The 55,800-nt window shown below is 66.0% G+C and carries 57 protein-coding genes and 1 tRNA gene (2 of these 58 only partly in view); 32 read left to right on the forward strand and 26 right to left on the reverse strand.

Translation table 11 applies throughout. From position 1 onward, the window contains the following. Together GD627_RS01405 and GD627_RS01410 are read right to left on the reverse strand one after the other, a co-directional pair. Positions 1–1,640: the 5' portion of a S1 family peptidase gene (locus GD627_RS01405; RefSeq protein ID WP_152271046.1), read on the reverse strand. Its footprint begins 832 nt before the window's first position; the window shows 1,640 of its 2,472 coding nt (coding positions 1–1,640); it begins with the start codon at positions 1,638–1,640; the stop codon falls past the left edge of the window. Positions 1,641–1,978: 338 nt separating this feature from the next. Continuing rightward, positions 1,979–3,064, reverse strand: a complete 1,086-nt coding sequence (locus GD627_RS01410; protein WP_152271047.1) for an LPXTG cell wall anchor domain-containing protein — start codon at positions 3,062–3,064, stop codon at positions 1,979–1,981. Positions 3,065–3,086: 22 nt separating this feature from the next. On the opposite strand from GD627_RS01410, the gene GD627_RS01415 reads away from it, so the two are divergent. Together GD627_RS01415 and GD627_RS01420 are read left to right on the forward strand one after the other, a co-directional pair. Then, positions 3,087–3,464, forward strand: coding sequence for a hypothetical protein (locus GD627_RS01415; protein ID WP_152271048.1), 378 nt, complete (start codon positions 3,087–3,089; stop codon positions 3,462–3,464). Between the two features lie 301 nt (positions 3,465–3,765). Then, entirely contained in the window at positions 3,766–4,746 is a 981-nt protein-coding gene (locus GD627_RS01420) for an EamA family transporter (RefSeq protein WP_146359980.1), read from the forward strand. Between the two features lie 79 nt (positions 4,747–4,825). Here the strand turns inward: GD627_RS01420 and GD627_RS01425 are convergent, their stop codons facing one another. After that, positions 4,826–6,367 carry a long-chain-fatty-acid--CoA ligase gene (locus GD627_RS01425; protein WP_152271049.1) on the reverse strand — a complete coding sequence of 514 codons (1,542 nt, stop codon included), beginning with the start codon at positions 6,365–6,367 and terminating at the stop codon, positions 4,826–4,828. Between the two features lie 122 nt (positions 6,368–6,489). Here GD627_RS01425 and GD627_RS01430 point away from each other — a divergent pair, with 122 nt between their 5' ends. Genes GD627_RS01430 through GD627_RS01445 form a run of 4 tightly spaced genes read left to right on the forward strand, consistent with a single transcriptional unit; the run spans position 6,490 to position 9,200 of the window. After that, on the forward strand, positions 6,490–6,966 hold the full coding sequence (locus GD627_RS01430) for an RNA polymerase sigma factor (protein WP_246165242.1): 477 nt from the start codon (positions 6,490–6,492) through the stop codon (positions 6,964–6,966). Continuing rightward, positions 6,953–7,600, forward strand: coding sequence for a methylated-DNA--[protein]-cysteine S-methyltransferase (locus tag GD627_RS01435; protein WP_152271051.1), 648 nt, complete (start codon positions 6,953–6,955; stop codon positions 7,598–7,600). The genes GD627_RS01430 and GD627_RS01435 overlap by 14 nt, the downstream gene beginning before the upstream one ends. Then, entirely contained in the window at positions 7,597–8,280 is a 684-nt protein-coding gene (locus GD627_RS01440; RefSeq protein ID WP_152271052.1) for an alpha-ketoglutarate-dependent dioxygenase AlkB family protein, read from the forward strand. The genes GD627_RS01435 and GD627_RS01440 overlap by 4 nt, the downstream gene beginning before the upstream one ends. After that, positions 8,277–9,200 carry a DNA-3-methyladenine glycosylase family protein gene (locus GD627_RS01445; protein ID WP_246165244.1) on the forward strand — a complete coding sequence of 308 codons (924 nt, stop codon included), beginning with the start codon at positions 8,277–8,279 and terminating at the stop codon, positions 9,198–9,200. Before GD627_RS01440 ends, GD627_RS01445 begins: the two co-directional genes overlap by 4 nt. Here GD627_RS01445 and GD627_RS01450 read toward each other — a convergent pair. After that, the gene (locus GD627_RS01450; RefSeq protein WP_246165246.1) at positions 9,197–9,577 is read right to left on the reverse strand and encodes a DUF1304 domain-containing protein; all 381 of its coding nucleotides are present in this window, start codon (positions 9,575–9,577) and stop codon (positions 9,197–9,199) included. The two genes, GD627_RS01445 and GD627_RS01450, sit on opposite strands and share 4 nt — an antisense overlap. A 225-nt stretch (positions 9,578–9,802) precedes the next feature. Between GD627_RS01450 and pstS the strand changes: the two genes are divergently transcribed. The 3 genes from pstS (at position 9,803) to GD627_RS01465 (ending at position 12,804) form a co-directional block, all read left to right on the forward strand. Further along, a complete protein-coding gene (gene pstS / locus GD627_RS01455) occupies positions 9,803–10,918 on the forward strand; it encodes a phosphate ABC transporter substrate-binding protein PstS (RefSeq protein WP_246165249.1) in 1,116 nt (371 codons plus the stop codon). A 116-nt stretch (positions 10,919–11,034) separates the two neighbouring features. Next, entirely contained in the window at positions 11,035–11,235 is a 201-nt protein-coding gene (locus GD627_RS01460) for a hypothetical protein (protein WP_246165251.1), read from the forward strand. A 93-nt stretch (positions 11,236–11,328) separates the two neighbouring features. Next, the gene (locus tag GD627_RS01465; protein WP_152271054.1) at positions 11,329–12,804 is read left to right on the forward strand and encodes a mannitol dehydrogenase family protein; all 1,476 of its coding nucleotides are present in this window, start codon (positions 11,329–11,331) and stop codon (positions 12,802–12,804) included. A 19-nt stretch (positions 12,805–12,823) separates the two neighbouring features. Here GD627_RS01465 and GD627_RS01470 read toward each other — a convergent pair whose 3' ends face one another. Both GD627_RS01470 and GD627_RS01475 read right to left on the reverse strand, forming a co-directional pair. Continuing rightward, positions 12,824–13,555, reverse strand: coding sequence for a GAF and ANTAR domain-containing protein (locus GD627_RS01470; RefSeq protein WP_152271055.1), 732 nt, complete (start codon positions 13,553–13,555; stop codon positions 12,824–12,826). 42 nt (positions 13,556–13,597) lie between these two features. Further along, positions 13,598–14,548 (reverse strand): lantibiotic dehydratase C-terminal domain-containing protein, encoded by a 951-nt coding sequence (locus GD627_RS01475; RefSeq protein WP_194265922.1) that lies wholly within the window; start codon positions 14,546–14,548, stop codon positions 13,598–13,600. 287 nt (positions 14,549–14,835) lie between these two features. Here GD627_RS01475 and GD627_RS01480 point away from each other — a divergent pair, with 287 nt between their 5' ends. The 3 genes from GD627_RS01480 (at position 14,836) to GD627_RS01490 (ending at position 17,237) form a co-directional block, all read left to right on the forward strand. Continuing rightward, the gene (locus tag GD627_RS01480; RefSeq protein WP_152271057.1) at positions 14,836–15,981 is read left to right on the forward strand and encodes a zinc-dependent alcohol dehydrogenase; all 1,146 of its coding nucleotides are present in this window, start codon (positions 14,836–14,838) and stop codon (positions 15,979–15,981) included. Between the two features lie 16 nt (positions 15,982–15,997). Further along, positions 15,998–16,573 (forward strand): hypothetical protein, encoded by a 576-nt coding sequence (locus GD627_RS01485; protein ID WP_152271058.1) that lies wholly within the window; start codon positions 15,998–16,000, stop codon positions 16,571–16,573. Positions 16,574–16,646: 73 nt separating this feature from the next. Further along, complete coding sequence (locus GD627_RS01490) at positions 16,647–17,237, forward strand: DnaJ family domain-containing protein (RefSeq protein ID WP_246165253.1); 591 nt, start codon at positions 16,647–16,649, stop codon at positions 17,235–17,237. 3 nt (positions 17,238–17,240) lie between these two features. Here GD627_RS01490 and GD627_RS01495 read toward each other — a convergent pair whose 3' ends face one another. The 4 genes from GD627_RS01495 to GD627_RS01510 all read right to left on the reverse strand — a co-directional run bounded on the left by GD627_RS01495 (position 17,241) and on the right by GD627_RS01510 (position 21,812). Further along, positions 17,241–18,281, reverse strand: coding sequence for a hemolysin family protein (locus tag GD627_RS01495; protein WP_152271059.1), 1,041 nt, complete (start codon positions 18,279–18,281; stop codon positions 17,241–17,243). Next, positions 18,274–19,635 carry a hemolysin family protein gene (locus GD627_RS01500; RefSeq protein ID WP_152271060.1) on the reverse strand — a complete coding sequence of 454 codons (1,362 nt, stop codon included), beginning with the start codon at positions 19,633–19,635 and terminating at the stop codon, positions 18,274–18,276. Before GD627_RS01500 ends, GD627_RS01495 begins: the two co-directional genes overlap by 8 nt. Positions 19,636–20,168: 533 nt before the next feature. Further along, entirely contained in the window at positions 20,169–20,681 is a 513-nt protein-coding gene (locus tag GD627_RS01505) for a CarD family transcriptional regulator (protein WP_152271061.1), read from the reverse strand. A gap of 291 nt (positions 20,682–20,972) precedes the next feature. Further along, positions 20,973–21,812, reverse strand: coding sequence for a formate/nitrite transporter family protein (locus GD627_RS01510; RefSeq protein ID WP_152271062.1), 840 nt, complete (start codon positions 21,810–21,812; stop codon positions 20,973–20,975). Positions 21,813–21,989: 177 nt separating this feature from the next. On the opposite strand from GD627_RS01510, the gene GD627_RS01515 reads away from it, so the two are divergent. Next, positions 21,990–22,739: a response regulator transcription factor gene (locus tag GD627_RS01515; RefSeq protein WP_152271063.1), complete on the forward strand. Its 750-nt coding sequence runs from the start codon at positions 21,990–21,992 to the stop codon at positions 22,737–22,739. A 53-nt stretch (positions 22,740–22,792) separates the two neighbouring features. Beyond that, complete coding sequence (locus GD627_RS01520) at positions 22,793–24,283, forward strand: sensor histidine kinase (RefSeq protein WP_246165255.1); 1,491 nt, start codon at positions 22,793–22,795, stop codon at positions 24,281–24,283. Between the two features lie 7 nt (positions 24,284–24,290). Here GD627_RS01520 and GD627_RS01525 read toward each other — a convergent pair whose 3' ends face one another. Then, complete coding sequence (locus tag GD627_RS01525) at positions 24,291–24,818, reverse strand: GNAT family N-acetyltransferase (RefSeq protein WP_146360031.1); 528 nt, start codon at positions 24,816–24,818, stop codon at positions 24,291–24,293. Between the two features lie 128 nt (positions 24,819–24,946). Between GD627_RS01525 and GD627_RS01530 the strand changes: the two genes are divergently transcribed. After that, positions 24,947–25,759 (forward strand): DUF1295 domain-containing protein, encoded by an 813-nt coding sequence (locus tag GD627_RS01530; RefSeq protein WP_152271064.1) that lies wholly within the window; start codon positions 24,947–24,949, stop codon positions 25,757–25,759. A 235-nt stretch (positions 25,760–25,994) separates the two neighbouring features. Continuing rightward, positions 25,995–26,624 (forward strand): TetR/AcrR family transcriptional regulator, encoded by a 630-nt coding sequence (locus GD627_RS01535; RefSeq protein ID WP_152271065.1) that lies wholly within the window; start codon positions 25,995–25,997, stop codon positions 26,622–26,624. A gap of 14 nt (positions 26,625–26,638) precedes the next feature. Here the strand turns inward: GD627_RS01535 and GD627_RS01540 are convergent, their stop codons facing one another. The 6 genes from GD627_RS01540 to GD627_RS01565 all read right to left on the reverse strand — a co-directional run bounded on the left by GD627_RS01540 (position 26,639) and on the right by GD627_RS01565 (position 32,559). Then, a complete protein-coding gene (locus GD627_RS01540) occupies positions 26,639–27,796 on the reverse strand; it encodes an alpha-hydroxy-acid oxidizing protein (RefSeq protein ID WP_246165257.1) in 1,158 nt (385 codons plus the stop codon). A 52-nt stretch (positions 27,797–27,848) separates the two neighbouring features. Continuing rightward, complete coding sequence (locus GD627_RS01545; protein WP_152271066.1) at positions 27,849–28,496, reverse strand: GNAT family N-acetyltransferase; 648 nt, start codon at positions 28,494–28,496, stop codon at positions 27,849–27,851. Positions 28,497–28,546: 50 nt separating this feature from the next. Continuing rightward, a complete protein-coding gene (locus GD627_RS01550; RefSeq protein ID WP_152271067.1) occupies positions 28,547–30,631 on the reverse strand; it encodes a xanthine dehydrogenase family protein molybdopterin-binding subunit in 2,085 nt (694 codons plus the stop codon). Beyond that, on the reverse strand, positions 30,628–31,707 hold the full coding sequence (locus GD627_RS01555; protein WP_152271068.1) for an FAD binding domain-containing protein: 1,080 nt from the start codon (positions 31,705–31,707) through the stop codon (positions 30,628–30,630). The genes GD627_RS01550 and GD627_RS01555 overlap by 4 nt, the downstream gene beginning before the upstream one ends. Continuing rightward, the gene (locus tag GD627_RS01560; protein ID WP_152271069.1) at positions 31,704–32,324 is read right to left on the reverse strand and encodes a (2Fe-2S)-binding protein; all 621 of its coding nucleotides are present in this window, start codon (positions 32,322–32,324) and stop codon (positions 31,704–31,706) included. The genes GD627_RS01555 and GD627_RS01560 overlap by 4 nt, the downstream gene beginning before the upstream one ends. Positions 32,325–32,482: 158 nt before the next feature. Then, positions 32,483–32,559: transfer RNA gene (locus tag GD627_RS01565), tRNA-Met, on the reverse strand. 93 nt (positions 32,560–32,652) lie between these two features. On the opposite strand from GD627_RS01565, the gene GD627_RS01570 reads away from it, so the two are divergent. The 4 genes from GD627_RS01570 (at position 32,653) to GD627_RS01585 (ending at position 36,921) form a co-directional block, all read left to right on the forward strand. Beyond that, the gene (locus GD627_RS01570; RefSeq protein ID WP_152271070.1) at positions 32,653–33,546 is read left to right on the forward strand and encodes an alanyl-tRNA editing protein; all 894 of its coding nucleotides are present in this window, start codon (positions 32,653–32,655) and stop codon (positions 33,544–33,546) included. 150 nt (positions 33,547–33,696) lie between these two features. Then, entirely contained in the window at positions 33,697–35,079 is a 1,383-nt protein-coding gene (locus GD627_RS01575; RefSeq protein WP_152271071.1) for an ABC transporter substrate-binding protein, read from the forward strand. After that, positions 35,079–36,023, forward strand: a complete 945-nt coding sequence (locus GD627_RS01580; RefSeq protein ID WP_152271072.1) for a carbohydrate ABC transporter permease — start codon at positions 35,079–35,081, stop codon at positions 36,021–36,023. Before GD627_RS01575 ends, GD627_RS01580 begins: the two co-directional genes overlap by 1 nt. A 4-nt stretch (positions 36,024–36,027) precedes the next feature. Further along, entirely contained in the window at positions 36,028–36,921 is an 894-nt protein-coding gene (locus tag GD627_RS01585; protein WP_186764152.1) for a carbohydrate ABC transporter permease, read from the forward strand. 59 nt (positions 36,922–36,980) lie between these two features. Here GD627_RS01585 and GD627_RS01590 read toward each other — a convergent pair whose 3' ends face one another. Next, a complete protein-coding gene (locus GD627_RS01590) occupies positions 36,981–37,454 on the reverse strand; it encodes a VOC family protein (RefSeq protein WP_194265923.1) in 474 nt (157 codons plus the stop codon). Between the two features lie 243 nt (positions 37,455–37,697). Between GD627_RS01590 and GD627_RS01595 the strand changes: the two genes are divergently transcribed. Then, positions 37,698–38,180 (forward strand): nucleoside deaminase, encoded by a 483-nt coding sequence (locus GD627_RS01595; RefSeq protein ID WP_152271073.1) that lies wholly within the window; start codon positions 37,698–37,700, stop codon positions 38,178–38,180. Positions 38,181–38,208: 28 nt separating this feature from the next. Here the strand turns inward: GD627_RS01595 and GD627_RS01600 are convergent, their stop codons facing one another. Then, on the reverse strand, positions 38,209–38,727 hold the full coding sequence (locus tag GD627_RS01600) for a GNAT family N-acetyltransferase (RefSeq protein WP_152271074.1): 519 nt from the start codon (positions 38,725–38,727) through the stop codon (positions 38,209–38,211). Between the two features lie 129 nt (positions 38,728–38,856). Between GD627_RS01600 and rlmN the strand changes: the two genes are divergently transcribed. Then, positions 38,857–40,101, forward strand: a complete 1,245-nt coding sequence (gene rlmN / locus GD627_RS01605) for a dual-specificity RNA methyltransferase RlmN (protein WP_146360065.1) — start codon at positions 38,857–38,859, stop codon at positions 40,099–40,101. On the opposite strand, the gene GD627_RS01610 is transcribed toward rlmN, so the two are convergent. Then, a complete protein-coding gene (locus GD627_RS01610) occupies positions 40,098–40,544 on the reverse strand; it encodes a VOC family protein (RefSeq protein WP_152271075.1) in 447 nt (148 codons plus the stop codon). The two genes, rlmN and GD627_RS01610, sit on opposite strands and share 4 nt — an antisense overlap. An 86-nt stretch (positions 40,545–40,630) precedes the next feature. Beyond that, the gene (gene purB, locus GD627_RS01615) at positions 40,631–42,055 is read right to left on the reverse strand and encodes an adenylosuccinate lyase (protein WP_152271076.1); all 1,425 of its coding nucleotides are present in this window, start codon (positions 42,053–42,055) and stop codon (positions 40,631–40,633) included. Between the two features lie 284 nt (positions 42,056–42,339). On the opposite strand from purB, the gene GD627_RS01620 reads away from it, so the two are divergent. Further along, the gene (locus GD627_RS01620) at positions 42,340–42,582 is read left to right on the forward strand and encodes a hypothetical protein (protein WP_152271077.1); all 243 of its coding nucleotides are present in this window, start codon (positions 42,340–42,342) and stop codon (positions 42,580–42,582) included. Positions 42,583–42,641: 59 nt separating this feature from the next. Continuing rightward, the gene (locus tag GD627_RS01625; protein WP_152271078.1) at positions 42,642–44,003 is read left to right on the forward strand and encodes a WXG100 family type VII secretion target; all 1,362 of its coding nucleotides are present in this window, start codon (positions 42,642–42,644) and stop codon (positions 44,001–44,003) included. Positions 44,004–44,037: 34 nt separating this feature from the next. Here GD627_RS01625 and GD627_RS01630 read toward each other — a convergent pair whose 3' ends face one another. After that, on the reverse strand, positions 44,038–44,463 hold the full coding sequence (locus tag GD627_RS01630; RefSeq protein WP_152271079.1) for a phage holin family protein: 426 nt from the start codon (positions 44,461–44,463) through the stop codon (positions 44,038–44,040). A 41-nt stretch (positions 44,464–44,504) separates the two neighbouring features. Here GD627_RS01630 and GD627_RS01635 point away from each other — a divergent pair, with 41 nt between their 5' ends. From GD627_RS01635 to GD627_RS01650, 4 genes are all read left to right on the forward strand, one after another. Then, positions 44,505–45,680 carry a histidinol-phosphate transaminase gene (locus GD627_RS01635; protein WP_152271080.1) on the forward strand — a complete coding sequence of 392 codons (1,176 nt, stop codon included), beginning with the start codon at positions 44,505–44,507 and terminating at the stop codon, positions 45,678–45,680. A gap of 143 nt (positions 45,681–45,823) precedes the next feature. Further along, positions 45,824–47,044, forward strand: coding sequence for a pyruvate dehydrogenase (acetyl-transferring) E1 component subunit alpha (gene pdhA / locus GD627_RS01640; protein ID WP_152271081.1), 1,221 nt, complete (start codon positions 45,824–45,826; stop codon positions 47,042–47,044). After that, positions 47,041–48,018 (forward strand): alpha-ketoacid dehydrogenase subunit beta, encoded by a 978-nt coding sequence (locus GD627_RS01645; protein WP_146360090.1) that lies wholly within the window; start codon positions 47,041–47,043, stop codon positions 48,016–48,018. Before pdhA ends, GD627_RS01645 begins: the two co-directional genes overlap by 4 nt. Before the next feature lie 50 nt (positions 48,019–48,068). Next, entirely contained in the window at positions 48,069–49,472 is a 1,404-nt protein-coding gene (locus GD627_RS01650) for a dihydrolipoamide acetyltransferase family protein (protein ID WP_152271082.1), read from the forward strand. A gap of 7 nt (positions 49,473–49,479) precedes the next feature. Here GD627_RS01650 and GD627_RS01655 read toward each other — a convergent pair whose 3' ends face one another. Next, positions 49,480–50,775 (reverse strand): aminotransferase-like domain-containing protein, encoded by a 1,296-nt coding sequence (locus GD627_RS01655; RefSeq protein ID WP_152271083.1) that lies wholly within the window; start codon positions 50,773–50,775, stop codon positions 49,480–49,482. 75 nt (positions 50,776–50,850) lie between these two features. After that, a complete protein-coding gene (locus GD627_RS01660) occupies positions 50,851–51,819 on the reverse strand; it encodes a helix-turn-helix transcriptional regulator (RefSeq protein ID WP_152271084.1) in 969 nt (322 codons plus the stop codon). A gap of 470 nt (positions 51,820–52,289) precedes the next feature. Between GD627_RS01660 and GD627_RS01665 the strand changes: the two genes are divergently transcribed. Together GD627_RS01665 and GD627_RS01670 are read left to right on the forward strand one after the other, a co-directional pair. Then, positions 52,290–53,249 (forward strand): lantibiotic dehydratase C-terminal domain-containing protein, encoded by a 960-nt coding sequence (locus GD627_RS01665; protein ID WP_152271085.1) that lies wholly within the window; start codon positions 52,290–52,292, stop codon positions 53,247–53,249. Positions 53,250–53,279: 30 nt separating this feature from the next. Next, positions 53,280–53,468 (forward strand): hypothetical protein, encoded by a 189-nt coding sequence (locus GD627_RS01670; protein ID WP_146360106.1) that lies wholly within the window; start codon positions 53,280–53,282, stop codon positions 53,466–53,468. Positions 53,469–53,574: 106 nt separating this feature from the next. Here the strand turns inward: GD627_RS01670 and GD627_RS01675 are convergent, their stop codons facing one another. Beyond that, positions 53,575–54,135, reverse strand: a complete 561-nt coding sequence (locus GD627_RS01675) for an NAD(P)H-dependent oxidoreductase (RefSeq protein ID WP_210250463.1) — start codon at positions 54,133–54,135, stop codon at positions 53,575–53,577. A 112-nt stretch (positions 54,136–54,247) separates the two neighbouring features. Between GD627_RS01675 and GD627_RS01680 the strand changes: the two genes are divergently transcribed. Next, positions 54,248–54,835 carry a TetR/AcrR family transcriptional regulator gene (locus GD627_RS01680; protein WP_152271087.1) on the forward strand — a complete coding sequence of 196 codons (588 nt, stop codon included), beginning with the start codon at positions 54,248–54,250 and terminating at the stop codon, positions 54,833–54,835. A 22-nt stretch (positions 54,836–54,857) separates the two neighbouring features. Here GD627_RS01680 and GD627_RS01685 read toward each other — a convergent pair whose 3' ends face one another. Then, positions 54,858–55,328, reverse strand: a complete 471-nt coding sequence (locus GD627_RS01685; protein ID WP_152271088.1) for a hypothetical protein — start codon at positions 55,326–55,328, stop codon at positions 54,858–54,860. Positions 55,329–55,622: 294 nt separating this feature from the next. Between GD627_RS01685 and GD627_RS01690 the strand changes: the two genes are divergently transcribed. Further along, on the forward strand, positions 55,623–55,800 hold the 5' portion of the coding sequence (locus GD627_RS01690) for an MFS transporter (protein ID WP_152271089.1). Its footprint extends 1,157 nt past the window's final position; only the first 178 of its 1,335 coding nucleotides appear in the window; it begins with the start codon at positions 55,623–55,625; the stop codon falls past the right edge of the window.

Below are 55,800 nucleotides of genomic sequence, written 5' to 3' on the forward strand. Positions count from 1 at the left end.
GCGGTCACGGTGATCTTGTCGTCTGCAGGAACCAGGCTCGGTGCCTTGACTGACCAGGTGCCGTCCGCGCCAACCGGAACATCCTCGGGGTCTCCGCCGTCGGTGGTCACCTTGACGGTACTGCCGGCGGGAGCGGTGCCGGTGATGGCGGCATCGGTTTCCACCGTGCCCTTGTCTTCCGGGCTGGTCAGCGCCGGGGCAGCCAGGTGGATCGCCACGGAGTAGCCGGGAATGGCAGCCATGGAGCGGGCCAGGTCCACGCCGTACACCTCGCCGGATCCGGGGACGCCTGCGCTGATGAGGCCGACGGCGAGGCTGCCGGAGATCATGCTGCCGCCGGAGTCGCCGGGAGCAGCGTCCAGCTGTGCCTCGAAACCTTCGGTCCAGGTGCCTTCTGCGTTGAAGAGGGCATCCGCGCTGAGGACGGTTCCGCAGGTCCAGAAGGAGGTGCGGCCGGACTTGCAGATCGGTGCACCGGCAACGGGAGCGGTGGAACCGGTGATCTGCACGGTAGTGGCTTCAAGGTCCTCGGCATTCGCCCACTGCAGGGTTTCCGGCAGCAGGGTCAGCTCGGGGTTGATGCTGTCGATCACGGAAATGTCGGTGCCTGGGTCGATTTCGGTCCCGCTGAAGGAGTAAGTACCGAACATCCCCAGCTCGTAGTCGGCGTGCTCGAGGATGGTGAGCGGACCGGCAGCACCTTCCGCGCAGTGCCCGGCACTGATGACGGCGTCCTGGCCGGTGCCGTTGAAGCCGTTGAAGCCGATGGAGCAGGCGGACGCCAGGCCGTCGCTACTCTCGAAGAGGTAACCAGATCCGTTCGGGATATCGGTCTCGGCAAGCTTCTTCGGCATACCCGCCGGGTCATAGGTGACGCTGACGTTTTCATAAGCCGCGTCAAATTCTGCTGCCGTCATGGGCGCTGCCGCGGCACGTGCCTGGGCCCCGCCGAGTTCCGTCGCCGGCTCGCCGACGGTCAGCACGAAGCCGGCACCGACGTTCCCGGTCACGGACTGCAGCTTATCCGCGGCGCCGGTGGCTGCAGCGTAATCCTTCAGGAGGCTGCGCAGATCTGAGGCACGCTTCAGGGGTGCAGCGGCTTCCTCTGTGGGGACTTCAGCGGCGTCGTCAGCAGGTGCCGGCGCTTCGGTCTGTTCCGGTGCCGGCGCGTCCTCAACCGGGGCTTCCTCTGCTGGCGCTTCGGCCGGTGCTTCTTCGGCCGGGGCGGCGGGCTCCACCACGGTGGCTTCCAGGTCGGTGGCCAGCGCCTGCAGGTCCTCGCCGGTGCCGGTGATAACCAGAGCGCCGTCGACTACCTCGATGCTGATGAAGCCTTCGGTGGCCTTGAGCTGTTCGAGGGCATCGGATGCCTTCTTGCCGAGTTCGCCTGCCGCGAGGAACTCCTCGACGGTCATGCCAAGGTCCCGCTGCAGTGCCTCCTTAAGGCCCGGGGCGAGTTCAGCTGCTGCCGGCACCTCGGTGCCCTGCAGCGCAGCAGGGGTTTCGGTTGGTGCCGGCTGCGGACTATCGACTGTGTCAGCCATGGCAGGACCGGCGATGAATGCGCCGCTCACCGCCAAAAGGGCTGCTGCGCTAAGTGCGCCTACCCGTGCGTAGAGCGGGCGTGGACTTTCCTGCATGGAATTTTTCCCCCATTAAGACATCGGCCCCCGGTGCTTCCATGCAGGCGCAAGTGTGGCGCCCGGAATGCGGAGGTAAGGCTGAAACTGAACAAGTACTTCCGGTTGATCAATCCGAAGAAAGACCTATGCCCGGTTCCTCATTAACTGTATCTGCGTCTGGTAATCAGCATCACAGATATGCCACACGGTAACGGTCTGATCAAGAAAGGGCAAGGGTTATGTGAAATTGAAATATGCCGTCAGCAATTGATGTAATGAGACAGTTTTAAAGCAGGACGGGTCCCGGACAACGTCCGGGACCCGTCCTTATTCACCGCCAGAGCGTCCTGGCCGGTTTAGGACCCTGAGACCGCGCTGCGGCGGCGGTTGAACAACAGGGCTGCACCGCCGGCGGCGAGCAACACCGCTCCGCCGCCGGCCAACAGACCCAGATTCGCGGCACCGGTATCCGGCAGCCCGCCGGTTCCCACGGTTCCCACGGTTACGCCGGTTCCGACGGTTACGCCGGTGCCCACGGTCCCGCCGATTTCCACGGTCCCACCCGTTCCCGGGTCTCCGACGGGCACGGGGTTGACGGTGACGGGCGGTTCAGCAACGGCTGCCGTGACGGTGAACGTAGTCTCGGAGTAGTCGGATACATGTGCTCCGACGCCCTGGATGGCCACAATGTTGTGGGTGCCCTCGGAAAGCGCAGCCAGGGGAATGGACCAGTTGCCGGCGGCGTCGGCGAAGGTTTCCCGAACCATCATTTGGAGTTCGTTCTCCGTGTAATCCCTGCCGAAGTCGTAGTCCACGACCAGTTCAACGTCGGCATTGGGTGCAGAGGTGCCGGTGATCGCCGCCGGCAGCTTATTGACCGGCATCTCGGCACCATCGGCCGGTGAGGTGACCACCGGAGCAGGGGGGATAACTTCAACCGATCCGGTGGTCTCCGGAGAGCTCTGCTTGCCATTCAACATCTGCACAGCGGTCAGCCTGTAGGTGTCGTAGCCGAGGGACGCTGTGGGGGTCACCTTCCAGACGCCGAAGTTGTCCACGGTGGCGGTGCCGGTCATCGGCTCCCCCTCGGTGCCTGCGATCGTGAGGGTGACCGTCGCCTCGGGCACGCCGGTCCCGGTGAATACGGTCAGCGGCTCCGTCACGCGACCCTGCGTACGGATGCCCGGCGCCGGCAACGGAGCGTTTTCGAGGGTGACTTCAACGTTGACCGCCGTGGACCTGGTCTCACCGTTGACGGCGACGAGCGAGAGGCTCAGCTTGCCTCCGTCAGGCGCAAACGTAGGCGCGAAGATGCTCCACGTGCCGTCTTCCGCCACTGAAAGAGTCTGCATCTCGCCGTTGGCGGTCAGTTCCAAGGACGTTGCGCCGGGGGCTTTTCCTTCAAAGAGGAAATTCGTCGGGATGGTCTGGCCGTCAGTCACATTGACCGTAGGGGGAGCCAGAGTGGTTTCGGGAGGTGCGGTTTCCGTCGGTGACGGGGTGGGTGACGGCGTGGGTGCCGGTGCGGTGGGCGCCGTCTCCGTAGGGGAGGGCGTGGGTGTGGGGGCCGGAGTGGTGGGCTCCGGTGTCTGCGTCGGTGCCGGCGTAGGCTGCGGTGCCGGCGCGGTGGGCTCCGGTGTGGCAGTGGGTTCCGGAGTGGAATCCGCGGGTGACGGTGAAACGGTGGGTGCGGGCGTCGGAGTGGAATCCTCCGGTGCAGCCATAGCAGGGCTGGCGATGAATGCGCCGCCGGCTGCCAAAAGGGCCACGGCGCTGAGCGCCCCGACCCGTGCCGAAAGTGGACGTGAATTTCCCTGCATGAAGTTTTTCCCCCATATATAGCGTTGTCTTCCGGCGTTTCCCTGCGGTATGCGCGCATCTGGATAGGACGGACCGAATGAAACTGAAACCGTAAAGTGTGTCAATGGAATGCCCGGTATCCGGCACCATCAGTACGGGATATCTGCATCATAAGGCAGATATCCCGACAATGGTGAGAATAGTGCTGACCTGCGGCAACGGCAAGCATGAACTATTCGTACCGCCGGGATATTGAAACGGCATCGCGCCCCGGGTAGCGTCGCCGTCGTACCGCAGGATCGGGCCTTCCGGCATCCGCAAATCCGCAAACCCAGGGAGACATATGGCACGGGAGCGGATAAACGATAGCCGCACGCCGCTGCGGCCGGGAGCTGCCGGCATTTTCGTGGCGTTGGCATCGTCAGCGGTGTTCGGCCTGTCCGGGTCTTTTGCCAAGGCGCTGCTGGAGACCGGCTGGAGCAGCACGGGGGCGGTGGCTGCCCGGATGCTCGGAGCGGCACTGGTCTTGGCGGTTCCGGCCGCCGTCACCCTGCATGGACGCTGGAGCCAGGTCCGGGGGAACTGGCGCACCATAGTGCTGTTCGGGTTCGTGGGGGTGGCCGGGTGCCAGTTCTTTTACTTCAACGCGGTGGAGCGCCTTTCCGTGGGCGTGGCCCTGCTGCTGGAATTCCTTGCGCCGGTGCTGATGGTGCTCTGGATCTGGCTGGCCACGCGCCGCAGGCCCGGTCTCCGCACGGTACTGGGCACGGCGGCGGCAGTCGCGGGGCTGATATTGGTCCTGGACCTCACCGGCAGCACGCGCGTGGACCCGGTGGGAGTGCTGTGGGGACTCGCTGCGGCGGTGTGCCTGGCGAGCTACTTCTTCATCACCGCCAAGCAAAACGATTCCCTTCCGCCACTGGTGCTCGCCACTGGAGGGATGTTCGTGGGCGGAGCCACCATGGCCGTCCTGGGGCTCACCGGCATCCTGCCCCTGGCCTTCAGTACCGCAGACGTGGAGCTGGGCGGCTGGCAGACGGCATGGTGGGTTCCGCTGACCGGCCTGGTGCTGTTTTCCACGGTGCTGGCCTACGTCACCGGCATCATCGCCGCACGGTCCCTGGGTTCGCGCGTGGCGTCGTTCGTCTCCCTGACCGAGGTGCTGTTCGCGGTCCTGTGGGCGTGGCTGCTGCTATCGGAGCTGCCCCGCCCGGTCCAGCTGGCGGGCGGGGCTTTGATCGTCGCCGGCGTGGTGCTGGTCCGCTCCGACGAGCCGGCCGGGCTGCCGGGGGAGGCAGCGGCCGACGTCGAGCCGTACGCCTAGCTGCCGCGTACGCGGCCCTGCGGAGCCTGGACCGGACACCTGCGTGCCGTTCCAGGCCCCGCAGGGGCCATCTCGCCGCCTACGCGCCCGGAGCTTCGGCCGCCAAGGGTGCCGATACCTTGATTTCCCGCTTCAGGATTTTCCCTGTGGGCCCCTTGGGCAGGGCATCGGTCAGTTCGATTCGGCGCGGATACTTGTACGCGGCCAACCGGTCCTTGGTGAACTGCTGAATGTCCGCAATCAGCTGTTCGCGGGCAGCGTCGTCGGCGGGCTCGGCCCCTTCGCGGAGCCCCACCACCGCTACAATTTCCTCGCCGTGCAGCGGGTCGGGAATGCCGACGACGGCCGCTTCCGCAACGGCCGGATGCTCGTAGAGCACCTCTTCGATCTCGCGGGGGTAGACGTTGTAGCCGCCGCGCAGAATGATGTCCTTCTTCCGGTCCACGATGAAGATGTTGCCGTCCTCGTCAAACCGGGCCAGATCCCCGGTCCGGAACCAGCCGTCCGGAATGGCGGCAGCAGTGGCGTCGTCGTTCCTCCAATAGCCCTTCATCACGCCGTCGCCGCGGACGGAGAGCTCCCCGACCTCGCCCGACGGAACGTCATTGCCGTCCGGATCCAGCATCCGCACCTCGGTGCCGGCCACGGGCTTGCCGATCGACCCTGCCCTCCGGTCCCCGCCGGGAACGTTGAAGGAAACAATCGGGGCGGTTTCCGAAAGGCCGTAACCCTCCAGGAGCTCAATGCCGAAAACCTCCTCGAATTCGTGCAGGATTTCCAGCGGCATGGCCGAACCGCCGGTGATCGCGCCGCGCAAGGAAGACAGGTCGGTGGTCCGCACCGACGGATGGCGCAGCATGCCGACGTACATGGTGGGGACACCCTCGAAAATGGTCACGCCGTCCCGCTCGATGATCTCCAGTGCCTTGCCCGCATCGAACCGCGGCAGCAGGCTGATGGAGGCGCCGGACAGCACGGACGAATTCAGGGCCGCGGTCTGGCCGAAGACATGGAAGAACGGGAGCCCGCCGAAGTGGACGTCCGTCTCCACGGTGTTCAGCAGGGACTGGGCCACATAGGCATTGGTGAGCAGATTCCGGTGGGTGAGCGCGGCGCCCTTGGGGCGGCCCGTGGTTCCGGAGGTGTAGAGGATGACTGCAGTGTCCTGGTCATCCACCTCGGCGACGTCGGGGCGGGCGTCCGCACCGGCGAGCAGCTGCAGGAAGGCACCCGAGTCCACGGAGACCACATCCACGCCGCCGGCTTCCTCCGCTCCGGCGGCGACCTCGGCGGCCACGCCCTCCCAGGCGAAAACAATCCGGGCACCCGAGTCCTCCAAGTGGTAGGCCACCTCGCGGGCCTTCAGCAGCGGGTTCATGGGGACGACGACGGCGCCCTGGCGCAGGGTTCCGTAGTAGAGGAACGCCATCTGCGGGATATTCGGCATCACCAGTGCAACGCGGTCGCCGGGCTGCACGCCCCGGCTGGCGAGGAAGCCGGCCACCTTGGCGCTCATGGCATCCAGGGCGGCGTAGGAGATAACCGTGTCATCTAGTTTGAGGGCCGTCCGCTCGGGAAAGCGTGCCACCGTGTCGGTCAGGATGCCGGCGAGGTTGTGCATTGGTGATCTCCTTTGATCTGTGCGACGTAGAGGGAAGTCTAGCCACCGCCGTCGAACGGAAGAAACTTTCCCGATGCCGCGGCTCACAAACTGCGGACGGAAAACGTCTACCGTATGTGGAAGTGAAACCCTTTGAGCAGATTGTCCGCGAGCACGGTCCGGCCGTGCTTCGGGTCTGCCGTGCCGTCCTGGGGCCGGACGAAGCCGAGGACGCCTGGTCGGAAACGTTCCTGGCCGCGCTTGGCGCCTATCCGGATCTGCCTGAGGGCGCCAATGTACAGGCCTGGCTGGTGACCATCGCCAAGCGGAAGGCCGTGGACCAGCACCGCTCCGCCGCCCGGAACCCGCTGCCGGTGGACCATGTGCCGGAACCTGCGCCGCGGTCCGTTCCGGCGGATACGGACGGGTTGTGGACAGCCCTGAAGACCCTCTCCGTGCGCCAGCGGGAGGCCCTGGCCTACCACCACCTGGCCGGGCTTCCGTATGCCGAGGTGGCGCGGCTGCTCGGCGGAAGCGAAGCCTCCTGCCGCCGGTCCGCAGCCGACGGCCTCAAGAAACTACGCACCCTGTACGAGGAGGACCGCAATGGCATCCTTTGATTCCATCGAAACGGACGCCGGCACCGGCACGGACGCCTCCGGAACCGGCCTCCTGGCTCCCGGGCACGGCGAGGCCGCCGCCCTGGCCGCGCTGCACACCCGGCTCGCCGCCGAAGCGGAGCAGGCCGGGCTGTTGGACGTTGCCTACACCCTCGTCGACAGTCCCGTGGGGAGGCTCATCCTCGCGGCAACCGCCGCCGGACTCGTCCGGGTGGCCTTCGAGGGTGAAGGCGTCGACGCCGTGCTTGAAGACCTCAGCACCCGGATCAGTCCGCGGATCCTCGAGGCTCCGGGGCGGCTGGCCCGTCCCGCGGCCCAGCTCCGCGAGTACTTCGACGGCACTCGGCACAGCTTCGACCTGGACTTGGACCTGAGGCTCATCTCCGGCTACCGGCGAACCGTAGTCCAGACGCTGCAGACCATCGGCTACGGACATACCTCCACGTACGCCGGCATTGCCGCGCTCACCGGAAATCCCGGGGCGGTCCGTGCCGTGGGCACCGCGTGCGGACGCAATCCGCTGCCTGTGGTCATTCCCTGCCACCGGGTGCTGCGCTCCGACGGAACCACCGGGGGCTACCGCGGGGGCCCGGCGGCCAAGAAAATCCTCCTCGACCTGGAAGCTGCCGCATGAGTAACTCCCTCTTTCCGCGCGAACGTTCCGAACCCGCCGTCGGCGCCGTCCACGTCCCTGGCTGGCTGCCGGCGGAGAAGCAGCAGCGCATTGTCCAGGCTTGCCGGCAGTGGGCCATAGGACCGGTGCCCATGCGCGCCGCGGTCCTGCCCGGCGGGCACACCATGTCCGTGCAGACCGTCTGCCTGGGCTGGCACTGGCAGCCGTACAAATACACGCGGACGGCCGACGACGTCGGCGGGGGACGCGTTGCCGAGCTGCCGGACTGGCTGATCGAACTCGGCCGTGACGCCCTCCGCGAGGCCTACCGCCAACCGGACGGCAGTTACGCCCGGGAGGACTTCCGGCCGGAGAACTACACCCCGGACACGGCGCTGATCAATTACTACGCCGAGGGCGCGCATATGGGCATGCACCAGGACAAGGACGAAAAATCCAGCGCTCCGGTAGTGTCCATCAGCATTGGGGACACCTGCGTCTTCCGGTTTGGCAACACCGAGACGAGGACCCGCCCGTACACGGACCTGGAACTGGAGTCAGGGGACCTGTTCGTGTTCGGCGGCCCTTCCCGCTTCGCCTATCACGGCGTTCCGCGGACCCTGGCGGGCACGGCCGATCCGGCGTCGGGCCTGGCCTCGGGCCGAATCAACATCACGCTGCGCATGACCGGCCTGTCGTGACCGCTGCCCCGCCGGGCCGGCGGATCGTGCTGCAGCACCGCGGACCCTTTGCCTGGGAACCGCTGGCCAGTGCGCTGCAGGCACACGCCGTGCCGGGCCTGGAACGGGTCACCCGGGCCCACGACGGGGCGGCCGTGGAGCGGCTGCTCGCGGGGGCTGCGGGTCCGGTGCGAGTGACGGTGCACCTCGGCGCCGGCGGGGTGGTCCTTGACCTGCCCGCCCTGCCGGACGTGCAGGAACGCCCGCTCATTGCCGTGGTCCGGGCGTGGCTTGATCTGGATGCCGACCCGGCAGTGGTGGACCCGTTCCTCACCGGATCCGCCCTCTTGGCACCCTTGGTGAAGCGGCATCCGGGCCTGCGGGTGCCCGGTTCCACGGACGGCTTTGAAACCGGTGTCCAGACCGTCCTCGGCCAGCAGGTATCCCTTGCGGCCGCGCGGACCTTCGGCTCCAGGCTGGTTTCTGCCTTCGGGCAACCGGGCCCCGCGGGATTGTCCGCGTTTCCGACGGCGGAGCGGCTTGCGGCGGTGCCTGCCGCCGATATCCAGTCCGCCGTCCGCATCACCCATGCCCGCGCCCGAACCCTGTCCGCGCTGGCCGAGGCGGTGGCAGGCGGCCTGCCGCTGCGGTTCGGAGCGGACCCCGAAACCGTGCGTTCCGGCCTGCTGGCGCTGCCGGGAATCGGCCCCTGGACGGCGGACTACCTAGCCGTACGGGTGCTGGGGGACCGTGATGCCTATCCGGCCGATGACCTGGTGCTGAAACGGGCGCTGGGCGTGGCAACCGGGCGGGAAGCCGTCAAGCTCTCCCAGCCGTGGCGTCCGTGGCGTGCCTATGCCCTGTTCCATCTCTGGACGCGCGCTGCCTACGAGGGGCCTGCCGCCGTCGGGGCATCACTCCGAACTGCCGCCGCTCCTTAGGTTCCGAGCAGCGAAAGGACAAGGGACAGGGCGGCAGGACCGCCCTGCACCAGGGACAGCCGGCCCAATTTCCGGTCGCTGAGGACCAGAACCACTGATGCGAGCAGCATGCAGGCTGTGGCGAACGTCATCAGCGTCAGCCCGGCTACGGCATTCCCGGCCACGAGCAGGACCACCCCCAGCACGGCCCCCACCGCCAGAAACAGGTTGTAGAACCCCAAGTTGTAGGCCAGCTGGGCGGAGGCGGCGGCGTTGGAACGCGGCAGCTGGAACACCTCGGCGGTCTCGGGATCGGCCCAGTGCAGGGATTCAAGCATAAAAAAATAGAACGCCACGGCAGCGGCGACGACGGCAAAGATGGCTGCGGCAATCAGCACGGGGGCTCCTCGGCTCTGCGCACGCGGAGCCGCCCGGCTCACGCAGCCGTAACGGTAACCTCCGCAGTGTCGCAAATGCTGTCAGCCCGTACCGCCGCCCCTCAAGGGGGAAGGCGGCTTTCAGTTGGCCCGGGGGGCCGAAAGCCAGCTAGCCTTGAAAGAGCTGCCTTTGTGCAGACTTTCTCCCGGCATGGACGCCGAAGCCGCTTCTTGGAAGGACACCCTGTGCGCCCAATCCGCCCCGCCCGTTCCCTGGCAACGGTGGTGCTGGCAACTCTCGCCCTGACCGCCTGCGGATCCGACTATCCCCTTGGCGACGCTCAGCGCGAGGCTGCCGAGAACAGCACCTCCACCCTCAGCGGAGTGCTCTCCGGCGCCGGATCCAGTGCCCAGGGACCGGCGATGGATTCCTGGATTGCCGGTTTCGGAGCGCTGCATCCCAAAGTCCAGGTGCAGTATTCCCCGGACGGTTCCGGTGCCGGGCGCAGCGCCCTGCTGGCCGGCGCGGTGAACTTCGCCGGCTCCGATGCCTATTTGCAGGAAGAGGAAATGGCGGATGCCAAGGCGGTCTGCGGTCCGGACGGTGCGCTCGATATTCCCGCCTACATTTCCCCGATTGCCGTCGCCTTCAACCTGCCCGGCATCGACTCGTTGAACCTCGACGCCGAGACTATTGCGCGAATGTTCCGCGGCGAGATCCAGACCTGGAATGATCCGGTCATCGCAGCGCTCAACCCGGACGCACAGCTGCCCGCGACCCGGATCACCCCGGTCAGCCGTGCCGATGATTCCGGTACCACGGAGAACTTCACCGAATACCTGCACGAGGTGGCGCCCGCGGCCTGGCCGGACAGCCCTTCGGGAACGTGGCCGGGCGGGCTGCAGGGTGAGAACGCGCAGGGGAGCTCCGGCGTGGTCAGCACGGTGACACGCACCGTCGGGGCGCTCACGTACGCCGACGACTCCGTGATTGACGCTTCCATGGGCACGGCGAATCTGCTGGTCGGAACCGAATTCGTGCCCATCAGCGCTGAAGCGGCCAGCATCGCCGTCGAACAGGCCACCCGGGTCCCGGGCCGCGGGGAACATGACATTGCGCTGCAGCTGAACCGGCGGACCACGGCCCCGGGCGCCTATCCGCTGGTGCTTGTGTCCTACCAGATCTACTGCAGCTCCTACGACGACGCAGACCTCGTGGAGCGCGTACAGGCCTTCGGCGAATACGTCATCAGCGGGGAAGGCCAGCAGACTTCCGCGGACGCAGCGAAGAGCGCCCCCATTCCCGGCTCCCTTGCCGAGGAAGCGCACGCGGCCATGGAATCAATCACCGTCCGAAAGTAGTTTGCCGCCTCCCGGCGTGCAGCCCCCGGCTTCCGGCCACTCCTCTTGCCGTGACCTCTTGCGCCCCCTCACGGCCGGTGTCACCGTGGGTTTACGCAACGCTGAAGGGGGCTGCTGTGGAACCTATCCGAATAGAACGCTGGTGGCCGTACCTGGATGGTTCGGCGAAGAACTGGTTGAGGCAAAACCTCCGCCAGGAGGGCCTGCCGCCGAAGGTCCAGGACCGGATTGCCGAGGCCGGCGGCCCCGTCATGGACCCCATCCTGGCCGAACCGGACTGGGCCTTTATTGAACTGGATGCCGAAACCGTCGAATGACGGATGCCTGGCACGCCGCAGGTCCGTTATACCCGGGTGCGCAGGAATGGCTCTGGTAGATTGAGCCGAATCCTGTGGCTCTAAGGCGGCGTTATGAAACTCAGTGAAGAGTCCCTTCCCCACCTCCGGACGTCCCTGTCCCGGCCGCTTTACGACCGCTCCCGGCTAACCACCGGGATTGTCCATTTCGGTGTGGGCGGATTTCACCGGGCCCATCAGGCTATGTATCTGGACCGGCTGATGAACGAAGGCAAGGCCCTGGACTGGGCCATCTGCGGAGTGGGCGTGCTTCCGCAGGATGCGGTGATGAAAACGGTAATGGACAGCCAGGACTGTCTGTACACCCTGGTGCTGAAGCACCCGGACGGCGTCCGGGAAGCCCGGGTGATCGGTTCCATCGCCGAGTATTTGTTCGCCCTCGATGATCCCGAAGCGGTGATTGAGAAGATGGCGGACCCGGCCACCAGGATTGTCTCGCTGACCATCACCGAGGGTGGCTACAACATCAGCGACACCACGGGCGAGTTCGATCCAGCCTCCGCCGACGTTGCTGCGGACCTGCAGGACGGGGCGGTCCCCTCAAGCGTCTTCGGCCTCGTCACCGAAGCCCTCAGCCGCCGCCGGAACCGGGGCCTGGCCCCGTTTGCGGTGATGTCCTGCGACAACGTGCCGGGCAATGGCGAGGTGGCACGCAAGGCGTTCGGGGAGTTCTCGCGGCTGCTGGATCCCGAGCTGGGGCAGTGGGTGCAGGAGTCCGTCTCTTTCCCTTCCTCCATGGTGGACCGGATCACTCCGGGAACCACCGACGCCGACCGCGCCCAGCTGCTGGAGGAATTCGGCGTGGAGGATGCGTGGCCGGTGGTGGCCGAAGACTTCGCACAGTGGGCCCTGGAGGACGTGTTTCCGCTGGGACGGCCCGCCTGGGAAGATGCCGGCGTGAGTATGACGGCCGACGTCGAACCGTTCGAACGGATGAAACTGCGCCTGCTGAACTGCGGCCATCAGGGCCTGGCCTATCTGGGCTACCTCGCCGGTTACCGGTACGCGCATGAGGCCGTGCAGGACCCGGAGCTGGCACAGTTCCTGCTGGACTACATGGACCGGGAAGCAACCCCCACCCTGCTGCCCGTCCCGGGCGTGGATCTGGGCGCCTATAAGTTGAGGCTGCTGCAGCGCTTCGGTAATGAGTATGTCCGGGACACCCTCGCCCGGCTATGTGCGGAAAGCTCGGACCGGATCCCGAAATGGCTGGTTCCGGTGGTCCGCGAAAACGTGGCCGCCGGCGGCGAAACCTCAAGATCCGCAGCAATCATTGCCGCCTGGGCGCGCTATGCCGAGGGCGTGGATGAAGCAGGCGAACCCATCCGTGTGGTCGACAACCGGCGCGATGAGGTGATGGCGGCGGCTGCGCGGAACCGGGAGGACCCGGTGGCCTTCATTTCCCAGCAGCACTTCTTCGTCGACCTGGCGGAGGACGAGGGGTTTGTACGGGAGTATCTGTCCGCCCTCGGAACCCTGCATCACTCCGGTGCCCGGGCAACCGTGGCCGGACTGGTGGACGGAGCCTGACCCGGCGCGGCTCAGGGGTCTACTCGACGAAGTGGGTTTTCACGGCCTGCGAGGTCACGGACTGCACCACGCGTTCGGCCAGATCCCTCAGTTTCACGTTCCGGTTGCTGGAGGCGCCGCGCAGGATCCCGAAGGCTTCCTCCTGGCTGCATTGGTTCTGGGCCATGACAATGCCTACGGCAAGGTCGATGGTGGTTCGGGTCTCCATGGCTGCGCGAAGGTGATCCACCGTGCTTCGGTGCCGGGCAATCTGGACGGCCACCTGCAAGGTAGTGGCCGCCTCGGCGGCGAACGTTTCGGCTGCCTGGACCAGGTGCGGCGTGAAGTGTCCCGGGTCCCGGGCATAGAGGTTCAGGCCGGCGCCGCCGTCGTTGCCGAGGATCAGCGGGACGCCCAGGATCGAGTAGTAGCCGAGGTCCCGGATGACTTCCGCATAATCCGGCCACCGCGGGTCGGTACGGACATCTTCGACCCGGATGGTCCGGCCCGTACGGGCTGCCCGCATGCACGGGCCGTCTCCGAAGCCGTACTGGACCTCATCCAGCGCCCGCGCCGCTTCACTGCTGCTGGCCACCGTGGTGCCCTGCTTGTTGTGCAGCAGGGTCACCCCGGCCAGGACTTCCGCCTCGGTGCTGAAAAGCTCGGCGGCATGTACGGCGAAACCCTCAAGGAAGATCTCCACCGACTCGGTCCGCAGCATGAGCTGCTGCAGTTCGGCGGCAACGGAGTTCTGCTCCGGGGTTAGGCTCATATGGTGAGTCTATCGCCCGCACATCCACCGGCTTAAAGTCGCCTAGGTGGTCTCAGCCAGCTCCGTTTCCTTCTCCCGGCTCCATGTGCGCGCATAAACCCCGATCAATGCCTCCTGGCGAAGGGTGAACCCCAGCCGGTTCAACAGGCCGTGTGCCTGGTAAACGGTGAGGTGCTGGGCGCTGCGGCTCGCTCCTGCCTTGTCCGCCCGGTACAGGTAGGTGTCTATGGTCCGCAGCCAACGCCGCCGCCAGTTCGTAACCGCCGATTCGGACGCCGTGGCCATCATCAGACGATGGACCGGCATCAGCTGGGCCTGGGCCTGCGCTCCGGTGGCTTTCTGCACCCCGGCCGCCCGCGGGTCCGACGCCGTGCAGCTGTGGAGATGGCTGTCCCAGTAGTACTCCCAGGAAACGCGGCGCCGGTCCGGCCAGGTGGACGCGCGCGGCCCCTTCATCATGGCGTAGGCGGAATCAAAAAGCAGAAGTGAGGCGAGGGCGGACCGGTTCTGCGCCTTCGCGAACCGTGCCGTTGCCCACAGGCAGAGATCGGAGGAAAGCTCGAAGACTTCTTCTGCGAGGGCGAGCCCGTCAACCCCGCCGTAACGTGCCACATCGGCTTCGACCGTCGGCGGCAGCGCATCCGTACCCACTGTCCGGTCCAGCACGGGCTCGCTGAGGCCATGCTCCACGGCGAGGCTGCGCACCGGGTCTCCGGACTGCTCCTGCAGGGCGCCCAGCAGGGACTTGAGCCGGTCCAGGGTCTCCGGCGGGGCGAGCACCCGAAGCCGGACCTGCGCATTCGACGGCTGCATGCGGCGCGTGTAGAACCACCGCTGGCCTCCCCACAGCCTCGCCTGGGCAATAAGGGGTGTCACTAGTTCACCGATAATCCGGTCGGCAAGTTCGAAACCGCCGGCATCAACGGTCAGATTCCACCATGCGAGGTGGGGAGAGGTACGGGAGGGGATTCGGAGTGCGGCCGGCTGGGTCATGGCCATCCTTTCGGTGCAGTTTCTGCTGAGCCACCCCACCCGGAACGCCTCGTGCAGCGCGTCCCGGGATGGAAGTCTTTCCCACTTGAACGGCCCGTGTCCACCACCGGAAGTTCCTCTCCGCGAAGACGCTTGGAACCTACCCCGAAGTGCCCGTCTGGTAGTAACATCTCCGGGCAGCGCAGCCCCGGTGATGCTTCCGCGGCGTGCCCGGCACAGGGTTGCAAAGTTACTAAGTTTGCTTATGGTTAAGGTGCCGGATCCCACCCAGACGAGGAGACCGCCCAGTGCGAGCGATGGTGTACCGAGGACCCTACAAAGTTCGGGTCGAAGAAAAGGACATGCCGCCGATTGAGCATCCCAACGATGCCATCGTTCGAGTCACCCGGGCGGCCATCTGCGGATCCGACCTGCACCTTTACCACGGACTGATGCCGGACACCCGGGTCGGGCATACCTTCGGCCACGAGTTCATTGGTGTGGTTGAAGAGGTGGGACCCTCGGTCCGGAACCTCGCGGTGGGGGACCGGGTCATGGTCCCGGCCAACATCTACTGCGGGTCCTGCTACTTCTGTGCGCGGGGGCTCTACTCGAACTGCCACAACGTCAACCCCAATGCAACGGCGGTGGGCAGCCTCTACGGGTATTCGCATACCACCGGCGGGTACGACGGCGGTCAGGCCGAGTTTGTGCGGGTTCCGTTCGCCGACGTCGGACCGTCCCTGATCCCCGAATGGATGGACGAGGAAGACGCGCTGATGTGCACCGATGCACTGGCCACGGGATACTTCGGTGCCCAGCTGGGGGACATCGTGGAGGGCGACACCGTGATTGTCTTCGGCGCCGGCCCGGTAGGGCTGTATGCCGCCAAATCCGCTTGGCTGATGGGCGCCGGCCGGGTGATCGTCATCGACCACCTCGACTATCGGCTGGAAAAGGCGCGGACCTTTGCCCACGCCGAGACCTACAACTTCACCGAGTATGACGACATTGTGGTGCAGATGAAGAAGGCCACCGATTTCCTGGGTGCCGATGTCGCAATTGATGCGGTGGGGGCGGAGGCGGACGGCAGTTTCCTGCAGCACGTCACCGCCACCAAGCTCAAGCTGCAGGGCGGCTCACCCGTGGCGCTCAACTGGGCCATCGACTCGGTGCGCAAAGCCGGGACCATTTCCGTGATGGGCGCCTACGGGCCCGTCTTCAGTGCCGTGAAATTCGGCGACGCCATGAACAAGGGCCTGACACTGAACATGAACCAGACTCCGATGAAGCGGCAGTGGCCGCGCCTGTTCGAGCACATCAAGGCCGGTTACCTCAAACCCAACGAGATCATCACGCACCGGATTCCGCTGGAACACATCGCCGAGGGCTATCACATGTTCTCCGCAAAGCTGGATAACTGCATCAAGCCGGTCATCATCCCCGGATCCTGAAAGGAAGGACCCCGCAATGGCCTATATGCCTCAAAAGCCGGCCCGAACTCCCACGAGCGAGGAACTTCGTGCGCGGATCCCGGGCTGGGGTGCCGACCTTGATCCCCGGGACCGTCCCGCGGTGCCCAGGCTACAGTTTGACCCGACCCTCAGCGGTGCCCACTGGGAATTCCCGGAGCGCCAGGAGGAAAAGTATCCGCGGGAGCGGTCCATCGAGCACAAGTTCCTCACGCCCGTGTTTGGCACCTCCTGCCCGCCCAAGGGACTGTCCGGGGTGATGCGCCGGTACGCCTACCGCCGGTTCAGCGAGGCAAGCGCCGCGCACTGGCTGATCCTGCTCGCCGCTGACCGGGTGGACGCCGCGGAGAGCCATTTGGCCTCCTTCGCGACCCTGCACCCGGACAACCCGATCACGGAAACCGGTGTGCTGAGCGAGTTCTCCCGCCACGGGTACTCCTCCCGGGTGGGCCGGAAGCGGGCGGACGTGAATCACCAGTGGATCGATCCGATCCTCGTCGGCGGCCCCTGGCTGCTGGCCGGTACCGGGGCGGCCACCGCCTTCGGTGCGGTGGTGCGGCGGCTGCGGAAGTAGTCCATCCTAGGAATACCGGCGGGGTCCGGGCCTGTTGGAATCCATAACGGGACAGGTTAGGCGGTAGGAGACCATGGACGGCAGAGGCGTGGAGCAGTACCGGCGCAGGATGGAACGGGCAGCCCGGCTAAGGGCGGCAGCCTCCGGGGGAGACCTGGACGAGGAAGACCTGGAACAGGCCGCGGCGGAGGACAAGCTGCAGCACAAGCGGCGGAAGGTCGACGACGCCGCCAAGGCCGACTACCTGATCCGCGATGCCATGGCCCGGGGCGACTTCGACAACCTGAAATACGCCGGAAAACCTCTTCCGAACCTGGGCGACGGCCATGATCCGGACTGGTGGATCAAGGGGCTGATGCAGCGCGAGAACCTCACCGGCCTGGGTCCCAAAGCCATCCTGCTCCGCACCGAAGATGCCGAACTCGACGCGCGGCTGGACACGCGGTGGACCGAAAAGCAGGTCCGGGAAATCGTTGAGGACTTCAATGCGCGGATCATCGATGCCCGCCGCCAACTCGAGGGAGGTCCGCCCGTTGTCACCCCGACCCGCGACGTCGGGCGGGAAGTGCAGCGCTGGCGGGAACGGAAGGCTGCGGCAGCTGAAACAGAAGCCGCCGCCGCTCCGGAACCGGAGCCGCGGCGGCCGTGGTGGAAGCGCTTCTAGGCGTCAGACGGTGGTGGCGTCGTGGACTTCGCCTACCAGCTCCTCAATGATGTCTTCGAGGAACAGCACACCCGTGGTGTCGCCCTTGGCGTCGAAGACCCTGGCCACGTGGGCGCCGGTGCGGCGCATGGTGGCCAGTGCGTCCTCCAGGTCGCTGCCCCGGTAGGCCGAGGCCAGTCGGCGGATCCGCTTGGCCGGGACCGGCGCGGCGAACTCGTCCGGCGTGGTCAGGTCCATGACGTCCTTCAGGTGAAGGTAGCCGTCCGGATCGCCGTCGTCGTTGGTAAGGATGTACCGGGAGTAGCCGTGGGCGTCCACCGCCTGCTGCAGGTCCGCCGGAGCTGCCGTGTCCGGCAGCAGCACCATCTGGCTGATCGGAACCTCGACGTCGGCCACGGTCTTCTCCGTGAACTCGAACGCGGCCGTCAGGGTGCCGCTGCGGTCCGAAAGGACACCGTCACGCGTGGACTGCTCCACGATGTTCGCCACTTCGTCCAGGGTGTAGGCGCTCGTCGCCTCATCCTTGGGTTCCACCCCGAACAGGCGCAGGACGCCGTTCGCAATCCCGTTGAGAGTCCAGATAACCGGACGGACAATGCGGGACACCATCACCAGGGGAGGCGCGAGCAGCAGGGCCGCGCGGGTGGGCACGGAGAACGAAATGTTCTTCGGCACCATTTCCCCCACTACTACGTGAAGGAAGGTCACCAGCAGCAGTGCCACCACAAAGGCAATGATGCCAATGGCGTCTGCTGACAGCTCAGTCAGGCCCAGCGGTATCTCCAGCAGGTGGTGGATGGCCGGTTCCGAGACGTTCAGGATGACCAGGGAGCAGACCGTGATGCCGAGCTGGCTGGTGGCCAGCATCAGCGTGGCATGTTCCATGGCCCATAACGTGGTTTTCGCGGCCTTGCTTCCGGCCTCGGCCTTGGGCTCAATCTGGGAGCGGCGGGCGGAGATGACGGCGAATTCCGCGCCGACGAAGAAGGCATTGACCACCAGCAGTACTACGAGCCAGATGATGCCGGGCAGGTATTCACTCATGGGTCAGGTCCTTGGTCAGCGAGTCAACAATGCGGTCATGGGCGCTTACCGGGGTCTCCAGGGAGCCCGAGGGAGTGAAACGCAGGCGTTCGATATGGTTTCGGACTACCCGCTCCACCCGGAGGGTGCCGCCGTCAATGTCCACTTCATCTCCCAGTTCCGGCAGGCGGTCCAGCGCGTCAGTGACGAAGCCGGCGATGGTGTCATATTCCCCGCCGTCGGGAACCTCGACGCCGGTGCGGTCCAGGAGCTCGTCGGGCCGCAGCGAGGCATCGAAAGTGATGGCCCGGCCCGTGCGGACCACACCCACCCGCGCGCGGTCGTGCTCATCCTCCAGCTCACCCACGATTTCCTCCACCAGGTCTTCGAGCGTGACGATGCCTGCGGTGCCGCCGTGCTCGTCGGAAACGATCGCGACCTGCAGGCCCTGGGCACGCAGCAGTCCCAGCAGGGTGTCTGCTCCCATGGACTCGGGTACGTGGAGCGGTTCCACCATCAGCTCTGCGGCAGTCACGGAGCCCCGGGCGGCCAGCGGAACGGCGAACGCCTGCTTGAGGTGCAATACGCCTCGGATATCGTCGGAATCGCGTCCGATCACGGGGAAACGCGAATAGCCGGTTGCCGTAGCGACGGCGACCACCTGCTCTGCGGTGTCGGACTCGTGGACCGTTCGCATGCGGACGCGGGGCGTCATGACGTCATCCGCGGAGTGCTCGGCAAAGCGGAGAGTCCGGTTCAGCAGCACGGCGTGGTCCAGGTCCAGTACGCCTTCCAGTGCCGACCGGCGGACCAGGGAACTGAGCTCCTCGGCGCTGCGGGCACCGGACAGTTCCTCCTTGGGCTCAATGCCGAAGGACCGGATGATCGCGTTGGCGGTGTTGTTGAACAGCAGGATCACCGGTTTGAATACGGCGGTGAACACGGTCTGGAAGGGCACCACCAGCTTGGCGGTGGCCAGCGGCAGCGCCAGGGCAAAATTCTTGGGGACCAGTTCGCCGATGATCATGGAGAAGATGGTGGCCAGGAAAATGCCGGCCACGGCGCCGATGCCCGGCACCAGTGACTCGGGGAGTCCGAGTGCCGTAAGCGGCGAACGGAGCATGGCGCTGATCGCGGGCTCGAACGTGTACCCGGTCAAAAGGGTGGTCAGCGTAATGCCGAGCTGGGCGCTGGAAAGATGCGTCGAGGTGATCTTCAGCGCGTTGATCGTCGGGGTTAGCCGCTTCTCGCCCTTGTCCCGGCGGGCCTCAAGCTCTCCGCGGTCCAGGTTGACGAGCGCAAACTCGGAAGCGACGAACAGTCCGGTGCCGACGGTGAGGAGTAGTCCGACGCCGACCATGATCCATTCATACATGGGGCTGCCCCTCTCTCGTGATAGCCGGTGCAGCCGGGGTAAACACGGGCTGCATTGCGGTCAGGACGGGGAGGGGCAAGGGTTTATCTGAGGGAGGGTCATCCATAGTCCAAGAAATAATACAGGACTGCCCTTGACGCGGTTCCAAGCTTTCGCTCAGGAAGCTGCCCGCACGCGCACGGAGCCTGTCTACCAGCTTTCCTGGCCGTGTCTATACGTCGGCTCGTGATTGGTGGACGCCGCCACCCGGTGCTGGCGCACCAGGCAGAACGGGTCATATATCTCGATCCCCAGCCGGCCGGTGCCGGGCACGGGCTGGCAAAAACAGGTACAGGGAAGGTTCACGGGCGCCTTTCCGGGCCCGAGGCGTTCAGGCCCTCGAAGTTCTCTCAATCCGCAGCGGCGGTGTCCGCGGGAAGCGGAAACCATCCTGCTTTCCTTGATACAACGAGGTCCCGGTTCAATCAAAACGGGCCCTTGCCTCCCCGCCCCCGCGGCGGTGCCGCCGGGGCGGGGTGCGGGGAGGCGACGGGCTAGCTGGAGGCCAGTTCCGGCTCGCCGGCCGTTTCCATGAGGACGGAATCGAGCAGGTCGCCGGCCTCCTCCAGGGAGGAGGAACGGGCCAGGGCCAGTTCGGAAACCAGCAGCTGACGCGCCTTCAGCAGCATCCGCTTCTCTCCGGTGGACAGCGGGTGGGTGCGCTCACGGCACCACAGGTCACGGACAACCTCGGCGATGAGGTGCAGCTCCCCGGTGGACATCTTGCCTTCGTTGGCCTTGAACCGGCGGGACCAGTTATCCGGTTCCATTCCCGCCGGACCGCGCAGCACCGTGAAGACAGCCTGGACGCCGTCCTCGTTGATAACGGCGCGCACTCCCACGTCCTCGGCATTGCCAGCCGGGAGCTTGATCGTCAATTCAGTGGCGTGCACACGGAAGGTCAGGGTTTCCCGCTCCACGCCCTTGACGGTCATGGGTGAAATATCGGTCACGGTAACGGCGCCGTGGTGCGGGTACACCAAGGTCTGTCCGACGGTGAAATTCAAAATGACGTCCCTCTGTTCTTTGGTTCCGAGCATGCTTCGGAAGCGGGCTCCCGAGACCGCTTGGACCTGTCCGTGCCGGTCCCGAATGAACGGTGGCGGCTGGGCGGGCGGGCAATAGAGAAGGAGTCAATTTCCAGGCGCGGGAGGCGGATTTTGCCTGGGAGGGTTGCGGATTCGGAAAGTACGGTCCGGCCCTTAGATTCCCGCGCTGTCCCGCCAGCTTATCCTCCCTGCGCAAGTACCCCCTGTTGCGCCGCGGCACGGCGCACGGATTCCCCCGGTTGTGGGGCTTTAGGCCTGACGATGTGCGGCATCAGGGTCCTCGGGCGCGTCCCGCCGGCGCTCTGCCAGCAGTTCCTTGGTCCGCAGCAGGCGAAGGGCCGTCACCAGTACCAGTCCGCCGAGAATGTTGAACAGCAGCGTGTAGCCGAACCAGCCCAGCCATTGGAGGTAGGTGATCCCTGCGCCGGAGTGGATGGCCCCGAAGATCAGCAGGGAGTCCAGAATGGAGTGGAACAGCTGCAGGCCGGCCAAGAGGAAGCCGCCGATGACGGTGGCCACGATCTTGGCGGGGTCCGATGAAGTTCCTTGCTGCATGCGGCTCATCAGGGTGATCGTGCTGCCGCCCAGCACCGCCAGGGCGACGGTCTGGAGCGAGAAGGGGGCCTCCGTGAAGTGCCGTGCCGATTCCTCCACGGTTGACGCCCACTGGGGAAAGGCCTGCATGACGATCCACATAAAGATCCAGCCGCCGGCCAGGTTGGCCACCAGCGTGCCGCCCCAGAGCTTGCCCAGCTGCTTGACGCTGCCTTCCTTCGCTGCCACCGCGGCAATCGGCATCAGGAAGTTTTCGGTGAACAGCTCGCTGTGTGCCAGGAACAATGCGATGAGCCCCACGCTGAAGGCGATGCCGGCCACGAGGTGGTTACCGGTTTCATGCATCACCGCGAGATAGGCCATGACCCCCAGGCCCACTTCCATACCGCCGAAAACGCCGGTCACCACAATGGTGCGGAACGTACGGTGCAGCCGTTCGGCGCCCTCCGCCACCGTGTTTTCGAAGGATTCATGCAGCTCATCCTCTACGGGAGCCTCGGTTTCTCCGACTTCCCTGCGGCGTTCCTCGCTCATGGTGTCCTTCCGGTGTGTGCGTACCCTGAGACCATAAGCGTACTGACTAATAGTTGTGCCTGCCGCACAGGTAAGGCACAGTTTCGAACAGGTCCGGTCCATGCCGGACATGTTCACCTGTGGTTTAGGCTCGAGGTCCGAGCCGGTTGAAGGGCCCAGAGTCAAAGGAAAGCACCCATGGCAGACGCGCCGTCCCCGTCCCCAGCGGGCAGCCTCCCGCGGCTGGCCCACCCTGACGGCAGTTCCATCCGGGCCCTCGTGGTGGATGACGAGGCAAACCTGGCGGAACTGGTCAGCATGGGCCTGCGCATGATGGGGTGGAACGTTCACACGGCTGCGGACGGGCAGCAAGCCATAGCCGACGCCCGCGAGTTCCGCCCGGATGTCCTGGTGCTGGATGTCATGATGCCTGGGGTGGACGGGCTGGAGGCACTGAATAAGATCCGTGCCTTTTCTCCCCGGGTTCCTGCCCTGTTCCTGACCGCTAGGGATGCCGTGGAGGACCGGATTTCCGGCCTGGCCGCGGGCGGGGATGACTATGTCACCAAGCCGTTCAGCATGGAGGAACTCATGCTCCGCCTGCATCGTCTGGTGCAGCGCTCGGGGGCGGCGGCGTCGGCCTCCGCTGAACTGGTGGTCGGAGACCTGGTGATGAACAGGGAAACCCGGGAAGTCTCCAGGAACGGTGAGGACATTTCCTTGACCAACACGCAGTGGGAGCTGCTGCGCTACCTCATGGAGAACCCGAAGCGGGTCCTGAGCAAGGCGCAGATCCTGGCCAACGTCTGGAACTATGATTTCGGCGGCCAGGCGAACATCGTGGAACTGTACATCTCGTATCTGCGCAAGAAGATCGACGCCGGCCGCCCGCCCATGATCCACACCGTCCGCGGCGTGGGATACGTTCTCAAACCGGCGGCCGCGTGAGCACGTCCGGGCTCCCGGCAGCCCGACAGCGCCCCGGCTTCCGCAGCCACCCCTTGCGCACGAAGCTGATTGTGGCCACCCTCGCCCTCCTGACGGCTATCTGTGCCGCGATCGGGGTGTTCGGCCATGTGGCCATGAACCAGTACCTCACCGGCGTGCTCGACGCCAGCCTGGAACGTTCTGCGGACCGGGCCGGGTTCCGCGGGGGAGCGGCCCCGCGGGATAGTTCCGTACCGGCGCAGGACGGCGGATCAGGGAACCCCGGAACCTCGCTTCCCCGGGAGGGCCAGAACCTGGTGGGCCTGCGTCCCGGTTCCCTGAATGCCGTTTTCATCGACGGCGAGCCCAGCCGGTCCACCCTTGTGCTCGACGACGGTGTGGCCCGGCAGCTGGAAGAGAATGACCTGACGCTGCTGGCGGGTGTGGACCCGGATCGCGGTCCGCAGGACCTGGCCCTGTCCATTGGCAGTTACCGGGTGGATGCGTTCCCCGCGCCGCCGGGAACCGAGGATGGTAATGCGGTGCGGGTGGGCGGGCTTGCTACGGACCAGCGCGACAGTACCCTGGCCTCGCTGGATCTCACCATGGCGGTGCTGTCCCTGGCAGGACTCCTGGTCACCGGCGTTGCCGGCACCGTGATCATCCGCCGCTCGCTGCGCCCGCTGGACCAGCTTGCCGCGGTGGCCACCTCGGTATCGAAGCTTCCCCTGGCTTCCGGAGAGGTGCAGGTTCCGGACCGGGTACCGCCTGCGGCTGCGCAGCCGGGGTCCGAGGTGGGCACTGTGGGCCTGGCCCTGAACGGCATGATCGACCACATCACCAATGCCCTGCGAGCCCGCCAGGCCAGCGAGACGAAGGTGCGGCAGTTCGTGGCGGATGCCAGTCATGAACTGCGCACTCCGCTGACCTCCATCCGCGGGTACACCGAGCTGGTCCTGCTCAGCGAGCGCGTCAGCCCTTCGGGGCGGTCCGCCCTCGAACGGGTGGACAACGAGGCCAAACGGTTGTCGGCACTGGTGGAAAACCTGCTGCTGCTGGCCAGGCTGGACGAGGGCCGGCGCGGGAAACTCTCCGATGTGGACCTCACCGAGCTGGTGGTGGAAGCCACCAGGGACGCGCAGGTGTCGGCACCGGAGGACCACTGGATCCTGACCCTTCCGGACGAGCCCGTGGTGGTTGCCGCGGTTGAGTCCGAGCTGCGGCAGGTGCTGACCAACCTGCTCTCCAACGCACACAAGCACACGGCTCCCGGGGCGCGCGTGGAAGTCGGCCTGAGGACTGCCGGCGGAGAAGCCGTAGTCACCGTCACAGACAACGGTCAAGGCATCGCCCCGGAGTTCATGAACGCGCTGTTTGCCCGTTTCAGCAAGGCGGATTCCGCCCGCTCCGGAACCACCAGCGGGTCACCCAGCAGCGGCCTCGGCCTGGCCATAGTGCAGGCCCTGGTTGCCGCCAACGGGGGCACCATCGACGTCCGGAGCGAGCCCGGATGGACGCGGTTTACCGTCGCCTTTCCACTTCCCGGCATGGACACCTCCGGGTAGCCTGCGGCTAGCTCGGGGTGATCCAGTACCGGCGTGTGCCGTCCCGGGTGTCCTCGTAGACGCCGCCGTTTTTCTCGATAACGGCCCGGGACCCGGTGTTGGTTTCGGCGCAGGTGATCAGCAGTGCACTGATGCCCAGGTCGTAGGCGGCCGGGAGGGCATCATGCAGGGCGCGGGATGCATGTCCCTGCCGCCGAGCCGAGGGCCGCACGCTGTAGCCGATGTGGCCTCCCTGCTCGAAAAGGAAGTCATTCAAGGTGTGCCGGATGGCCAGGGACCCGAGGAATTCATCATTCTCCACCAACCAGAGGTAGGTGCAGGGGACATAACCCTCCGGTCGGGGTGTTTCCGCCAGCCGTTCCGCAAGCAGCCCCTCCACGAATGCGGAAAAATCATCGGAAATTTCGGTGCGGACGCGCTCGAGCGGGTTTTCTCCGTACACGCCGGACCCGTCCATGGACTCTCCATTGAACTCTTCCGCGGCAGCAAGCCAGCTTTCGCGGAAACGGGCATCGGGGCTCATCAGGGTTGCCATCGGGATATCGTATGCCCGCTGAACTGCAGGGCCGTTTATTTAGCGGCGATGGGCGGCGTTTGCCGGTGGGCACCGCTTATGGCCGGAAGGGCTCCCACAGGGGAACGGGCGTCCGTATCCTGACAAGAATGGACCCGGTTCGCATCAGCTTCTGGATATTTGTTGCCACGTCCGCCGGCACCTGGCTGCTTTCCCTCGCCACACGGGAGTACTCCTGGACGGACCGCATCTGGTCCCTCGCCCCGCTGGCCTACCTGTGGGTGTTCGCCGCGGCCTCCGGCGGGGATCCACGCGTAGTCCTGATGGCCGTACTGGTGACCCTCTGGGGCGCCCGGCTCACCTTCAACTTCGCCCGCAAGGGTGGATACGCGCCCGGGGGAGAGGATTACCGGTGGGGCATCCTGCAGTCCCGGCTGCGGCCCTGGCAGTTCCAGGTATTCAACCTGGCTTTCATCAGCATCTACCAGAACGCCATCATCTGGTTCATGACCCTTCCCGTGGTCACCGTGTTCCGCAATCCCGGCCCGCTGACCTTCTGGGACTGGGTATTGGCGGCGGCATTCCTCGCCGCACTGGCGGGGGAGACCCTCGCCGACCAGCAGCAGTGGAACTTCCAGCAGTGGAAAAAGTCCCAGCGTGCCGCCGGGCACACCCCGGATCCGGGGTTCCTCCAGACCGGCCTGTTCCGCTTTTCACGCCACCCCAACTTCTTCTTTGAACAGGCCCAGTGGTGGGTGTTCTATGGTTTCGCCATTGCGGCCACGGGTTCCTGGCTGCATTGGACGGTTCTGGGGGCAGTGCTGCTGACTCTCCTTTTTGCCGGTTCCACGGCCTTCACCGAAAGTATTTCCCGCAGCCGGTATCCGGCATATGCCGGCTACCAGAAGCGGACCTCGGCGGTAATCCCCCTGCCGCCGCGGTTCCGGGCGGAGGTGCAGTGACCTGCCGGCCGCCGAATCTCGTCCATCACATTTACGTCATCCGGCCGCTGACGATTTCTTCTACACCTGTTGAATAGGGCAGGATAAAGGAACCGCCCGTTTAGCGCTACGTGAACAGCGATAGCCAGCTATCGGGCCATGAATATCAAAAAAGCCTGCGGCGTCCCCCAGCGCCGCGGCATCTGAGGGCTCTGCTTTGGCAGGGCCCTTAGGTGTATCTGCGAAGATTAATCCCATGCCTGCACCGGAAGATTCCAAGCCCCTCCGGCGTCCCTCACCGGATGAACCCCGGATAGCCCGTACCCGGGAAGCACTTGAGGCTGGCCTGTGGGAGTTGCTTCGTGAGCTGGAGCTGGCAGACATCAGCGTGTCGGCGCTCTGCCGGAAGGCCGGGGTGCACCGCACCACGTTCTACGGTCATTACCGGAACATTTTCGATTTTGCCGCGTTCGTTTACGCGGGCCTGGTGGACCGGCTGGGGACCATAGACCTGGACCAGCGGGGTACCGGGCGGACCATTGCGGAAATCGGCGAGCTCTACGTCCAATCCATTCGTGACATCCTGCAGCACACCAAGAGGGAGCAGCGGGTATACCGGGCCCTGTTCCACACCGGGACATTCCACAGTGTCCTCGCCGAGGACCTGCGCGCACGCATCCTTCTGGCACTGCACGTGTGGGCTGCGCACGGTGTACTGCCCGCACTCAACCTGGAGGTCACCGCAGGGTATTTGGGCGGCGCCTACTCCTCCTGGTTCGAGCAGTGGGTGGCCGGCGACGACGACGACGCCGAGGCCTGGCTGGGATCGCTGCGGAACCTGCTGCCCGCCTGGTGGCCGCGCGACGGCTTCCCTCCGGCGCCGTAGCCCGGCCGGGGTTCCTAGAGCCGGTGCAGGCTGCCGCGCAGGGAGTCCAGGTCCGGATAACCGTTGACGGCCATGGTCAGGTCCGCTTCGGCAAGCAGACTGCGCATGACATGGGTGATTCCGGCCTGCCCGCCGGCGGCCAGGCCGTAGACGTAGGGCCGGCCGATGCCCACCGCCGTCGCGCCCAGTGCCAGCGCCCGCAGCGCATCCACGCCGGACCGCACACCGGAATCGAAAAGCACCGGGGCGCCGTCGGCCGCCTCGACGACACCGGGCAGGCAGTCGATCGCCGGAATGCCGCCGTTCGCCTGCCGGCCGCCGTGGTTGGAGCAGTAGATGCCGTCCATGCCGCCGTCGAGGGCCCGCCGGGTGTCCTCCGGCGAGCAGATGCCCTTGAGGATGATCGGCAGCGAGGTCAGGGACCGGAACCAGGCCAGGTCCTCCCACGTCATAGTGGGGTTGCCGAACAGTGAGGCCCAGAGCATCACCGCAGCAGCAGGATCGTCGGAACCCTGTTCCGCCAGCAGCTTCCGGAACCGGTCATCGGTTCCGTAGTTGGCCAGGCACTGCCCGGAGAGCATCGGCAGGTACGCGGCGCTCAGGTCCCGCGGCCGCCAGCCGTTGACCCAGGTGTCCAGGGTAATGACGATGCCGGAGTAGCCGGCGGCCTCGGCGCGGTGGACCAGGCTTTCCGCGAGTTCACGGTCAGCCGGCGGGTACAGCTGGAAGAACCCCGGGGTGTCCCCGGCGGCGGCGCGGACCTGTTCCAGCGGAGCCTGCGACAGGGTTGAGGCCACCATGGGTATGCCCAGTTCCGCCGACGACGCCGCGGTGGCCAGATCGCCGTCCTCCGCCACCGCGCCCAGCACCCCCACGGGCGCAAAGAACAGCGGCGTCGGCAGCTTATGCCCCAGGAACTCGATGCCCAGGCTGCGCTGCGCCGCCCCGACCAGCATCCGCGGCATGATGCCCAGCCGCTCGAAGGCGGCCACGTTGGCGCGCTGGGTGTGCTCGTTCCCGGCCCCGCCGGCGACATAGCCGAGGATCCGGGGATCCATCCGGCCTGCGGCAACTTCCTCCATGGCTGCATAGCCCATGGGCAGATCCGGCAGCACTCCCCGTGCGCCGTTCATGTAGATGCCGAGCTGATAGTCGCCGAAGTTGCCGCTCACGATTGTCCCCGTTTCCGTTCCGGCGCCGTCGCCGGAATGCCTGTGCGAAAGGCTACTCCAGGGTGCCCTGTTCCTCGGTGCGACCCGCTGAGCCGGCAAACCGGTCCAGCCGCTGTTCGAGCCCGGACCGGACCTGCGGCCATTCCTCCGCAAGGACGGAGTACACCGCCGTGTCCCGCCAGCTGCCGTCCGCGCGGCGCCTGTCCCGGCGGCGGATGCCCTCGAAAACCCCGCCCATTCCACTGATCGCGGCGCGGGAACGCTCGTTGCGGGAGTCCGCCTGGATGGTGATACGGCCGCAGCCGGCGGCGAAGGCGTGCCCCAGCAGCAGCAGCTTCGTTTCTACGTTTACGGCCGTGCCCCAGACGGAAGGGGCATAGGCCGTCCATCCCAGCTGGGCGGACTCGGTGCGCAGGTCCAGGTCAGCGAGGCTGCTGGTCCCCACCACGAAACCGGCCCCGGAGCCTGTGAGCAGCCGGACCGCAAAGGGCAGCTCGTTCCACCGGTAGAACGTGCGCGCCCACTCGGTGAACCCGCGCAGGTCCTCGCGGAGCCCTGCCGGGCCGCCGCCGTAGCCGCCGGCAAATACCTCGGGCACCGCGATGGCCCGGTGCAGGGCCGGCAGCAGGTCCGCTGTGAGCGGTTCCAGCCGGACAAACCGTCCGGTCAGGACGGCGGGAAGGGGCCGTACGGCAGTCATGGCGCCAGTGTTGCAGATCGCGGGCCGTCCATCCCGCCTGCGGCACTTCGTTACGCCAAGAACTTGTCCGGCGTCAGCGGCAGGTCCCGCACCCGGATGCCCGAGGCGTTGTAGGCGGCATTGGCAATGGCCGCCGCGCTGCCCACAATCCCGATCTCCCCGATCCCGCGGGCGCCCAGCGGCCCGGCGTGTTCATCCACGTCCTCAATCCACACGGCGTCCATGTCCAGCACATCCGCGCTGGTTGGGATGTGGTACTCGGCGAGGTCGTGATTGACGAAGATGCCGAACCGCGGATCCAGGATGCTCTGCTCATGCAGTGCCATGCCCAGGCCCATGGTCATTCCACCCAGGAACTGGGACCGGGCAGTACGCGGATTGATGATCCGTCCGGGGGAGAAAACGCCCAGCATCCTCGGCACCCGGATTTCTCCGGTGTCTGCGGAGATCCGCACCTCGGCGAAATGCGCGCCGAAGGAGTAGAGGGCGAAGTCCTGTGCTTCGGGATCCTCGGGGGCATCCGCTTCGGTGGCGGCGCCGGGCGAGGGGTGTTCGCCGTGGTCGGCACGGAACGCGTGTGCTGCGGCGATGATCGTGCCGCCCCAGCTCGCTGTGCCGGAGGATCCGCCGGCCACGCTGGCGGCCGGGAACCGGGTGTCGCCGATGCCGAGCCGGACGCGGTCGATCGGCACCCGCAGGGCATCCGCGGCAATCTGCGTGAGGGCCGTCCAGGCGCCGGTGCCGATATCCGCGGCGCCGATCTGCACCGAATAGATCCCGTCCTGTTCATAGCTGATCCGGGCAGTGTTGGAGGGCTGGCGCATGAAGGGATAGACGGCACTGGCCGTGCCCATCCCCACCAGCCAGCCGTCCTCCTGCACCGAACGCGGCCGGGTGACCCGGCGGTCCCAGCCGAAGCGTTCCGCGCCCAGGTCGAAGCATTCCATCAGATGCCTGCTGGACCAGGGTTTGCCGGTTTCCGGGTCGGTCTCCGGCTCGTTCCGGCGGCGCAGTTCAATCGGGTCCAGTCCCGCCGCAGCGGCGAGTTCATCCATGGCCACCTCGGGCCCGAACATACCCGGGCATTCACCCGGTGCCCGCATCCAGGACGGCACCGGAATGTCCAGCGGCGCCAGCCGGGTGGTGGTCCGCCGGTTGGGGGAGGCGTACATCATCCGGAACGGCGCCGGTGTCTGTTCCGCGAATTCCTTAATCCTGGAGGTGTGCTCCACAATGTCCAGGGACATGGCGGTCAGCCTACCGTCGTCGGCCGCGCCCAGCCGGATCCGCTGGATGGTGGGCGTGCGGTGGCTGGTCAGCGAATACATGTGCTGGCGGCTGACCGGGAACTTCACCGGCCGGCCCTCGGTGCACTGCGCAGCCAGGGCCGCCATCACCACGTGCACGTGCGGCATGCCCTTGGAGCCGAAGCCGCCGCCCACGTGCGGGGCGATGACCCGGACCTGCTCCTCTTCCAGGCCCAGGACCTGCGCCAGCGTGCCCTTGACCGCATGGACCCCCTGGGTGGAGTCCCAGAGGGTCAACAGGGTCCCGTCCCACTGCGCCACGGTGGCGTGGGGTTCCAGGGGATTGTTGTGTTCGGCGGGTGTGGAGTAGGTCTGCTCGATCGTCAGGGCCGCCGTCTCGAAGGCGGCTTCCACATCGCCCTGGCTGCTGTCCGTCGGGGTGCCGGCATTGAGTTCCTCGGGGGCGTAAAGTGCCGGGTCGTCCGCGCGCAGATGGGCGCTGAACGGTTCGGCGGCGTACCGGACCCTGACCAGGTCTGCTGCCTGCCGGGCGGTTTCCGGGGTTTCGGCCAGTACGGCGGCCACAATCTGCCCGCGGTATCCCACTGTGCTGTCCTGCAGGACGGCCAGCTCCCGGTCCGAGGTATCCGCCAGGCGCGGCGCGGTTTCGGGTGTCAGGACGGTCAGCACGCCCGGGACGGCTTCGGCCTCGGCGGTGTCCACTCGTTCCACGGTGCCCCGCGCAATGGTGGACAGGACCGGATACAGGTGCAGGGGGCGTTCGACCGGCTGTTCATACGCGTAGGGCGCGGTGCCGGTGACCTTGAGTTCGCCGTCGAGCCGTTCATACGCCGTGCCGATGGCGGAGGCGGGGATGAGGTTGGTCATGGGGTGGTGTCCTCCCAGCCGGTGCCGCGGGGCCCGTCCGGACCCTCGGGATGATCGGTTCCAGCGGCGCCCGCGTCCGGAGCCGGGACGCCGGTGAGATCACGCAGGACGGCCGCCAGGGTGTTGCGGACCATCGGCAGCTTGAACCCGTTGTCACCCAGCGGCCTGGCCTGCCGCAGCTCGGCGTCCGCCGCGGCCCGGAAGTTGGCATCGGTGGCCTCAGCCCCGCGCAGCACTGCCTCCGCCTGCAGGGCACGCCAGGGTTTGTGGGCCACTCCGCCGAGAGCGATGCGCACGTCGCGGATCACCGGTACGGCGGCGTCGTCGTCTTCCAGCTCCAGCGCGGCAGCGACGGAAACCAGGGCGAAGGCATACGAGGCACGGTCCCGGACCTTACGGTAGGCGGACCGGGGCGGTGCCGGCGGCAGTTCGACGGCGGTAACCAGCTCCCCGTGCGCGAGCACGGTGTCCAGCTGCGGCTCGGTGCCGGGGAGCCGGTGGAAGTCGCTGACCGGGATCACCCGTTCGCCGCCGGGACCCAATACCACCACGGCGGCGTCGAGGGCGGCCAGAGCCACGGCCATGTCCGAGGGGTGGGTGGCTACGCAGTCCTCGGAGGCGCCCAGGATGGCGTGATAGCGGGTGTAGCCGTCCACGGCGGAACAGCCTGTACCCGGTTCACGCTTGTTGCACGGGGTGGAAGGGTTCTGGAAGTACACGCAGCGGGTCCGCTGGAGCAGGTTGCCGCCGGTGGTGGCGAGGTTCCGGAGCTGCCCGGACGCGCCGGCGAGCAGCGCCTGGGACAGGGCCGGATAACGGAGCCGGATATGGGTGTTGGCGGCCAGATCCGCATTGCGGACGTTGGTGCCGATCCGCACCCGGCCGTCAGCCTGCACATCCACTGTGTCCAGCGGCAGCCGGCTGATGTCCACCAGCATCGCCGGTTCAGCCACACCCAGCTTCATCCGGTCCACCAGATTGGTGCCGCCGGCCAGGAAGGCTGCTTCCGGGTGGCCGGTGACGAGCGCGACGGCGGACGCGGCATCCTCGGCGCGCCGGTAGTCGAAGGGAATCATGGCCGCTCCTCGGGGTGTGCGGGCATGGACGCGGCGGTCGGCGAGTCCACCACTGCCGGCTGCCCGGGGTCGGCCGCCCCGCCCCGCCGTTCTTCGGCGGCTTCGGCGGCCTGCCGGACGGCGGCCACGATGTTGGCATACGCCCCGCAGCGGCAGAGGTTTCCGCTCATGCGCTCGCGGATCTCGGCGTCGGTGAGTTCAATGCCGCCTTCGGTCTGCAGGTTGCCGGTGGCCCCCGAGGGGTGGCCGGCGGCTGCTTCTTCGATGATGCCGGCGGCGGAGCAGACCTGGCCGGGGGTGCAGTAGCCGCACTGGAATCCGTCGTGTTCCAGGAACGCGCGCTGTACCGGATGCAGGCCCCCGTCCGGGGTGCGGCCGGCCAGGCCTTCAGCCGTAGTGATGTCCGCGCCGTCGTGGGCCACGGCCAGGGTGAGGCAGGAATTGGCGCGCCGGCCGTCCAGCAGGACCGTACAGGCGCCGCACTGGCCGTGATCGCAGCCTTTCTTGGGGCTCGTCACGCCGAGCCTGTCGCGCAGTGCGTCCAGCACAGTGGTCCTGGTATCCAGCGTCAGGGTGCGCGGGATACCGTCCACCTGCAACGTAATTTCGGCTTCCATCAGTGCTTTGGCCACCTCTCCACAACGGATCTTCCCCGCAACCTATCCGAGGAAGTGGAATGGAGACAAGCATGGCCGCCGAGGGAGGGCCGGCGGCCGCGGAACCGGACGCGGGCACAAAAAATCCCGATCCGGTGTTCCGGATCGGGATTCTCACGTGGTTGCGGGGGCAAGATTTGAACTTGCGACCTCTGGGTTATGAGCCCAGCGAGCTACCGAACTGCTCCACCCCGCGGCGTGGTCTCAACTTTACCGTAGATTTGCCGCACAGTGTAATCCAGTGGCCGCAGTCACAGTCGACGCGGCAGGATTCGCTAGGCTGGGGCCCGTGAGCCTGCCGAAAATTGATACAACCGTCACTTATCCCGCCGGAGCGTTGACGGGCACCGGAACCGTCCTGCACGTCGAAGCCCTGCCGGACGGGAGGTCGGCGGTGCTTCTGGACACCACCCCGGTACATCCCGTGGATGCGGCCTGGCCGGACCAGGGCGCTGACCTTGCGACACTGACGACGCCGGATGGCCGCGAGGTACCGGTGCTGGAGTGCGTAGTGGGGGCCACGGACCAGTCCGCACTGTTCCTGGGCGGGCAGGTTCCCGTCCGCAAGGGCACCGAGGGCTGGGTGTTCCTGGTGGTCCATGTGGTGCCCGGAGAGGCCGGACTTGCGGAAGGGCAGCGGGTGGACATCCAGGTGGACGGTCACCGCCGGACTGCACTCTCCGCGGGGCACACCGCCTGCCACCTGGCCTCGCTGGCCCTGAACCGGCAGCTGGCCACAGCCTGGAAAAAGGACGTGCAGGCCGACGCCGCCGGCAACCCGAACTTCGACGCCCTGGCAATCGAGACCTCCACCATCGATGCCTACGGGTCCGTCGACGTCTACCGGCTGGGGAAATCCCTGCGCCGGAAGGGATTCCTGCCGGAGGCATTGCTGGCGGATACGGCTGCCGTGGAAGCGGGGGTGAACGCCACCCTGGCCGAGTGGGTGGCCTCCGGCGCCGAGGTGCGCATCGAGCGGGAATCGGAACTCCTGACCGGCATGCGCCGCTGGGTCTGCGCATTGCCCGGCGGGGAGGTTCGCATTCCCTGCGGCGGAACGCACCTTTCCTCCTTGAAAGAGGTATCGGAGATGACAATCCGGCTGATCCTCAATGCCGGGGAGGGAAGCGCGGCGGAAGTGATCATGGAAACCCGCTGCGTTCCCGCCAAATTACCTGCGTAGACGCCCGCGCTTTATCCTTCGTGCAGATTTTGAGGGGTTTGTTCCTGTCCGGGTCCGGCAGGGGTAGAACTTTCGCGCCCTGTGCGCGTAAAAGTAGTTCCACGCCCGAGCGGGCGGTATCCAAAATCTCAAATGAGCCGAGGAAACCAGATGGGATTACGAATAAATCGGCAAATTCGCCGCCGGAAGCGTCCCAGGATCCGCGCCGGTGCGGCGGGAGCAGCCGTCGCGGCGCTTGTGCTGACCGGCTGCGGAGGCAGTGAAGCCGACGGCAACCAGGAAATAGTCGTGGCGATCGTTTCCAATCCGCAGATGCAGGACGCCATCACGCTTCAGGATGAATTCGAGGCCCAGTACCCGGACATTGACGCCCGGTTCGTTTCGCTTCCCGAAAACGAGGCCCGCGCGAAGATCACTGCGTCCGTCGCGACCCAGGGCGGGGAATTCGACGTCGTGATGATTTCCAATTACGAAACTTCCATGTGGGCGGAAAACGGCTGGATTACCAATCTTCAGGAGTACGCGGACTCCACCGAGGGTTACGACCCTGATGATTTTGTGCCGACCATCCGCGAGGCACTCAGCTACGAAGGGGACCTCTACTCCGTGCCCTTCTACGGAGAATCCTCGTTTGTGGCTTACCGTACGGACCTGTTCGAGGAAGCGGGCCTCACCATGCCGGCGAAACCGACCTGGGATGACATCCGGAACTTCGCGGAAAAGCTGGATGACCCGGACAAGGACATGGACGGGGTGTGCCTGCGCGGGCTGGCGGGCTGGGGTGAAGTCATGGCCCCGCTGGACACCATGATCAACACCTACGGCGGACGCTGGTTCGACGAGAATTGGAACGCCACCCTGGATTCCCCGGAGGTGGAGGCCGCGGTCACCGATTACGTCAATCTGGTCCAGGCCCATGGGCAGGCCGGCGCCGCCACCAGCGGATACGGGGACTGCATCACCCGGTACAGCCAGGGCAACGCCGCCATGTGGTACGACGCCACGGCCATGGTGTCCTCCGTGGAGGATCCCGCCTCCTCCCTGGTGGTCGGCAAGAACGGGTACGCACCCGCCCCGGTGCAGGAAACGGATTCCTCGGGATGGCTCTACAGCTGGTCCCTGGCCATACCGGCGACGAGCGACTCTAAAGACGAGGCGTGGGACTTTGTGTCCTGGATGACGGACAAGGAGTACATCCGGTTGGTCGGCGAAAAGATCGGCTGGGAGCGGGTGCCGCCCGGCAGCCGGCTCTCCACCTACGAGATCCCAGAGTACGCGGAGGTCGCCAAGGCGTACGCGGAACCGACGCTGACAGCCATGGCGGGAGCCTCGCAGGAGGACAGCATGGTCAAGCCCGTGCCGTACACCGGGCTCCAGTTTGTGGGTATTCCCGAATTCCAGGACCTGGGCACCCGCGTAGCGCAGCAGATATCGGCTGCAATTGCCGGCCAGCAGACAGTGCAGGAAGCCCTGGAGCAATCCCAGAGCTATGCCGAAACGGTGGCTGAAAGCTACCAGGACGGAGGCAGTTGATGTCTACCTTGGTTGCCCGCCAGCAGATCCGTGCCCGCAAGTCCGCTACGGAGCGGAAGGCCGGGGGCCTGTCATCGGCGGAAGGATGGCGGCGGCGGCTGCCGCTGCTGCCCGCGCTGATCTTCACGCTGATTGTCACGCAGGTCCCGTTCCTGTTTACGCTCTGGTACTCGCTGCAGAACTGGAACCTGCTTCGCCCCGAAGGAGACCGCTTCGTGGGGCTGTCCAACTATGTGGACATCTTCGCGGATTCCACCTTCCGCCGTGCCGCACTCAACAGCGTCCTCTTCACCGTGGGCTGCGTCTTCTTTGCCATGCTTCTGGGCATCGTTTTCGCGCTGCTGCTCGACCGGTCCTTTGCCGGCCGCGGAATTGTACGGACGCTGCTCATTACGCCCTTTTTGATCATGCCCGTGGCCAGTGCACTGCTGTGGTCCATGTCCATCCTCAACCCCACGTACGGACTGTTGAACTGGGTGATCGGCCTGGTGGGAATCCCGCCGGTGGACTGGACCTCGCAGCATCCGATCGCCTCCATTTTGATGGCCCTGGTGTGGCAGTGGACGCCGTTCATGATGCTGCTTGTCCTGTCCGGGCTGCAGTCGCAGTCCAAGGACGTGCTGGAGGCCGCGCAGGTGGACGGTGCCGGCTGGTGGCGGACCTTTATCTCCGTCACCCTTCCGCAGCTGCGCCGCTACATTGAACTGGGCGTCCTGCTGGGGGCCATTTACGTGGTCAACACCTTCGACCAGATCTACCTGATGACCGCCGGCGGCCCCGGTACGGCAAGCGCCAACCTGCCGTTCTACATCTACCAGCGCGCCTTCCTCGGCTTTGACGTGGGCCAGGCCGCAGCCATGGGCGTTGTGGTGGTCATTGCCACCATGATCGTTGCAACCCTTGCCCTCCGCCTGATCTTCCGAAGCTTCGACGTAAAGGACTGACGACGTGGCTACTGAAACAGCTGCCCCTACCCCGCCCGCCCCCAAGGCGGCCGATCCGGCGCGCCGGACCGTGCGGAAGCCGGCCCGCCGGTTCAACAGCGGGCCGATCCTGACCACGGTGACCTGGGTGCTCGCCCTGGTTTTCTTCTCACCCGTGCTGTGGATGGTGCTGACGTCCTTCAAGCAGGAGTCCGCCGCAGCGTCCGATCCGCCGATCTTTTTCTTCGCCCCCACCCTGGACCAATACCGTGCCGTGCTGGGCAGCGGGGCCGGAAGCTATTTCGCCAATTCAGCCATCGCCACGGGTGTCTCCACCATCCTGGTGGTGGCGCTCGCCGTGCCCGCCGCTTACGCAGTGAGCATCCGGCCGGTGAAAAAAACCTCCGATGTGCTGTTCTTCTTCATCTCCACCCGCATGCTGCCGGTCGTGGCAGTGATTATGCCCATCTACGTCATCGCCGGCCAGCTGAAGGTCCTGGACAACGTCTGGACCCTGGTGGTGCTGTACACGTCGATGAACCTTCCGATTGCCGTCTGGATGATGCGTTCCTTCTTCCTGGAGGTGCCCGGAGAAGTTCTGGAAGCGGCCCAGATGGACGGTGCGGGCCTGCTGAAAACGCTGTGGCGGGTGCTGATGCCGATGGTGGCACCGGGACTGGCCGCCACCGCCCTGATCTGCGTGATTTTCGCGTGGAACGAGTTTTTCTTCGCGCTCATCCTCACGGCGGGCAAATCCGCCACGGTGCCGGTCTTCCTGGTGTCGCAGATGACCAGTGAAGGCCTGTTCCTGGCACAGCTGTCTGCGGCGTCGGTCCTGGCCTCGTTGCCCGTGGTGATCGCGGGATGGGTGGCGCAGAAGCAGCTGGTGCGCGGTCTGTCCATGGGCGCAGTCAAATAGGAAACGCTGCCACAGGGGAAGAAGGAACCGGGGAGCGGGGCGGCCCCGCTCCCGGCCGCCTAGAGCGCGGAGTCCTGCTCCTGCACGGTGGCATTCGAGGAAACCTCGAAGGTCCTTTCGGGCGGTTCGGCGTTGGCCGGGTCCATCCACAGGAACTCCCAGACATGCCCGTCCGGATCCGTGGCGGAGCCGCTGTACATGCCCGGCATCCGTTCCTCGGCCGGGAGATAAACCGCGCCGCCGCCCGTGGTGCAGGCGGCCAGGATGCGGTCCACTTCCTCGCGGCTGTCACAGCTGATGCAGTTCAGCACTTCCTTGCCGGCGGAGGCGAGGTGCGGGGTGTCGCCCTCGGGGAGGAACCCCTGATAGAAGTCCTGCTGCAGCAGCATCACCACAATGCTGTCGGAAATCACGACGGCGGTGCCCCGGTCATTGCTGAACTGCGGGTCCTTGGCAAAGCCGAGTCCCAAATAGAACCGCTCGGCCGCCTGCAGGTCCGCAACGGGGAGATTGGGGAAGATCATGCGTTCCATGACGGGTCCTTTCAAGGGTGGATAGCAACACGTTCCCACCGCCGCGGGCCGGTGACAACGGATGGCCGGAAGCACGGTCCCCGCCCGCCCGCACCAAAAAGCCTTTGTCAGTTCGTGACGGACCCGTCTTCGCTGCGCTGGCCGAAAACTGCTAATCTCACACCTGCGAAGGCGGGCCGGATTCTCCGGCCATCTACCTGGCACATCTGCATCAGCGGTGCATCAGGACCAAGGAAGAAGCCAATGAACACCACTTCGGACAGCATGTATCTGGCCCGGGCCATCCAGCTCGCCACCGAGAACGTGGCGGACGACGGCGGCCCGTTCGGCGCCGTCGTCGTCACCGCGGAAGGTGCCGCCTTCGAGGGCGTGAACCGGGTGACGGCGAACAACGATCCCACCGCCCACGCAGAGGTCACTGCCATCCGCAATGCCTGCGCCACCCTGGGCACCTTCGACCTCACGGGCGCGGTGCTCTACACCAGCTGTGAGCCGTGCCCCATGTGCCTGGCATCCTCGCTGTGGGCCCGCGTGGAGCGGGTGGTGTACGCAGCAGACCGGCATGACGCTGCGGGCGCGGGGTTTGACGACGCCGCCTTCTACGAATACTTCGAGACCCCTTTGGAGCAGCGTTCCATGCAGGTGACGCAGCTTGCCGTGGAGGACAGCCCGGCCATGGCCCCTTTCGATGCCTGGACCGCGGCTGCGGCCCGCATCGACTACTGAGCCGCCCGCAGCGGACAACCCCGGCCGGCTACAGGGGCAGGACGGGTCCAATGGTCTTGGCGAAGCAGGTGGACCCGTCGGACATGATGTACGCACCGAAATTCGGCACCACCCGGTAGCCGCCGTTCTCATAAAAGCGGTGCCCGTCCGGCTGCGCCGAGCCGGCCTCCGCGGTCAGCACCGCGAATCCCATCTGTTTCGCCCGGTCCTCCAGCGCCACGAGGACCGCCGTCGCAACCCCCGCCCCGCGCGCATAGGGCAGGACATACACCCGCTTGATTTCCGCCGTCGTGCTGTCCGTCCGGTGGAGCCCGCCGCAGCCGAGCGGCTGTCCGGTGCTGCGCTCGTAGGCGACCAGGAAAACCGCGGAATCCGCCGCGCAGGGAGGGTTCGGGTCGCGATGGCCGGTGCCGTGGCGGGCATCGAGTTCGGCCTGCTGGGCTTCGCGCAGGTCCGCGCCCACCGGGTTGCTCCACGGCACTTCCCGGATCCGCAGGTGCGGGGTCGAGTAGGAACGGAACCCGGATAAGGGTCGTAAATCCGACATGCTGCCTCCAGCCGGCCAAAAGGGGTATGGCACCACGCTAGGAGCGGAGGGTTTCGCCGGTGTTTCCGTGATGTGGCCGACGGGCAAAAGGAATGTTCCGGACGTGCGAACCGTGCGAGAATGGTGCCGATGTCAAGCCTCGAAATCACCCCCGCAAAAAAGCAGCGCACTGCCCGCGCGCTTCCCACCGCTACCGGACCGCAGGTCCGCCCTGCCACGGAGGGTTGGGAACAGGCCAAGGAACCGGACGGCCGCCCGCTGCTTCAGTTCAAGTCCCCGCGCGTCTCCCAGCCGCCGGCCCACCTGGCTGACATGACGCTGGCCGAGCGCCAGGAGAAGCTGAAGTCCCTGGGCCTGCCGGCGTTCCGCGCCAAGCAGCTGTCGGTGCATTACTTCCAGCACTACACCACCGATCCGGAAGCCATGAGCGACCTCCCCAAGGACCGCCGTGACGAGCTGGTGGGTGAGATGTTCCCCACGCTGCTCACCGAGATCAAGCGCCTGACCACTGACAACGGGGACACGATCAAGTTCCTCTGGCGCCTCTTCGACGGCTCCCTCGTGGAGTCCGTGCTGATGCGCTACCCCGGCCGGATCACCCTGTGCGTGTCCAGCCAGTGCGGCTGCGGCATGAACTGCCCGTTCTGCGCCACCGGCCAGGCCGGCCTGACCCGCAACATGTCCACCGCGGAAATCCTGGACCAGATTGTCCAGGCCAACCGGGTGATCAAGGAAGGCGGCCTCGGCGGCAAGCGGCGCGACGGCGGCCACGACGCCGAGCGAGTCACCAACATTGTTTTCATGGGCATGGGTGAGCCGCTGGCCAACTACAAGCGGGTCATGAACGCCGTGCACCGGATGGCCGCCGAAGTTCCCGAAGGCCTGGGCATGAGCGCCCGGAACATCACCGTCTCCACCGTGGGCCTGGTGCCCGCCATCAAGAAGCTCGCCGAGGAGAACATCCCGGTGACCTTCGCGCTGAGCCTGCACGCTCCGGACGACGAGCTGCGCGACGAGCTGATCCCGGTCAACAGCCGCTGGAAGGTGGACGAGGCGCTGGACGCCGCGTACAACTACTACCGCGTCACCGGCCGCCGCGTCTCCATCGAGTACGCCCTGATCAAGGACATGAATGACCACGCCTGGCGCGCGGACCTGCTGGCCAAGAAGCTCAATGCCCGCGGCCGCGGCTGGGTGCATGTAAACCCCATTCCGCTGAACCCCACGCCCGGGTCCATCTGGACGTCCCCGGAGCCCGAGGTCATCTCCGAATTCATCAACCACCTGATCGATGCCGGTATCCCGACCACCATCCGCGACACCCGCGGCAAGGAAATCGACGGCGCCTGCGGCCAGCTGGCTGCGGCGGACTAACCGGCGCCGGGCGCGGCCGACGTTCCGGGTCCGCGGACAAAGATGCAGAACGGATGTCCCGCCGGATCGGCGTAGACGTATAAGGGCTCCTCGGGGTCGTCCGTGCGGTCAAAAAGCAGCTCGGCCCCGAGCGCCAATGCCCTGCCATGTTGGTCCGTGAGGGACTTCCGATCGGGGACCGTGAGGTCGAGGTGCAGCTGCATGGGCACCTCCGGCCGGGGCCATGTTGTCCGCTTGAGCTGATCGACATGCTGGAAGGCCAGCCGGGGGCTGCCGTGTGCGTCCGTCAGCGTTAGCCAATCGGCGTCGTCGGCCGTTCCATCCGGCGCCGTCTCATCCCCCGGCCGGTAGCGGAGGCCCAGGAGCCGACGGTAAAACTCCGCCAGCCCCCGCACATCGGGAGCGTCCAAAACCGTATGAAGCAGCTGAGGGTATTCGGCCATGGGGTAACCGTAATAGCCAGCCACCTGCTCCGCATCCCCGGCCCGGCGCCCGCCCCATCCGCAACTACTGCAGGCCGTCGCCCGGATTACTTGGTGACGTGATCCACCAGGGAATCGGCAATGCCGATGTACTTGGCGGGGGTGAGATCCAGCAGGCGCGCTTCCGCCTCGGCGGGCAGACCCAGGCCGGAAACAAACTCCCGCATCCGTTCCGCGTCCACGCGGTGGCCCCGGGTCAGTTCCTTCAGCCGCTCGTAGGGGTTGTCCATGCCGGGCGTGCCGGCGACGGCCTCGGCGCGCATCACCATCTGGATGGCTTCACCGAGCACCTCCCAGTTGCTGTCCAGATCGGCGGCGAGGACATCGTCCGCCACATCGAGGCGTTCCAAGCCCTTCACCACATTGGAGATGGCGAGGACGGAGTGGCCGAAGGCCACCCCGATGTTGCGCTGCGAGGATGAATCGGTAAGGTCGCGCTGCCAGCGGGACGTCACCAGGGTGGAGGCCAGGGTGTCCAGCAGGCCGTTGGAAATCTCCAGGTTGGCCTCGGCGTTTTCGAAGCGGATCGGGTTGACCTTATGCGGCATGGTTGAGGACCCGGTGGCGCCGGCGACCGGAATCTGCTTGAAGTAGCCGATGGAGATGTAGCTCCACACGTCCGTGCAGAAGTTGTGCAGGATCCGGTTGAAGCGGGCCATGTCTGCGTAGAGCTCGGCCTGCCAGTCATGGGACTCAATCTGCGTGGTGAGCGGATTCCAGGTCAGGCCCAGGCCCTCCACGAAGCTGCGGGCCACCTGCTGCCAGTCGGCGCCGGGCACGGAGGCGTAATGCGCGGCGTAGGTGCCGGTGGCGCCGTTGATCTTGCCCAGGTACTCGGTCTTCGCGATCCGGCGCAGCTGGCGGGTGAGGCGGTGCGCCGTGACGGCCAGTTCCTTGCCCAGGGTAGTGGGTGTGGCCGGCTGGCCGTGGGTGCGCGAGAGCATCGGCACGGAGCGGGTTTCTTCGGCCATGACGGTGATCCGGTCCACCAGGTCATGTGCTGCGGGAAGCCACACGTTTTCCACCGCGCCCTTCACACCCAGGGCATAGGAGAGATTGTTGACGTCCTCGGAGGTGCAGCCGAAGTGCACCAGCGCGGTCAGGTTCTCAATACCGATGGCTGTCAGGCGGCGTCCGATGTAGTACTCCACTGCCTTCACATCATGGACGGTGACCTGTTCGATCTCGGCGAGTTCCGCAATGGAGGTGCCGTCGAAGCCGGTGACGATTTCGCGCAGCTGTGCCTGCTGCTCTTCGCTGAGCGGGGAGGCGCCCGGGAGTACCGCGTTGGATGTCAAGTGGATCAGCCACTCGACTTCCACGTGTGTCCGGTCGCGGTTCAGCGCGGCTTCGGACAGGTAGTCCACGAGCGGTGCCGTGACGCCGCGGTAGCGGCCGTCCAGCGGGCCCAGCGCAATCGCGGGTGTGACGGAGGCAAGGGAGACACGGGGTGCAGCTGCGGATTCGGCCATGCGGTAATTCTTTCATGCCGCGCGGGCGCTGCCGGTGCGTGACTTTCCGGCCGGTGCCCTGCCCGCGTTCCACCGTCCGTCCGGTCGTTGCCGAAGACGGCTTTCCCTCCACAGGAAGGCTTTGGGCGGTACCGGTGCGGGGTGTGTCCCCTGCCAGGCCGGTGGCGCCGGCTACCCGGCCGGGTGTGCGGGAATCTAAGCGGACCGGCATCGATCCTGGGAAGCCGGAAAGTGCGTCTACCGCGTAGACGTTCAATCACTGCCGGGAGGTAATAGTGGACGAAATGGCAGCTTACGCGGTTGCTGCGGAGACGGAGCAGTTGCTTTTGGGATTCGCAGCGGATACCGATGAGCTGGAACGGGAGCTTGCAGAGGCGGCCTTGGTTCAGTGGGACTCTCCTGCCGCTAATGCTTTCCGGCGGGAGCTGCTCGCCGCCGCCCGGTGGATTCCGGAGGCCTCCTCGCAACTGCTTGCAGCAGCCGGCGAGCTACGGCAGGATCCGTTTCTGCTCGCCACGGGGCACTGACGATGACGGCGCCAGCAGCCGGCGGCAGTGACGGGGGGACATATGTCGTCAGGGGAGGGGTGGCAGGGCTCCTTGTCCAGTATGAGGATCTGGTCCGGGTCGCCGGCAGGCTGGATTCCGCAACCGGTCGCCTGCGGCAAGTCGAAGAGAGGGTGACGGATCTTTGGCTGAGATTCAGTGCGCTAGGCGTCGGTTCCGCGTCGGCTCACCGGGTCACGGTACGGATGCTGGAAGCACGCCACGCGCTCAGGGCTTCTGCTGCCGCCGTTGATGAACTCGCGGACGGGGTGCGCGGGAGTGCCCGCGCCTATGCCGAAGCCGAAGGGAGGGTCCGGGGCCGCATTCTTCACGGTGTCAATCCGTGGTTTGCGCCCGGTGTTTACCCCCGGGCTGGAGGATTTCCCACTCTCCAGCAGGCGGAAACCGGCCTGGCTTCTCCGGTCTCCGAGACCGCAATGCACGCCGGCCTGGGCCTGATAACCGCAACCGGCCTGGGGAAGCTGCGCCCGGTCGACGTGACGACCCTTCCCGGGAAAACGGAAACCGTCAGGGCAGAGGGAACCGCCGCGTGGATCCTGGGACGCTCGGACGTGTTGAAGCGTGAAAATGACCCGGGTGTGATTGAAGTGATCCAGACAGTGGGGGCCGACGGCGAGCCGACGTTCGTGGTTACCCTCCCGGGTACGCAGGGCATCGGCATTTCGGAAGACAGCGAAAACCCGTTTGATGTCCTGGGGGTTCTGGAACCCACCGTCGAAGACAGCCGGTATGTAACGGCGGGAGTGGCGGAGGCGCTGCGGCGTGCCGGAGCGGAGGCGGGGGACGCGGTCATTCTGTCCGGTTACAGCCAGGGCGGGGGCCATGCCGCCCACGTCGCCGTAAACCTCACGGAGGAAAGCAACTACGAGGTGGTGTTCCTGCTGACGGCCGGCAGTCCGACCGGCGGCACGGATCTACCGCCCGGTCTGGCGGCACTGCATTTGGAGCATGTCCAGGACTGGGTGCCCGGAATTGACGGCAAGCAGAATCCCGATACACGGGACCGGGTCACCATGACCCTGACCGATCCCGTGGCCATTCCCGAGGGTGAGGATGCCGGTTTGGGTCCTGCGCACCGGCTGGACAACTACCGTGAGGGTGCCGCACGAGCCGATGCCAGCGATGACGCTTCCCTGAAAGCAGCCCTGGGCTCGCTGGGCACAGCCATTGCGGCCGGAAGTATCGCCACCCGGCATCTCTACCGCTTCACGCGGGAGAAGCTCCCGCGCCGGCCGGTGCGGGTTGTGCCGCCCGGGCCGACTCCATCACCTTCGCCGGGTCCTGTGCCGCCGCCGGGGACTGCACCGCCGCCGGGGACGCGGGGCCGTGTCAGGGGAACGGGGGAGGATTATCATCCGCCCGTGGGGCCCTGGGGAAAATAGGCCGCCTTCGGGCCGGGCATGGGTGCCGCCGCGGTTAGTTCCGGCTCCGGCTCCGGCTCCGCCGCCGGCTCCCGGTCACCATATCCAGCACCAGCGAAACAAGGCTGATGACAATAGCCCCGAGTATGGCGGTCCAGAAGAAGGAATCAACCTCGAACCGGATGGGGGTGTAGCTGCTTAGCCAGGCGGTGAGCTCCAGCATGGCGGCATTAACGACCACGCGGAACAAACCCAGCGTCAGGATGGCCAGCGGCAATGTCAGTCCCTGGGCAATGGGGCGAACCAGGGCGTTAACCGCACCGAAGATGAGGCCGACGAACAAATACGCAAGCGCCCTATCGACGGCCGGATCGCCGCTCAGGCTCCCCGTAGGCGCGCTGACCGTAAGGCCGGGCAAAAGCCACCCCGCAACCCACAGGGCAACGGCATTCAGGACTACCCGCAGCAACAGAGAAAGCATGCGTCCATGCTGGCAGAAAAGGGGCCACTACTGTTAACGCCATGACCACCACCGAGAATGACACCAACGCAGCTGAAATTCCCGCACCCGGCATCGCCCCCGCACCCGGCATCGCCCCCGCACCCGGCATCGCCCCCAGGCCCGTCATCGGGAAGTTGCCCCAGTACAAAGCGGGTAAGCCGCCGACGGTAGTGGAAGGCCTGCAGAGCTACAAGGTGTCCTCCAACGAAAACCCCTTCCCGCCGCTGCCCGCGGTGCTGGAAGCCATCATGGCCTCCGCTGCCGTGAACCGCTATCCGGATCCGCTCTCCACCGCACTGCGCAACGAGCTCTCCACGTTCCTGGACGTTCCCGCCGAAGACATCGTGACGGGCGGTGGCAGCCTCGGAGCGCTGAACCAGCTGCTCGCCGCCTTTGCCGGACAGACGCCGGACGGAAAAGCGGATGAAGTCATCTACGCCTGGCGCTCCTTTGAGGCCTACCCCATTAGCGTTGGCCTGGCCGGTGCTGAAAGTGTCCAGGTGCCCCTGAACGCCGACGGCACCCACAATCTGGACGCCATGGCCGACGCCGTCACGGAGCGGACCAGGGTGATTCTGCTGTGCACCCCGAACAACCCGACCGGCCCGGTGCTCACCACCGCCCAGGTGGAGGATTTCCTCCGCCGGGTTCCGTCCAACGTCATCGTGGTGATCGACGAGGCCTACGAGGACTTCGTGCGGGACGATGACGCGGTCAACGGCATCGATATGTACCGCAGCCACCCCAATGTGGTGGTGCTGAGGACGTTCTCCAAGGGTGCAGGACTGGCCGGACTGCGTGTGGGGTATTCCGTCTCCCACGCTCCGGTGACCCAGCATCTTCGGGTGGCGGCGGTTCCGTTCGCAGTGTCGACAATCGCCGAACAGGCGGCAGTGGCGTCTCTGCGCCACCACGGAGAACTTGTGGAAAGAATACAAGGACTCGTTGCGGAGCGGACCCGCGTGGTGGACGGCTTGAAAGCGCTGGGCTGGTCCATTCCGGCGGCCCAGGGCAACTTCGTCTGGCTCGGTTTGGGGGAGAATACCCCCGAGTTTGCAGCTCTCGCGGAACAGCAGGCCCTGGCGGTCCGGGCGTTCGGAAATGAGGGCGTGAGGGTGACCATCGGTGAAGAGGACGCAAATACAAGGTTCCTCGCGTTATGTGCAACCTATACAAAAGGCCCCGGCGTTTCCTAGCGTGTCTTAGGTAGGGGCTGAAGCCGCGCCGTCGTTAGGCTTTGGAAGGTAACTTCCACTTGTATGCAACACCGGGAATATATTCCCGGGACGGTATATTTCTAGCGCGGTGCGGCTTTTGGCTGTCCAGGCGAGGAGTAGGCATGGACGTAGGACACTTGCCGGCCAGTGAGTTCGACTCGGCCGGACTCGAGCAATCCCTGATGGGTGCTCCGGAGCTGAACCCTGTCCCGGACATGGTTCAGCTCCTCACCATCGACGGGGAGCTGCGCCAGGACGGGACCTACAGCAGCTACGTCCAGGATTTGACCCCCGAGGAACTCCGCGGGTTCTACCGGGACATGTTCCTGGTCCGCCGGTTCGATGAAGAGGCCACTGCGCTCCAGCGGCAGGGTGAACTCGTCATGTGGGTTCCGCTCACCGGCCAGGAAGGCGCACAGATCGGTTCCGGCCGGGCACTGCTGCCGCAGGACTATGTTTTCCCCACTTACCGCGAGCACGGTGTCGCCTACACGCGCGGGCTGGAACTTGCCCAGCTGCTTCGGCGCTTCCGCGGCATTTCCCATGGTGGGTGGGATCCCCGGGAGGTGAATTTCCATCTCTACACGCTCGTGCTGGCTGCCCAGGTGCCGCACGCCGTCGGCTACGCCATGGGGATGGCACGTGACCGGCTGGTGGATCCCAAACTGCCCGAAGCCGCCACGGTGGCCTACTTCGGCGACGGCGCCAGCTCCGAAGGCGACGTGCACGAGGGTATGGTTTTTGCCGCGTCCTACAACGCTCCGGTGGTCTTCTTCTGCCAGAACAACCACTGGGCCATCTCCGTTCCTACCGAAGTCCAGTCGCGGATTCCCCTGGCCAACAGGGCCCAGGGCTACGGCTTCCCCGGTGTGCGGGTGGATGGCAACGACGTTCTGGCCGTCCATGCGGTGACGCGCTGGGCCCTGGAACGGGCGCGTTCCGGCGCCGGTCCCGTGCTGATCGAGGCTTTCACCTACCGGATGAGTGCCCATACGACGGCGGACGATCCCACTAAGTACCGTCTCAGCGCGGACGAGGAAGCGTGGCTGGACCGGGACCCGATGCTTCGGATGGAAAAGTACCTGCGCCGCCAGGGCCTGGCCGATGACGCGTTCTTCGAGGAACTCCGCGAGGAAGGCCGCAGCATGGCGGTCCGGCTGCGGGAAAACGTCCAGCAGATGGAGGCGCCGGGTTTTGCGGATGCTTTCACCGATGTGTACGCCGAAGCGCACCCGCTGATCCGTGAGGAACTGGATGCCCACCGCCGGTACGAGGCAGGCTTCGCCGACGCCGAACCTGCCGCCGGCACCGCCACACCCACCTCCCGGGAGCACAACGCATGAGCACCACCATGACCATGGCCAAGGCCATCAACGCCGGTCTGCGCGCCGCCCTGGAATCACACCCGAATTCGCTGCTGATGGGCGAGGACATCGGTTCCCTCGGCGGCGTCTACCGGGTCACCGAAGGCCTGAAGGCGGACTTCGGTGCCGACCGCGTGATGGACACTCCGCTGGCGGAATCCGGAATCATCGGCACCGCCATCGGCCTGGCCCTGCGCGGCTACCTGCCCGTGTGCGAAATCCAGTTCGACGGGTTTGTCTTCCCGGGCTTCAACCAAATCACCACGCAGCTGGCCAAAATGCACTCCCGCAGCGAGGGTGCGCTCAGCGCACCCGTGGTCATCAGGATTCCCTACGGCGGCGGAATCGGCTCTATTGAGCATCATTCGGAATCCCCGGAAGCGCTCTTTGCCCACACCGCCGGATTGCGCATCATCACGCCGTCGAACCCCCAGGACGCGTACTGGATGATCCAGCAGGCCGTTGACTGCAAGGACCCGGTCATCGTCTTCGAGCCCAAGCGCCGCTACTGGCTCAAGGGCGACGTCGACACCACCGCGCCCACGTCGGATCCGTTCTCCGCACACATTGTCCGCGAAGGAACCGATGCCACCATCGTGGCGTACGGGCCGCTGGTACCCGTCGCCCTGGCCGCTGCCGCGGCAGCGGAGGAAGACGGACGGTCCGTGGAAGTGGTGGACCTGCGCTCCATTTCCCCCATCGACTTCGACACCGTGACCGAGTCCGTCCGCAAAACCGGACGGCTGATCGTCACCCACGAAGCACCGACCTTCGGCGGGATCGGCGGGGAAATCGCCGCGCGCGTCGCAGAGCGGGCCTTCCTGTCCCTCGAAGCACCGGTGCTGCGCGTGGGCGGGTTCCACATGCCGTACCCCGTGGCGAAGGTCGAGGAGCACTACCTGCCGGACATCGACCGCCTGCTCGAAGCGCTGGACCGCTCCTTCGCCTACTGACGAGCCTGCCTGCCCGCCAACCAACCGCCGAAAACCAAGAACGAGTAACCATGACTGAAAAGACATTCCGCCTGCCGGACGTGGGCGAAGGCCTGACCGAAGCAGACATCGTGCAGTGGAAGGTCGCGCCCGGAGACACGGTGGCGGTCAATGACGTGATCGTGGAAATCGAGACCGCCAAGTCCCTCGTGGAGCTGCCCTCACCGTACGCCGGCACGGTGTCCTCCCTCATGGTCGCGGAAGGTGACACGGTCGACGTCGGCACGCCCATCATTAGCGTGACGGTCGGCAGCGCTGCCGGATCAACGACGCCGGAGGAAACCCCCGCACCAGCCTCCCCGGCGGCGGCACCTGTTTCGGCACCGTCCGCGGCTGCGGGGGACGCTCCCCGGGCCTCGCTCACGGGCACCGGGCCCAAGCCCGACGCCGTCCACCGCCGTCCCCGCCGTTCCGCCCCGTCCGGGACGCCGGCGTCGTCTGCAGCCCAGGCCCCGGAAGCCTCTGTCCCGGCGCCGTCCGGCAAGCCGGCACCGTCAGGAACCGCCGCAGTGCAGGACCGGGCCACCCGGCTGATCCAGCGCGTGTTGGCCAAGCCGCCCGTACGCAAGGCGGCAAAGGACCTGGGCATCAACCTGGAGGATGTCACCGCCACGGGCGCCAGCGGCGAGGTCACCAAACAGGACCTGATGAGCTACCAGGCTCAGCGTGAGTCAGAGCGCGGGTCGGCCGGCGGATTCCGGTTCCCCGGCTCCGCAGCGGACGACTCCCGCATTGAACGCATCCCCGTCAAGGGAGTTCGGCGCGCCACGGCAAACGCCATGGTTGAAAGCGCCTTCAGTGCACCCCACGTCAGCATCTTCGTGGATGTGGATGCCTCCCGCACCATGGAGTTCGTCAAGCGGCTCAAGGCATCGAAGGATTACGAGGGCATCCGGGTCTCTCCGCTGCTGATCCTCGCGAAGGCGGTCATCTGGGCCGCCGCCCGCAACCCGTCCGTGAACGCCACCTGGGCCGGCGACGAGATCCTGGTCAAGCACTTCATGAACCTCGGTATCGCAGCAGCTACCCCGCGTGGGCTGATGGTGCCCAACATCAAGGAGGCGCAGGATCTTTCGCTGAAGGAACTCGCTGTCGCCCTCAACACCCTGGCGGCCACTGCACGGGAAGGCAGGACGCAGCCTGCCGATATGCGCGGCGGCACCCTGACCGTCACCAACATCGGATCGCTGGGCATCGACACCGGCACCCCGATCATCAACCCCGGTGAAGTCGCCATTGTGGCGTTCGGAACCATCAAGCAGAAGCCCTGGGTGGTGGACGGCGAGGTGGTGCCGCGCTGGATCACGACCCTTGGCGGCTCCTTCGACCACCGCGTGGTCGACGGCGATCTGTCGGCCCGCTTCATGGCCGACGTTGCCGCGATTCTGGAGGAACCGGCGCTGCTGCTGGGCTGAGGAACGTTCAGCCCACCTTGACGGCGTCGACGGCGGCTCTCAGGATCGGTGCGAGGCGGCGGACACCTTCGGCAATGTCCTCGGCGGAGACAGCACTGAAGGCCAGCCGCAGCTTGTTGGAGGATCCCTCGCCCGGCCTGAAGGCCGCGCCGGGGATGAAGACCGTTCCGGCCTCGATGGCCTTGTACAGCAGCGGGTAGGTGTCCACGCCCTCGGGCAGCGTCACCCAGATGAAGAACCCGCCCTCCGGACGGGTCCACGTGACACCCTCGGGCATCTGGTCCGCCAGGGCAGCCAGCATCGCGGAGCACCGTCCGGCGTAGAGGGTGCGTGAACTGCGTACGTGGCCCATCCAGTCGTAGTCCCTCAGGTACGCCGAAACCAGCATCTGGGTCAGGGGCGAGGGGCAGAGGACAACCGCCTCGCAGGCAAGGTAAAAACGCCGGTAGAGGTGGCGGGGGATCAGCGCCCAGCCGAGCCGGACCCCGGGGGCGAAAATCTTGGAGAACGAGCCCAGATACAGCACGTCCTGGGGGTTTCCGGCGCGCATGGGAGCCAGCGGTTCGCCGTCGAACCGGAGGAGGCCGTAGGGGTTGTCCTCGAGGACCAGGATGTTGTTCCGCCGGCAAATTTCCACGACTGCCCGTCTGCGGTCCGCGGTGAGGGTGACCCCGCTGGGGTTGTTGAAACTGGGGATGGTGTAGAGCAACTTGATGGTTTTGCCCTCGGCACGCAGCTGGCGGATCCGCTCCTCCAGAGCCTCCGGAATGAGGCCGTCCCCATCCATGGGCACGGTGCGCACATCAACCTCATAGGCTTCAAAGGCATTCAGCGCGCCCACATAGGTGGGATCCTCGCAGAGGATGACGTCCCCGGGGTTGCAGAAAACCTTGGCTGCCACGTCCTGCGCCGACTGCGAGCCCGTGGTAATGACAATGTCCGCGGGATCGGCGTCGAGGATTCCCTCCGCCGCCATCACCTCGCAGGCCTGCCGGCGCAGCTCATCCATGCCCTGTCCGCCGCCGTACTGCAGGGCTTCCAACCCATGCTCGGCGAGGATCCGCTGCGCCGTCCGGCCAAGCTCTTCCAGGGGAAGGGAACGGAGGTAGGGGCTGCCGCCCGCAAGGGAAATCAGGCCGGGTTGGACAGAAATGTCAAAGACGTCCCGCACCGCCGACTGCTTGATGTGGAAGGCGCGGTTGGAGAACAGCACCTCATGCCGGTGTGAACCGGCGGCACGCTCCAGGGCGGCCATGGTGTCAACGGGCAGTTCTACGGCATCGGAGAATTCCTCGCGGGTCATGCCACCCATGCTAACCCCGTAAGTTGACCGTCAGGCAACGGCTGTTTCGTACACGCGGCGCGGAAGGGCCGGCTGCTAAATCCAGCCCGCCTTATGGGCCTTGATTCCGGCCTGGAACCGGCTGTCCGCACCCAGCTCCTCCAGCATCCAGGCGATGTGTCGCCGGCACGTGCGCACACTGATGCCCAGTCGGCGGGCAATGGCCTCGTCGGAATGCCCGGCTGCCAGCGCCGTCAGCACCGCCCGCTGCGTGCTGGTGAGGTCTTCCCTGCCCGGATTGTCGGTCAGGAACGGCTCCGCCAGGCCCCATGCAAACTCGAAGAGCAGGCCGAAAATCCGGATCAGGTTGGGATCCCGTACTACCAGCCCGGCAACATCGCCGGGATGCAGGTCACGGGCCACCACCGCCACTTTCTCATCGAAAATGAGGGTCCGCAGGGGCACGTACGGAAGGGTGCGGAACTGTCCTCCGGCAGCGGTAATGGTCTCCACCGCCTTGCGCGTGGGTACGTGGTCCCGCGTGCTCGCGTGGTAGAGCGTCTGCCGGCGTACACCGCTGCGCAGGAGGTCCAGGTCCTTCTCCACGCTTTCCTCATGGATGTCGGCATTGGCGCCCGGCCCCGGGCGGGCAATCAGTACGCGGTCGGTGGCGCTGCGGCCGTACTCGATCAGCACCCGCTGCACTTTTTCCTTATCTTCGACCACTTCCACGGTCGGATCGGCGGCGAGCCGTTTGCGTGCTTCAACGTAGGCCGGCGTCAAGGCGCTCATCTCCCGGCGGCGGGCATTGATCCTGCCGCGCAGTTCCAGCAGCGTCCGTTCATCCGGGTCAACCAGCTCCGCGAGGGCCACTTCCGGGGAAACAGCAATGTAGCTGGGGCAATCGGAGGCCTGCTGCAGCAGGAGGCAGCGGGCCGTCAGTTCGCTGATGGCGGTGTCGACCATCCGGCTGGTGTACCCCAGTGCTTCGGAGGCCTCCGCTGCCGTCCATCCCGGTCGGGTGACGGCAAAGCGGTAGACGTCGAGCGAAACCTGAGACAGCACGGCGAATCCTTTCTTCAAAGCATTGGCTGGAGCCCCCCCAGCTACCCTACCCAGCGCCGACGGATAACGGGCTGGGTGTGACGAAAGTGTTTTATGACGGCAACACACTTTGAAATGCCGGACATGGCCGGTTAATGACATGGGTGCCCCCGTCATCCACTCGTCCCCAAAAGCCTGCCCCAAGGCCTGAGCCTACGCGCTGCGGCCCGGGAGCGGGGACTCTCCGGGTCCACATCCGGACATGTCAGGAACCGGGCAGCGGAGGGTCTTTACAGCCCTTGCAACGGCGGGGGAAGCTTTCGGAGTCAATCAAGGCGCCGGCTGAGCAACAGCCTGAGACCCAAGGGGGATAGCGATTATGAAGAGCTGGGACTGGTTCTAACCTAAGGCCCGCACAGGGCAATCACCCGAAAAACAAGAACAAGACAGGCCGCCAGCGGCGGTAACCGCACCCCGAGGGGAAGACACATATGAGCCAGCTAGCTGCTGTTCGACCAGCCTCACGGACGCAACCCGGCACTCACTGGTGGTCGCTCTCCATCCATACCGGGGGCTTTGATGTAGCGGACGGCGTCATCGGAGAACTGGTTACCCCGCTGGCAGCCCAGGCCCAGCTTCTGGGGGCGCAGCGGTGGTACTTCACCCGGTGCGCGGAACCGGCCCACGCACACGTCAAACTCCGGGTACTCGCGGGCATGAGCACGCTGGACCGGCTGCAGTCATTGTTCGTCGCGTTGCAGGAACAGTCCAGCGGCGTCATCGGGCACCTTGAAACGAGCCAGCAGTTCAGCGAGCCGGCCACGGACCGGCTCAGCCCCGGGGGCAGCGAGCCGCAGGACCCCCGTATTGAAGCGGACCTCGCCAAATACGGCGGCGTGGAGGGCCTCTCCCTCGCCGAAGAGGTCTTTGAACTCTCCTCTGACCTGGCCAGCTGGGCCACTGCGCGCTTTCCCAAGGTCCAGAACCGCTGGGCGCTCGGTTCGCTGCTGCTCTTTGATGCGGCCCGGAGCATGATGAAGGGTCCCCGGGCATCAGCCTGGCCGGACCGCCGCCGTCTGTCCTGGGACTATTACTGGGACAGCCACCTGCGCAGCTGCACCGCCGGGTTCGGCCCGCGGGCAGCCGGGGTGCGCCAGGCCATGACGGTCCAGATCGGGGCAAAGGTCATGCCTACCCACCGGCTTATGGCGGCGACGGCGGCCGAATCCGCCGTCGAAAACTGGCGCCGCCGCTGGTTCCGCGGCATCGACACGTATCTTTACCGGGCGGATAAGGCACGGCTGAGTCGAAGCGCCCAGCACCTCACGGTGTACCAGGCGCATATGCTTTTGAACCGCCTTGGCCTAAGTCTGCGGGAAGAAGCCGCCATGGGACTGTACGCACGGACCTGGAGTCCGGAGCGCGAGTCGGTTCTGCTTGATAAGCGCTGACGGCGCAGAAATGGGAAGGGGGTCCATCCGGTGGCCGAGCATGAAGAAGTAGTGGTGGGGGACTCCCAGGAACTCGGGACGGTCCTTGGATGTTCTGACGACGTCCTTGATGACCTGAAGAACAGCGGGGTTCTCGCATCCCACGGAGAAGCTTGGAATGTGGGTCCGGCGCGCGAATACCTGAGGGACGCGGCCTGGGCGGACGAGGTGTGGTTCTAGGCGGTTTCCCGCGCAGAACTCGCCGAGCCAGCCCGCACAGAGTTACCAGCGCAGAAGAGGGACGGACCGATGACGGTCCGTCCCTCTTCTGTGTGTCTGCGGCAGCCTAGACTGCGGAGACGGATGCGTCCGCAAGAATGCGCACTGCCTCACCGAGCTGTTCCACGGTGTCCGGATCATCCTGCGGGTGGATTCCGGCGTAGCGGGTGACCGAACCGCCGATGGCCAGGCGCACTTCCTCAACCACGCGTGCACCCGCAATGCCAACCGACTTGCGCGCGTCGTCCTGCGCCCATACGCCGCCGTACTGGCCGAAAGCAGCACCGATCACGGCGGTCGGCATACCGGAAATGGCTCCGGCGCCGAACGGGCGGGACAGCCAGTCGATGGCGTTCTTCAGCACAGCCGGCATGGTGCCGTTGTATTCGGGGCTGATCAGCAGCAGGCCGTCGGACGCTGCGGCAGCGTCCCGCAGGGCCTGGGCGGCTGCAGGAACGAGCCCTTCCACATCAATGTCCTCGTTATAGAACGGAATCTCGCCCAGCCCGTCGAAGAGCTTCACCTCGACGCCTTCCGGAGCGCCGGCGGCGGCGGCCTCTGCGAGCTGCCGGTTGATGGAACCGGCGCGGAGGCTGCCGACGAGGGTCAGGATGGTGGTGCTCAAAATTGGAACTCCTGTCTTGGCCGTGCCGGATGGCAGGCACGGGCACGGATTCTTCTTCATGGCTTAAGCGGACTACAGTCCGATTTTATTCCCGACGGGAGTTACACTGGCCCGCATGGGCGGGAGAGGACCATCACAGGCAGGTATCCGGGTGGATGCCGCACGGAACCGCAGCCTCCTGCTCCAAGCGGCCCTGGAACTCGTCGCGGCGGGCGGAGCAGACGCCCTGACAATGGACGATCTCGCTGCCCGTGCGCGCGTGGGCAAGGGGACCGTATTTCGCCGCTTCGGTTCGCGGGCCGGCCTTATGCAGGCGTTGCTGGACCATGCCGAGCAGGGTTTCCGGACCGCGTACGTACTTGGTCCGCCGCCCCTGGGGCCGGGGGCTTCGGCCAGGGACCGCCTCCATGCCTTCGGCCTGGCCCGGCTGGCTTCACTGAAAGTCACCGGTGAACTGGCGCGGGCAGCCGACGTCGACCCCCGGACGCGGTACCGGCATCCATCCCGGAGCCTTGCCCGGGCGCACCTCGCCGGGCTGCTCCGGATGGCCGGACCGGTTCCGGATCCGGAACTGGTTGCCTATCAGCTGGCTGCGTTTCTGGACGCCGGCCTGCTGCTGCACCTGAACGGAGAAGAACGGATGAGCCTGCACCGGCTGGAGAAAGGCTGGAGAAAGGCTGGGAAGAGCTGGTGGACGCGGTGATCCGGACCGGAAACTCCCCGGCCTAGGAGGGAATCTGGCCGTTCGGCTGTCCGCGCCGCAGCGATGCGATGAGGCAACGGAGCGCCTCCCGCAGTTCACGGCTGTCTTCCGCGACCAGGTCCGCTTCCGACTCGGCCAGCTGTGCGCACTCGAGGGCCCTCGCGCCGGCGTCCGTCACCACCCAGGTCCCCGAACCGTCCGGGACCGCATATCCGGCGGACCGGAACTCCATCAGGTGTTTTTCAACGGCAGGCAGGAGCCGGCCGGTCGCAGCGGCCAGCGCGTGCGCCGCGGCGGGCTCCGCGGCAAGGTGCTCCAGCAGCCTGTAGCTGCTCCTATTCAGTCCGAACCGTTCCAATACCCTGTCGCAGGCAGCCTGTGACACATACGCCGCGGCGGAGAGCAGCCGCGGAAGGTATCCAGGCGCAGCGCCGGCTTCGGATGCGGCATCGGTTGCGTGGGTTGCTTCTTCCTCGGGGCCGGCGGGTTTCACGAGTCCTCCCCGGCGGTGCGGGCGTGGAGCAGGACCGGGATTCGCGGGGCGCTGGCCAGCGGTATGGCATCGCTGAAGCAGACGTGGCAAGACGGCACAGGGTTTCCTCGAGAAGTTGGAAAGGTACAGCTGGGGAAGCAGGCCTCGTCTTGACCAGTAAATATCCTAATGCGGCATTTCCCCGCGGGACAAACGGGATCGGAGGGGGCAAACGCGGCGCCCTCCCGCTGTAATGATGCCGCCTCCGGATGACTCCGAATGTCCCGGGACGTATTTCTCGGTTAGCTTGGTCTGGTGCAAATCAAGGACCGGATAGAGAAGTCACCGATGAGCCGGCGGCAGGTGGCGATCATCGCCATTTGTACTGCCCTTTATATGATTGACGGCTTTGACGTCCTGGTCATGGCCTTCAGTGCCAGCCACGTCGAAGATGAATGGGGTTTATCGGGAGCACAGCTGGGTTACCTGCTCA

Source organism: Arthrobacter yangruifuii (genome assembly GCF_009192775.1).
Taxonomy (GTDB): domain Bacteria; phylum Actinomycetota; class Actinomycetes; order Actinomycetales; family Micrococcaceae; genus Arthrobacter_B; species Arthrobacter_B yangruifuii.

Coding starts and splice junctions, on each gene's coding strand:
- GD627_RS01420 (WP_146359980.1), top strand. CDS start 3,766: ATGGCACGGGAGCGGATAAACGATAGCCGCACGCCGCTGCGGCCGGGA.
- GD627_RS01425 (WP_152271049.1), bottom strand. CDS start 6,367: ATGCACAACCTCGCCGGCATCCTGACCGACACGGTGGCACGCTTTCCC.
- GD627_RS01435 (WP_152271051.1), top strand. CDS start 6,953: ATGGCATCCTTTGATTCCATCGAAACGGACGCCGGCACCGGCACGGAC.
- GD627_RS01440 (WP_152271052.1), top strand. CDS start 7,597: ATGAGTAACTCCCTCTTTCCGCGCGAACGTTCCGAACCCGCCGTCGGC.
- GD627_RS01465 (WP_152271054.1), top strand. CDS start 11,329: ATGAAACTCAGTGAAGAGTCCCTTCCCCACCTCCGGACGTCCCTGTCC.
- GD627_RS01470 (WP_152271055.1), bottom strand. CDS start 13,555: ATGAGCCTAACCCCGGAGCAGAACTCCGTTGCCGCCGAACTGCAGCAG.
- GD627_RS01475 (WP_194265922.1), bottom strand. CDS start 14,548: ATGACCCAGCCGGCCGCACTCCGAATCCCCTCCCGTACCTCTCCCCAC.
- GD627_RS01485 (WP_152271058.1), top strand. CDS start 15,998: ATGGCCTATATGCCTCAAAAGCCGGCCCGAACTCCCACGAGCGAGGAA.
- GD627_RS01490 (WP_246165253.1), top strand. CDS start 16,647: ATGGACGGCAGAGGCGTGGAGCAGTACCGGCGCAGGATGGAACGGGCA.
- GD627_RS01495 (WP_152271059.1), bottom strand. CDS start 18,281: ATGAGTGAATACCTGCCCGGCATCATCTGGCTCGTAGTACTGCTGGTG.
- GD627_RS01500 (WP_152271060.1), bottom strand. CDS start 19,635: ATGTATGAATGGATCATGGTCGGCGTCGGACTACTCCTCACCGTCGGC.
- GD627_RS01510 (WP_152271062.1), bottom strand. CDS start 21,812: ATGAGCGAGGAACGCCGCAGGGAAGTCGGAGAAACCGAGGCTCCCGTA.
- GD627_RS01515 (WP_152271063.1), top strand. CDS start 21,990: ATGGCAGACGCGCCGTCCCCGTCCCCAGCGGGCAGCCTCCCGCGGCTG.
- GD627_RS01525 (WP_146360031.1), bottom strand. CDS start 24,818: ATGGCAACCCTGATGAGCCCCGATGCCCGTTTCCGCGAAAGCTGGCTT.
- GD627_RS01530 (WP_152271064.1), top strand. CDS start 24,947: ATGGACCCGGTTCGCATCAGCTTCTGGATATTTGTTGCCACGTCCGCC.
- GD627_RS01535 (WP_152271065.1), top strand. CDS start 25,995: ATGCCTGCACCGGAAGATTCCAAGCCCCTCCGGCGTCCCTCACCGGAT.
- GD627_RS01545 (WP_152271066.1), bottom strand. CDS start 28,496: ATGACTGCCGTACGGCCCCTTCCCGCCGTCCTGACCGGACGGTTTGTC.
- GD627_RS01550 (WP_152271067.1), bottom strand. CDS start 30,631: ATGACCAACCTCATCCCCGCCTCCGCCATCGGCACGGCGTATGAACGG.
- GD627_RS01555 (WP_152271068.1), bottom strand. CDS start 31,707: ATGATTCCCTTCGACTACCGGCGCGCCGAGGATGCCGCGTCCGCCGTC.
- GD627_RS01560 (WP_152271069.1), bottom strand. CDS start 32,324: ATGGAAGCCGAAATTACGTTGCAGGTGGACGGTATCCCGCGCACCCTG.
- GD627_RS01575 (WP_152271071.1), top strand. CDS start 33,697: ATGGGATTACGAATAAATCGGCAAATTCGCCGCCGGAAGCGTCCCAGG.
- GD627_RS01580 (WP_152271072.1), top strand. CDS start 35,079: ATGTCTACCTTGGTTGCCCGCCAGCAGATCCGTGCCCGCAAGTCCGCT.
- GD627_RS01590 (WP_194265923.1), bottom strand. CDS start 37,454: ATGGAACGCATGATCTTCCCCAATCTCCCCGTTGCGGACCTGCAGGCG.
- GD627_RS01595 (WP_152271073.1), top strand. CDS start 37,698: ATGAACACCACTTCGGACAGCATGTATCTGGCCCGGGCCATCCAGCTC.
- GD627_RS01600 (WP_152271074.1), bottom strand. CDS start 38,727: ATGTCGGATTTACGACCCTTATCCGGGTTCCGTTCCTACTCGACCCCG.
- rlmN (WP_146360065.1), top strand. CDS start 38,857: ATGTCAAGCCTCGAAATCACCCCCGCAAAAAAGCAGCGCACTGCCCGC.
- GD627_RS01610 (WP_152271075.1), bottom strand. CDS start 40,544: ATGGCCGAATACCCTCAGCTGCTTCATACGGTTTTGGACGCTCCCGAT.
- purB (WP_152271076.1), bottom strand. CDS start 42,055: ATGGCCGAATCCGCAGCTGCACCCCGTGTCTCCCTTGCCTCCGTCACA.
- GD627_RS01620 (WP_152271077.1), top strand. CDS start 42,340: ATGGCAGCTTACGCGGTTGCTGCGGAGACGGAGCAGTTGCTTTTGGGA.
- GD627_RS01630 (WP_152271079.1), bottom strand. CDS start 44,463: ATGCTTTCTCTGTTGCTGCGGGTAGTCCTGAATGCCGTTGCCCTGTGG.
- GD627_RS01635 (WP_152271080.1), top strand. CDS start 44,505: ATGACCACCACCGAGAATGACACCAACGCAGCTGAAATTCCCGCACCC.
- pdhA (WP_152271081.1), top strand. CDS start 45,824: ATGGACGTAGGACACTTGCCGGCCAGTGAGTTCGACTCGGCCGGACTC.
- GD627_RS01645 (WP_146360090.1), top strand. CDS start 47,041: ATGAGCACCACCATGACCATGGCCAAGGCCATCAACGCCGGTCTGCGC.
- GD627_RS01650 (WP_152271082.1), top strand. CDS start 48,069: ATGACTGAAAAGACATTCCGCCTGCCGGACGTGGGCGAAGGCCTGACC.
- GD627_RS01655 (WP_152271083.1), bottom strand. CDS start 50,775: ATGACCCGCGAGGAATTCTCCGATGCCGTAGAACTGCCCGTTGACACC.
- GD627_RS01665 (WP_152271085.1), top strand. CDS start 52,290: ATGAGCCAGCTAGCTGCTGTTCGACCAGCCTCACGGACGCAACCCGGC.
- GD627_RS01680 (WP_152271087.1), top strand. CDS start 54,248: ATGGGCGGGAGAGGACCATCACAGGCAGGTATCCGGGTGGATGCCGCA.